Origin of the sequence: Pseudomonas flexibilis (assembly GCF_000802425.1) — a bacterium.
Lineage (GTDB): Bacteria > Pseudomonadota > Gammaproteobacteria > Pseudomonadales > Pseudomonadaceae > Serpens > Serpens flexibilis.
On record NZ_JRUD01000019.1, the window covers coordinates 54863 to 112007 of the forward strand.

Consider the following 57145-nt stretch of genomic DNA (forward strand, 5'->3'; position numbering starts at 1 on the left):
GCCCCAAGCAGGTCGCGCCGAGCGCCATCCAGGCGCCGATCAACCCGTTCAAACCGCGCGAACTGGACGAGGAAGGCATCGAGAAGCAGATCAGCGACTTCGTGAACTGCGCCCGTCTTGCCCAGCAGGCCGAGTACGACGGCGTCGAGATCATGGGTTCGGAAGGCTACTTCATCAACCAGTTCCTGGTCGCCCACACCAACCAGCGCACTGATCGCTGGGGCGGCAGCTACGAGAACCGCATGCGCCTGCCGGTGGAAATCGTGCGCCGCGTGCGCGAGGCCGTCGGCCCGAATTTCATCATCATCTACCGCCTGTCCATGCTGGACCTGGTGGAAGGTGGCAGCACCTGGGACGAAATCGTCACCCTGGCCAAGGCCATCGAGGCCGCTGGCGCGACGATCATCAACACCGGCATCGGCTGGCACGAGGCGCGCATCCCGACCATCGCCACCAAGGTGCCGCGCGCGGCCTTCACCAAGGTCACCGCCAAGCTCAAGGGCGAGGTGAAGATTCCGCTGATCACCACCAACCGCATCAACACGCCGGAGGTGGCCGAGCAGGTGCTGGCCGAGGGCGATGCCGACATGGTGTCCATGGCCCGGCCGTTCCTCGCCGACCCGGAGTTCGTCAACAAGGCGGCCGCCGGTCGCGCCGACGAGATCAACACCTGTATCGGCTGCAACCAGGCCTGTCTGGACCACACCTTCGGCGGCAAGCTGACCAGCTGCCTGGTCAACCCGCGCGCCTGCCATGAAACCGAGCTGAACTACATCCCGGTCGCCCAGGGCAAGAAGATCGCCGTGGTCGGCGCCGGCCCGGCCGGCCTGTCCGCCGCCTGCGTGGCGGCCGAGCGTGGCCACCGCGTGACGCTGTTCGACGCCGGCAGCGAGATCGGCGGCCAGTTCAACGTCGCCAAGCGCGTGCCGGGCAAGGAGGAGTTCCACGAAACCCTGCGCTACTTCCGCAACCGCCTGGACAGCACCGGCGTGGACGTGCGCCTGAACACCCGGGTCAGCGCCGAGGCGCTGGTCAAGGGTGGCTTCGACGAGATCATCCTGGCCACCGGCATCGTGCCGCGCACCCCGGCGATCCCCGGCATCGAGCACCCGAAGGTGATCGGCTACCTGGACGCCATCCTCGAGCGCAAGCCGGTCGGCCGGCGCGTGGCGGTGATCGGCGCCGGCGGCATCGGCTTCGACGTCTCCGAGTACATCACCCATGACGGCGTTTCCACCAGCCTGGATCGCGAGGCGTTCTGGAAGGAGTGGGGCATCGACCTCGGTCTGGAAGCCCGCGGCGGCGTGGCCGGCATCCAGGCGCAGCCGCACGCGGCGGCCCGCGAGGTGTTCCTGCTGCAGCGCAAGAAGAGCAAGGTGGGCGACGGCCTCGGCAAGACCACCGGCTGGATCCACCGCACCGGATTGAAGAACAAGAACGTGCAGATGCTCAACAGCGTCGAGTACCTGAAGATCGACGACGCCGGCCTGCACGTCAGCATCGCCGGAGGCGAACCGCAGGTGCTGCCGGTGGACACGGTGATCATCTGCGCCGGCCAGGAGCCGCTGCGCGAGTTGCACGACGGCCTGGTCGCCGCTGGCCAGAAGGTGCACCTGATCGGCGGCGCCGACGTGGCCAGCGAGCTGGATGCCAAGCGCGCCATCAACCAGGGCTCGCGCCTGGCCGCCGAGCTGTAACCCGCGCCCGGCGCGCCGCTCGTCGCGGCGCGCACGGTGGGGCAGGTGGTTGCCAACGGCGTCACGCTGCCCGTCCCGGGCTTTTCCTAGACTGCGAACCCCGCCTGGCGCGGGGTTCGTTCGTTTCAGGGGGTAAGCATGAGTCTGCAGGCCAAGCCTCAGCAGGTCGAAGCGGTGATGTTTTTCCGCGCCGGTGCCATCTGCAAGGAGATGCACCTGGCCGAATTCGAGGCGGTGCTGGACGGGGTGGTGAGTCTGGTGGATTTCGCCGACCAGCAGATCCCCGCCGCCTACGTGCTGATCACGCCGCGCCTGCACATTCGTGCCGTCACCTTCTTCCTCATCGACTTCGACGAATCCGGCCGCGCCGACAGCGGCTGGAACATTCCCTTGCGCCATCTGGCGGAGCAGGGCGTGCGCGGCCCGGATCTGGGCGATGGCGCCATCCGCCTGGCCTGCCGCAGCCGTTGCCCGGTCGCCTGGCACCAGATGCACCTGTGGGACCCGAGCCTCAAGCCCGGTCGCAACGAGCTGCTGCAGCTGCGCGATGCCGCAAAACGCAACAATCTGGGGATTCTCAGCGAGGTGGATGCGCCGGCCGGTGCCGACGCCGGCGGCGGGGACTGGCTGGCCCCGGAGGCGGCCAAGAGCATGGCTGCGCGCCTGGCCCGCAAGGTGGATCTGCAGCATCGCCAGAAGACCGCGCAGTTGATCCGCCAGCAGCGTCTGCGCCTGCAAAGCCTGACCCAGCAGTACGAGGACCAGTTCGCCCGCCTGCGCCTGGAGGCCGAACAGCGGGAGAAGGCGCTGCTTGAGCAGATCGAGACGCTGCAGCAGGTACTGGCCTGCCAGGAGCAGATGAACGTGGACCTCAAGGTACAGCAGCAGAGCCAGGCCGATCAGTTCCGCCGGGCCCGCGAGGCACTGACCCGCCAGTTGCGCTCGATGGAGCACGACGGGCGCAGCGAGGCAGAGTTACTGCGCGGGCAGTTCGAGCTGGAGCTGCAGGCACGCATTGCCGCGGAGGTCGCCGATTACAAGGACCAGATCGCCGCCTTGCAGGCGGAGCTGGCCAGCCGCAGCGAGCTGGACGCGCAACAGCAGGCGGAAGTGGAACGCCTGCGCCAGAACCAGCTGCGCGGCATCGAGCGCCTGGCCGGACTGGGCGTGATGTTTGTGGTCTATCACCCGGGCACCGGCCACCTGACCATTCCGCTGGCCGAAATCGGCCGCTACCAGGACGACCCCGAGGCGTTTGTGGCGGCCAAGTGCCTGGTGTCCGCCGAGCACTACCGGGAATGGCTGGCCCATTACCAGCAGCCGACCTGCAGCGCCCGCCTGCCCACCGGCGAACGCTGCGCCATGCCCATCGACCGCATCGACACGCCGAGCCGCTTCGTGCGCGGCGAAAGCAGCTGCTGTACGCGGCATCAGGCCAAGGTGCGGGCGGCGCGGGCAGGGGCCTGAGGTTTCACGTAGGGCAGGCAACGTTGTTCCTGGCCGCCGATGCGGCGGTCCGGCGGTCCGGCGCCCAGAAAAGGCGCTGGCCTCCTACCCCGCTCCGAGGCGGGGGTGAGGGGATAGCGGCTGGACTGCGCCGACGGCGCGCCCTAGGCTGAGCCATCCCAAACCGCCTCCACGCCCCATGCTGATCCTGCCCGACTGGTCCCCCGAACCCCCGTTGCAGCGCCTCGAACTCGACTGGCTGGCCCAGGCCGGTGTGGAGGTCGCCGTGTTGCGCCTGGACCTGATCGACCCGCAGCTTTCCGGCAACAAGTGGTACAAGCTCAAACCGCATCTGCGCGAAGCCGCCGCAGCGGGTCGGGCCGGGGTGATGACCCTGGGTGGCGCGCATTCCAATCACCTGCACGCAGTGGCCGCCGCCGGCGTACGCTTCGGTTTCGCCACTGTCGGTCTGCTGCGCGGCGAGCCCTGCGACACGCCGACGGTGCGTGATCTCGAAGCATTCGGCATGCGCCTGCACTGGCTGGGCTACGGCGGCTACCGGGCGCGCCATCGGGAGGACTTCTGGGACGCCTGGCGGCAGCGCTACCCCGATCTGCACCCGGTGCCGGAAGGCGGCGGCGGGTTGCCCGGCGCGCAGGGCTGCGTCGAGCTGGTGGAACTGGCGCGCCGCCAGCTGCCCGCGCTGGGCTGGGACGACTACCACGGCTGGTGGCTGGCGGTCGGCACCGGCACCACCCTGGCAGGGCTGGCGCTGGGCGAGGCGGGACAGCGCCCGGTGCATGGCGCGCTGGCGGTGCCCGAGGACCATGGCGTGCCCCGGCGCCTGGCCGAGCTGGGCCTGGCGCGGGAGCACTATCACCTGTTGCCGGCCTGTCGCGGCGGTTTCGCCCGGCTGGACGACGCCCTGCTGGCCTTCATGCGCGACACCGAGGACGCGACCGGCCTGTCGCTCGAACCGCTGTACACCGCCAAGGCCCTGCTGGCGCTGCGCGAGCGGGTGGCCGCCGGCGAGGTTTCGGCCGGTACGCGGCTGATCTTCGTGCATACCGGCGGCCTGCAGGGCTGGCGCCACTGACTTTTGGTCGCAGGGCCGCGGCACTGCCGGCTTGATGCAAGTCAATCCGGGTGCCAGCGCATGGCGGCACAGTGACATCGTCATTCACCGAGGGTTGTACTACTCATGCAAGGCTTTCGTATTGCCGTCATCGGCGCCGGCGAGACCGGCACCCCGCTGCTCAAGCAACTGCTGACTTCGCCCTTCGTCACCGTGGTGGGCGTGGCCGACCTGGACCTGTCGATGCCCGGCATCGTGCTGGCCCGCGAGTTCGGCGTGCCGGTCACCGACAACTTCATGGAACTGGCCGAGCTGGGCGAACGCGTGGACGTGATCATCGACGTCACTGGCGCGCCCAAGGTGCGCGAGACCCTGCGCAAGCACATGGTCGAGACAGGCAACACCCACACCCTGATCATGCACGAGCGCATTGCCCTGCTGATGATGTCGCTGTCCGCTGGCCGCCTGGTCGGAAGCAAGCACGGCCATCAGGAATACGCCTGAGTCAGCCGCCGGCCTGGCCGTTGAGCGGCCAGGCGTCGGGCATCAGAAAGACTCGTTCCGCTTCCTCCCACACGTCCGTGCACGCTTCCCGCAGGCGTACCAGCAGTTGCGCCGGCGCCGTGCGCGGCAACTGTTCCAGCCAGTCGTCCAAGTGTTCGGCCGACCACACCTCCGCGTGCGGCAGTTGCGCAGTGGCCAGCCAGGCCTGGCGGGGCAGCGGCTGCCAGGGGCCTGGCGCGCTGTCCGCGCGCAACGCGGTGAAGCGCTCGCGCGTCAGCCAGTATCCACGGCAGTGCAGCGGGTGTGCGCCCGCCGGCGCGGCGCAGCCGTCCGGCCAGGGGTAGAACAGATAACCGCCCAGCCAGAATTCAGCCTGGACGTCGTCCGGCCGCAGATCGGCCAGGGCCAGCTTGCCGTGGCGGCTGCTGGAGAGTGGCAACTGGTGGCTGGCCAGGTGATCCAGCTTGCGGTCCAGACGATCCTCGCTGCCCGGGCCCAGCCACTGGGCCGTGTCACGGCCGTTGCCCTGCCGCGGGCCCAGGTAGAGCTTGACCGCCAGTTCCAGGTGGTGGACGCCATCCTCGTCGCGCAGCAGCAGGTCCAGCTCGCCCAGGGTGCGGCCACCCAGGCGGATCGGCAGGTTGCAGGCCAGCAGCAGGATGCCGGGCGCGGCCTGCAGGGCGAACTGCCAGAGTCGCTCGTAATACAGGCCCAGACGCCGCAGCGGGCCGCGCGCCAGCCATTCCAGCAGGACGGCGGGCTGCTCGTCGAGGCGCAGCAGCCAGTCGGCCAGTCGCCCCGGCTGGCGCGCCCAGCCACTGCCGGCCAGCGGATGGCGCTGCGGCCATTCGGTCTCCGCGAGCAAGGGTGGCGATAGCAGCGTCCAGGCCAGGTCGCGGACCACGGGCTGGCGCAGGCGGGGCAGCAGGTCGGTGAGTTCGAGGAAGGGATGCATGGTGTCGAGCATAGTTGCGCTGCGCCCGGCGAATGACAAGGTCGGCACGAGGGCTGCCCCTGGCAGCCGCTTTCGCCCATAATTGCCGGCACTTTGGCGCGGCGAACAGGAGTCCCATGGAGCAGTTTCGTAATATCGGCATCATCGGCCGCCTGGGCAGTTCCCAGGTCCTGGAGACCATTCGCCGGCTCAAGCGCTTTCTGCTCGACCGCCACCTCAATGTGATCCTCGAAGAGGAAATCGCCGAGGTGCTGCCCGGACACGGCCAGCAGGTCTGCTCGCGCAAGAACCTCGGCGAGGTCTGCGACCTGGTCATCGTGGTCGGCGGCGACGGCAGCATGCTCGGCGCGGCGCGCGCCCTGGCGCGCTACAAGGTGCCGGTGCTGGGCGTCAACCGCGGCAACCTGGGCTTTCTCACCGACATCCGCCCGGACGAGCTGGAACAGAAGGTCGCCGAGGTGCTGGACGGCCAGTACACCGTGGAGAGCCGCTTCCTGCTGGAAGCCGAGATGCGTCGCAACGCCGTACCCATTGGCCAGGGCGACGCCCTCAACGATGTGGTGCTGCACCCCGGCAAGTCGACGCGGATGATCGAGTTCGAGTTGTACATCGACGGCCAGTTCGTCAGCAGCCAGAAGTCCGACGGCCTGATCATCGCCACGCCCACCGGGTCCACCGCCTACGCGCTGTCCGCCGGCGGGCCGATCATGCACCCCAAGCTGGACGCCATCGTGGTGGTGCCCATGTACCCGCACACGCTGTCCAGCCGGCCGATCGTGGTGGACGGCAACAGCGAGCTGAAGGTGGTGGTATCGCCAAACCTGCAGATCTACCCGCAGGTGTCCTGCGACGGCCAGAACCATTTCACCTGCGCGCCGGGCGACACGGTGACCATCTCCAAGAAACCGCAGAAGCTGCGTCTGATCCATCCGCTGGACCACAACTACTACGAGATCTGCCGTACCAAGCTGGGTTGGGGCAGCCGTCTGGGTGGTGGTGGCGAGTGATGCAGTTCGATCCCGCGCGCGGCTACGACATCATCGGCGATGTCCACGGCTGCGCCGAAGCCCTTGAGCAACTGCTCGAACGCCTCGGCTATCGCCTGCAGGACGGCGTGTGGCGACATCCGCAGCGCATGGCGCTGTTCCTTGGCGACATCATCGACCGTGGCCCGCACATCCGCGAAGCGCTGCACATCGTGCGCGACATGGTCGAGGCCGGGCAGGCGCTGTGCATCATGGGCAACCACGAGTTCAGCGCGCTGGGCTGGGCTACCCCGGCGCCGCCCGGCAGCGGCCGGCTGTTCGTCCGTGAACACGTGCGCCGCCACGCCATCCTGCTGCAGGAAACCCATCGGCAGTTCGAGGCCTACCCCGCCGAGTGGCAGGCGTTCCTCGACTGGTTCCAGGACCTGCCGCTGTTCCTCGACGCCGGCGCCTTCCGCCTGGTGCACGCCTGCTGGGACAGCGAGCTGATCGACATGCTGCGCGTGCATTTTCCCGAGGGGCGGGTCGACCGCGCCTTCGTGCGTGCCGCCGGCCGGCCGGAGAGCTTCGCCGCCCAGGCGTTCAACCGGCTGCTGCGCGGCCTGGACATGCGCCTGCCGGAGGGCGTGGTACTGACCAGCCGCGAAGGCTTCCCGCGCACCTTCTTCCGCACCAAGTTCTGGGAGGAGGACCCGCAGACCTACGGCGACATCGTTTTCCAGCCCGAGCCGCTGCCCCAGCACGTTGCCAGCACGCCGCTGACTCCGCATCAGAAGCGCGAATTGCTGCGCTACGGGCCGGACGAGCCTCCGCTGTTCATCGGCCACTACTGGCGCGACGGCCGACCGGCGCCGATTCGCCACAACCTGGCGTGCCTGGACTACAGCGCGGTGCTGGAAGGTCGCCTGGTGGCCTACCGCTTCGACGGCGAGCATCGGCTGCATGCCGACAAGTTCGTGTGGGTCGAGGTGGATAGCCTGGGGGCGCCGCGATGAGCGCCGTGGCGGTGCTGCGCCTGCCGCTGGAGACCGATCTCAGCGGCTTCCTGGCGCTGTTGAAACGGATGGGCGTGCCTTGCCGGGTCAGTGAGGAAAGCGGCCAGCAGGTGCTCTGGGTGCCGGACACGCTGGCGGCGCAGGTGCGCGAACTGTACGCGCGTTTCCCGCAGGGCGATCCTGATGCGCCCATCGAGGGCGAGGTCGTATCGGCAACGCCGGTGCGCCGCTTCGGCAGCCTGCGCGAGGCGCCGTTCACCGCGCTGATGCTGTTGCTGACCCTGGTGGTGTTCGCCATCACCTGGGGTGGCGAGAACCTGGAGACCATCCGCTGGCTGAGTTTCGCGGATTACGGCATCACCGAGGAATACCTGTACTTCGCCGACCTCGGCCACACCCTCGACAGCGGCCAGTGGTGGCGCCTGTTCACGCCGATGCTGGTGCACTTCGGCTGGCTGCACCTGGCCATGAACAGCCTCTGGTACTGGGAGCTGGGTCGGCGCGTCGAGGCCCATCAGGGGCGCTTCGCCTTGCTGGGCTTCACCCTGCTGTTCGCGCTGGTGTCCAACCTGGCGCAGTACGTGTTCGGGGGTGTGGGCATCTTCGGCGGGTTGTCCGGCGTGCTCTATGGCCTGCTCGGGCACTGCTGGCTGTACCAGAAGCTGGCGCACAATCCCGCCTACCGGCTGCCGCCGGGTGTGGTGGGGCTGATGCTGGTCTGGCTGCTGGTGTGCCTGTCCGGGCTGGTCACTGCCCTGGGCCTGGGCGCCATCGCCAACGCCGCCCACGTTGGCGGCCTGCTGATCGGCTGCGCCACCGGGGTGCTCGGCGGCTGGCTGGCGCGCCGGCGCTGACTCGCCGCTTCTGTGGGAGCGGGGCGGTTCGCGCTTTTCCCTTAATCCTCCCGCCCCGCTAGAATGGCCGGCGTTTCACTTTTCCGGAGTCGGCCATGTCGTCCTTTATCGAAGCCATCGAGAACATCACCCCCGAGATCTACCAGAACCTCAAGCAGGCCGTGGAGCTGGGCAAGTGGCCGGATGGCCGCAAGCTGACCCAGGAGCAGAAGGAAACCTGCCTGGGCGCGATGATCGCCTGGGAGCTGAAGAACCTGCCCGAGGAAGAGCGCACCGGCTTCATGAACGGCCAGGAATGCGGCTCGAAGAGCAAGAAGGCTGCCACCGAAAGCGATCTGTTCGCCCCGGCGTCCGGAACCCGCCACTGATGGTGGAACTCGGACGCGGCGCGCTGGACAAGATGGCCGCGCGCCTGGATGCCCCGGTGCAGTACGCCTTTCGCCTGGGCGAGCTGCAGGTGCCGGTCAATCCGCTGATCGGCAAGACCCTGTGCCTGGAATACCTGGGTGCCATCCACTGCAGCCACTGCGGTCGCAAGACCAACAAGAGCTTCAGCCAGGGCTACTGCTACCCCTGTTTCAAGAAACTCCCCCAGTGCGACCTGTGCATCGTCAGCCCGGAGAAGTGTCATCACGAGCTGGGCACCTGCCGCGATCCCGAATGGGGCACGAGCTTCTGCATGACCGATCACGTGGTCTACCTGGCCAACTCCTCGGGCATCAAGGTCGGCATCACCCGCGCCACCCAACTGCCGACCCGCTGGCTGGACCAGGGCGCCACCCAGGCGCTGCCGATCCTGCGCGTGGCCACCCGGCAGCAGTCCGGGCTGGTGGAAGACCTGTTGCGCAGCCAGGTGCCGGACAAGACCAACTGGCGGGCGCTGCTCAAGGGCGACGCCGAACAGCTGGACCTGCCGGCCATCCGCGACCAGGTGTTCGCCGCCTGCGCCGACGGTATCGGCCAGCTGCAGCAGCGCTTCGGCCTGCAGGCGATCCAGACCGTGCCGGATGCCGAGGTGCAGACCATCCGCTATCCCGTCCAGGCGTACCCGGGCAAGATCGTCACCCACGATCTGGAAAAGACCCCGCGGGTCGAGGGCACCCTGCTGGGCATCAAGGGTCAATACCTGATTCTGGATACCGGCGTGATCAACATCCGCAAGTTCACCGCCTACACCGTCGCCGCCAGCTGCGCGTAACCCTGTTTCTTCGACCCGCCGGGTCCGGCGGGTTTCGCGAACATGATTGAGGTTTCCATGCGTACCGAACAGCCGAACACCATCTACCTCAAGGACTATCAGGTTCCCGACTACCTGATCGACGAGACCACCCTGACCTTCGAGCTGTACGAGGATCACTCGCTGGTGCATGCCCAGCTGGTGATGCGTCGCAACCCGCAGGCCGGAGCCGGGCTTCCCCCGCTGGTGTTGCACGGTCAGGAGCTGGAACTGCTCAGCCTGAGCCTCAACGATCGCGAACTGGGCGCCGGCGACTACCAGCTCACCCCGGCTAGCCTGACCCTGCAGCCGGACAGCGCCAGCTTCACCCTGGACAGCACGGTGCGCATCCATCCGGAAAGCAACACCGCGCTGGAAGGCCTGTACAAGTCCGGCACGATGTTCTGCACGCAGTGCGAGGCCGAGGGCTTTCGCAAGATCACCTACTACCTCGACCGCCCGGACGTGATGAGCAGCTTCACCACCACGGTCAGTGCCGACAAGCAGCGCTATCCCGTGCTGCTCTCCAACGGCAACCCGATCGCCGCCGGCGACGGCGAGGATGGCCGCCACTGGGCGACCTGGCAGGACCCGTTCAAGAAGCCGGCCTACCTGTTCGCCCTGGTGGCCGGTGATCTGTGGTGCATCGAGGACAACTTCACCACGATGAGCGGCCGCGACGTGGCCCTGCGCATCTATGTCGAGCCGGAAAACATCGACAAGTGCCAGCACGCCATGGACAGCCTGAAGAAGTCCATGCGCTGGGACGAGGAGGTCTACGGCCGCGAATACGACCTGGACATCTTCATGATCGTCGCGGTGAACGACTTCAACATGGGCGCCATGGAGAACAAGGGCCTCAACATCTTCAACTCCAGTGCCGTGCTGGCCCGCGCCGAGACCGCCACCGACGCCGCCCACCAGCGCATCGAAGCCATCGTCGCCCACGAGTACTTCCACAACTGGTCCGGCAACCGCGTGACCTGCCGCGACTGGTTCCAGCTGTCGCTCAAGGAAGGCTTCACCGTGTTCCGCGACGCCGAGTTCAGCGCCGACATGAACTCGCGCACCGTCAAGCGCATCGAGGATGTGGCCTACCTGCGCACGCACCAGTTCGCCGAGGACGCCGGCCCCATGGCCCACCCGGTGCGTCCGGACGCCTACATGGAGATCTCCAACTTCTACACCCTGACCGTGTACGAGAAGGGCGCCGAAGTGCTGCGCATGATCCACACCCTGCTGGGCGCCGACGCCTTCCGCAAGGGTTCGGACCTGTACTTCCAGCGCCACGACGGCCAGGCGGTGACCTGCGACGACTTCATCAAGGCCATGGAAGACGCCAGTGGCATCGACCTGACCCAGTTCAAGCGCTGGTACAGCCAGGCCGGCACGCCGCGCCTGCAGGTCAGCGAGGCCTACGACGCCGCCGCCCAGACCTACACCCTGACCTTCGCCCAGAGCTGCCCGGCGACCCCTGGCCAGGCAGAGAAGCAGCCGTTCGTGATCCCGGTCGCCCTGGGCCTGCTGGACGCGCAGGGCAACGACCTGCCGCTGCAGCTGGCCGGCGAAGCCGCGGCCCAGGGCACCAGTCGCGTGCTGTCGGTCACCGAGGCGCAGCAGTCGTTCACCTTCGTCAACCTGGCCGAGAAGCCGCTGCCCTCGCTGCTGCGCGGCTTCTCCGCGCCGGTGAAGCTGAGCTTCCCGTACAACCGCGACCAGCTGATGTTCCTCATGCAGCACGACTCCGACGGCTTCAACCGCTGGGAGGCCGGCCAGCAGCTGGCCGTGCAGGTGCTGCAGGAGCTGGTCGGCCAGCGGCAGCGCGGCGAGGCCATGGTGCTGGATCAGCGCCTGATCGCCGCGCTGCGCACGCTGCTGGAAAACCAGCAGCTGGATCAGGCCATGGTCGCGGAGATGCTCAGCTTGCCGAGCGAGGCCTACCTGGCGGAGATCAGCGACGAGGCCGATGTCGACGCCATCCACGCCGCCCGCGAGTTCGTGCGCCAGCAGATCGCCGAGGCGCTGTACGAGCCGCTGTGGGCCCGCTACCAGGCCAGCCGCGAGCAGTCCCGCCAGACCCCGTATGTGGCCGAGGCGGGGCAGATCGCCCGCCGCAGCCTGCAGAACATCGCCCTGAGCTACCTGATGGAAACGTGCCGCGAGGAAGTGCTGGCCGCCTGCCTGGAGCAGTACGAACACAGCGACAACATGACCGAGCGTCTGCATGCGCTGGCGGTGCTGGTCAACTCGCCGTTCGAGGCCGAGAAGGCCGGTGCGCTGGCCAAGTTCGCCGAGCACTTCAAGGACAACCCGCTGGTCATGGATCAGTGGTTCAGCGTGCAGGCCGGCAGCCCGCTGCCCGGCGGCCTGTCCCGTGTGCAACAGCTGATGGCGCACCCGGCGTTCAACCTGAAGAACCCCAACAAGGTGCGCTCGCTGATCGGCGCCTTCGCCAACCAGAACCACGTGAACTTCCACGCCCTGGACGGCAGCGGCTACCGCTTCCTGGCCGATCAGGTGATCGCCCTGAACGGCTTCAACCCGCAGATCGCGGCCCGCCAACTGGCGCCGCTGACCCGCTGGCGCAAGTTTGCACCGGCCCGCCAGGCGCTGATGCGCGGCGAGCTGGAGCGCATCCTGGCCAGCGGCGAGCTGTCGCCGGATGTGTATGAAGTGGTGAGCAAGAGCCTGGCGTAAGCGGGCGTTGCTGCACCCAAAGGCCGCCCCGGGCAACCGGGGTGGCCTTTTGTTTGCACGGCCGTCCTGCTGCCGACATGCCGCGGTGCGGGTGCCATGGTGGACAAGGAAAGCGTTGTCCACCCTACGCCTTTCTGGCCGCCGGGGCCCCGACTCTGATGTATTCGGCAAACTGGGATGCGGTTTTTCTGGCGCCTTTTTTCCGTCCTTGATCGGCATCATGGAGGCGGGCGCCCGCCAACCGATAGCGTTGCGCCACCTTCCCGACTTCATTAGTCAGCTTGGTAATTCGGGGGAGGCGAGCGAATTGCCAGGCCGTGAGATCGTGCGATGAGAAGACTGTTCCGGCCCGCCGAGGCCCTGATGAATCGCCTGAAGTACCCCCTCAAGTTCCTGGCCATGGGGCTGCTCATGGTGCTGGCGCTGGCCGCCATGCTGTGGGGCATCGCCCGCCAGCAGCAGGCGACCATCGAGCGCGCCGAACAGGAGCAGCACGCCGCCGAGCTGGCCCGGCCGCTGTCCGAACTGGTGCGCCTGGCGCAGCAGCAGCGCGGTCTGTCCGCCCGTCTGTTGGGCGGCGACGGCGGCGACGGCGGCGCCGAGGCAGCCCTGCGCGAGGTGCAGCGCGACCTGGGCAACGGCCTGGCGCAACTGGAGGAGCGGCTCACTCCGGCCCAGCGCGACGCACTGGCACGGATACGCACGGAGTGGCAGCGCATGGTCGCCGAGCAGCCTGGCTGGAGTCGCGAACAGAGCTTCGGCGCGCATAGCGCCCTGGTGGATGAGCTGCTGCGCCTGCAGGCACGCATCGCCGATGACCATGGACTGACCTTCGACCCCGAGGCAGACACCTACTTCCTCAAGGCGGTGGCGGTGGAGCGCCTGCCGTTCCTGCTCGAGCGCTTCGGGCGCCTGCGTGCGCTGGGTTCCGGTGTGCTGGCGCGCGGCGAGGCGAGCGCCGAGGAACGCGGCATGCTGCTGGTGCGAGTCGACGAGATCAGCACTGGCCTGCGTGACATGCAGGACAGCCTGGACAAGGTGATCAACCTGCACCCGAATCTGCGTGATCGCCTGCAGCGTTCGCTGTCCCGCCTGCGTGAGCGCGGCGGCGAGATCGAAAGGGTGGTGCAGGGCCTGGTCTACCAGGGCGAGTCCTCAATCAGCAGCGAAGCCTTCTACCGGCTGGCCACTGAGACGGTCGATGAAGGCTACCGGCAGATGTTCGAGGTGCTGTTGCCGGAGCTGGACCATCTGCTCGCCGAGCGCAGCGCCCAGGCGCGCGGCGAGCTGTTGCGCAACCTGGCGGTGTTACTGGGGCTGCTGGTGGTGGTGGGCTACCTGGCGACGGGGGCCTACTGGTCGGTGCTGGGCAGTGTGATCCGCCTGCGCGAGGGCAGCGAGCGGCTGGCCGCCGGCGACCTGACGGTGCGTATCCATCTGGAGGCACGCGATGAACTGGCGCAGGTGGCGGGCAGTTTCAATCACATGGCCGAATCCATGGCCCAGCTGATTGGTGGCATCAAGGGCCATTCGGATCAGGTGGCCGACGCCGCGCACCAGTTGGCGGCGGCCTCCGGGCAGATCCGCGTGGCGACCCAGCAGCAGAACGATGCGGCCTCCAGCATGGCGGCGGCGGTGGAACAGATGACCGTCAGCATCGAGGACATCAGCCGCAACGCCGCCAGCGCCGACGAACTGGCCAGCCGTTCGGGTCAGCTGTCGCGCCAGGGTGGCGAGATCGTCGCCTCGGTGGTCGGCGAGATCGGCGGCATCGCCGACTCGGTGGCCCATTCGGCGCGCACCATCGACGCGCTGGGCGAGCGCTCCGGCCAGATCGCCAGCATCGTCGACGTGATCGGCAACATCGCCTCGCAGACCAACCTGCTGGCGCTCAACGCGGCCATCGAGGCGGCGCGCGCCGGCGACAAGGGCCGCGGCTTTGCCGTGGTCGCCGACGAGGTGCGCCAGTTGTCCGAGCGCACCGCCGAATCGGCGCGGGAAATCGCCGACATGGTGCGCTCCATCCAGGACGGCATCCACGGGGCGGTGACCAGCATGGAGCAGGGCGTGGAGCGGGTCGGCGAAGGCGTCGGCCGGGCGCGACGCGCCGGCGAGGCCATGCAGCAGATCAGCGAAGCCGCCCAGCAGGTGGTATCGCGCGTGGCGGAGATCTCCCATGCCCTCAGGGAGCAGAGCAGTGCGTCCGGGGAAATCGCCCGCCAGGTGGGGCTGATCGCCCGCATGACCGGCGAGAACGACGAGGCGGTGGCCAGCAACCACCAGACCGCCGGGCGGCTGGGAGAGCTGTCCACCGCCCTGCAGGGCAGTGTCGCGCGCTTCCGCGCCGCGTAGCGGTCAGTCTCGGTCGACGGCGAACCCCGCCCAGGCCTGGCGGGTGGGCATCACTTCCAGGAAGTTGATGTTGATGCGGTCCGGCAGGTTGGCCACGTAGAAGATCTGCTCGGCGATGTCCTCGGCGGTCAGCAGCGTGGTGGTGTTGTACAGGCGGTCCGAGGCCGCCTGGTCGCCCTTGGTGCGCACCAGGGTGAACTCGGTTTCCGCCATGCCCGGGGCGATGTCGGTGACCCGCACGCCGGTGCCCTGCAGGTCGCAGCGCAGGTTGTAGCTGAACTGCTCGACGAAGGCCTTGGTGGCGCCGTACACGTGGCTGCCAGGGTAGGGCCACTGGCCGGCGGTGGAACCGATGTTGATGATGCTGGCACCGGCGCCGGTCTCGATCAGGGTTGGCAGCAGGGCGTGGGTGACGTTGACCAGGCCCTTAACGTTGGTGTCGATCATGGTGTGCCAGTCGGCCAGGTCCACGTTCTGGGCCGCCTGCGGCGCCAGGGCCAGGCCGGCGTTGTTGAGCAGCACACGCACCGGGCGGAAGGCGGCCGGCAGAGCCGCGACCACGGCCTGCACCGCCTCGGCGTCGCGCACGTCCAGCGCGGCGATGTGCACCGGTACCTGTGCGCCGAGTTCTTCCTGCAGCGCTTGCAGGCGTTCGACGCGGCGCCCGGTGAGGATCAGCGACCAGCCTGCGGCCGCGAAGCGGCGCGCGGCGGCGCGGCCGAAACCGGAGGTGGCGCCGGTGATGAAGATGATCTTGGACATGGGAGATAAACCTCTTTTTTCTGAAAACCTGCGGGCCTCCGTGCCGAACCCGTAGGAGCGACTTCAGTTGCGAGCCCCTGGGTGGGGTCGCATCAAAAACCGCGGCTGAAGCCGCTCCTACAAAAGCCGGACGAAGCCCCGCGAAACCGCAACAGACGACCGGGCTCCTACAGCAGCGCCAGATCGTCGTGGATCAGTACGCAATGGCGGCCGGCGTCATCTTCGTGGCAGGCGTACAGGTAGTACATGGTCACCTGGCCGCGTTCGTTCACCACGGCCACATAGTCGCCCGGCTCGGGGGTGAAGAACTGCGAGGTGCTGGGTTCGGCGCAGCATTCGATCAGCGCGGTGACGAACTGCTCGGGGTCCTCGTCGCCGAAGAAATCCTCCAGCTCGGCCTCGCCCCAGTGGGCCGGCGCCTGGAAGGGGCCCTGGAAGAGGATGCGCGCATCGCCGAGGTCTTCCTCTTCGGTGTCCGGATCATCCTCCTCGGCGGAGCGATACAGGGTGCAGTCGCGGGCGTCGGCGCTGTCCAGCACCTGCTGGCGGGCCTGCAGGCGCTTGGCGGGGTCCAGGCCGTCGGCCTCGCACATCTGGGCCCAGAGGGCGTCGTCAGGGTTCACGAATCATTTCTCCATCATTGCCCAGGTGCAGGCGGCACCCGGTCGGGTCATCGGGGGTATAGCGGTGGCAGTCCACCGTTGCCATTGCTTACGGGCGTGCCATCCGGCCGGGGCGGCAGGTCGCGGATGGCCTGCCACAGCTGCTGGCCGTCCCATTGCTGGCCGCTCTCGCCGTACAGCACGCCATTCAGACCATCCAGGGCATCGGACAGCGGCACACAGCGGGCGGCCATCTCCGCCAGGGTTTCCGGCTGGGCGCGGGCCCAGGCATCCAGCGCCTGGCGGGTCGCCTGCGGATCGTTGGCCTGGCAGGCGCGCCTCAGCTCATCGAGCAGATTGCGCGCGTTCGCGGCGCTCGGCAGCGTACGCGGGATCGCCGGCTGGCGGCGGGCATGCCACCAGAGGGAAAAGCCGAGCAGTGTGGTCAGGCCGAGCACGGCGGTGCTCAACTGCCAGGGCCACAGGCGTGCGGCGGAAGCGTCCGTTTCGCCCGAGGCCGCTGGGGCTTCCAGCAGGGGGTCGGCCTGCACGCTGAAGTGGCGTGCCGGCAGCGTGGCCCGTTCCAGGCGGTCACTGGCCAGGTTCCACCAGACCACTTCCAGCGCGGGGATTTCCAGCTCGCCCGCCTGGGTGGGCACCAGCGCCTCACGCTGTTCGCGCAGACCGGTCAGGCCCGTCTCGCCCAGGGTGCTTTCCAGCCGTGGCTGATCGGGATAGCGGCGCAGGCCGGGAACCTCGGCGAGCGGCAGGGGCGGCAGCTGGGAGCTGGCCAGGCCCTCAGCGCGCAGGGTCAGGGTGCGGGTCAGCGAGTCGCCGACCTTGAGCGGTTCGCTCGTCTCGCTCCAGCTTTCCGCCAGTGTCAGGGCGGTTGCCGGCAGCCAGGGCGTGTCGGCCGGGTACTCGGCGGGAATCGACTTGACCTGCAGGGGAATCACCGGCGAGCTCACCTGCACGGTGCGCCCGCTGCGTGGGCCGAACGGGTTGAAGGTGTCCGGATCGTTGCGCTCAACCAGGGTGGCGCTGAACACCTGGGCGGGCAGCTCCAGTTCCCCGCTGCGCAGCGGATGGATGGCGTAGCGCACCTCGATGACGCCGTGGCGCACGCCGTTGACGCGTGTCTCGTAGGTGCGCGGCTTGCCGAGCTGCTCGATGCGCGCCTCCGGGGTCTGCAGCGGGGTCAGGGTGCTGTCGTCGAACAGCGACACGGAATGGTAGATGCGCAGGGTCAGCACTGCTTGCGCCTGAACATAGACACTGTCGCGGTCGAGATTCGCGTCGATGAACACCGGCATCAACCGATCCCCCCCGGCGTCCGGCGTGCTGGCCTCGCTGACTTGCAGGGTGATGGGCGCGGACACCGCCTCGCCGACGCGCAGCGGCGGAATCACCACGTAGCCGGTGCGGCGCGGCAGAAGGGTGAGGATCCAGCGGGTGGCGCTGCGGCTGCCCTGATCGTCGCGGATCACCCGGTTGACCTGGCGGCTGTCGAGCACCTCGAACAACGGCAGCAGCGGGCTCAGGTCCGGCTGGCCGGTCAGTGCCAGGCCGCCCAGCTCCAGGGTCAGCTCGACGGTATCGCCTTCGGCGATCTGCTGACGGTCCACGCTGGCCATTAGCTCGTCGCCGCGCACGCCGCCACTGAGCAGAAGAAGGCAGACCAGACAGAGCGTTCGCATCATCACGGGGTTTCCTGGCGCTGTTGCTGTTCGAGGCGGAACTTGCGGCGCAGCAGTTCGGCGGGGTCATCGGGAATCTGGCGCAGCCATTGTTCCAGGGCCTGGCGGCGCTCCCGGTCGAGCGGCGCCTGTGCGGCCGTGGCGGCTGCCGGCTCGTTGCCGGTGCCCGCACCGTTCTGGCCTCCGGCAGTCGCTTCGCGGGGCGGGCTCGGCTCGCCTTGTTGCGGGTCGCCGGTCCCTTCATCGGGAGTCGCAGGCTGCTCGCCCGCGCCGCCGGTGCTCGGCGCCGCCTGGCCGCCGGGCGCTTCCCGGGGCGGCGCCGCCTGCTCCTGCTGCCGGTCGCGTTCGGCCTGCCGCTGGCGCAGCAGTTCTTCCACCTGCTGACGATTGTGGCGGGCCTGCTCGAGTTGCGGGTCGCGTTCCAGGGCCTGGTCATAGGCCAGCAGGGCCTCTTCCAGCTGGCCATCGAGGGCCAGGGCGTTGCCGCGATTGTAGTGATCGGCGGCCTGGTCGCCCTGGGCGAAACGCTCGGCGGCTTCGGCATAGTCACCGGCCAGGTACAGGGCGTAGCCCTGGCGCTGGGGGTCGGTGAAGGCCTGGGCGGCGTCCCCCGGCCGGCCTTCGGCGAGCAGGCGCTGGCCCTGCTGGTCGGCGCGCAGCCACAGGGTATCGAAGGCGGCATGGCTGGGTAATGGTGTGAACAGCAGGGGCAGGCAGAACAGCCAGCCGCGTCGACCGGCGCAGGCGGCAAGCAGCAACAGTGGCAATAACAGCCAGTAGCCCTGGTCCACCCAGTGTTCCAGCGGCAGCCGCTGACCGCTTTCCTGTTCGCTGGCCGTGGCCTCCAGCAGGCCGAGGGCCCGCAGGTCGGCGGCGTCCGGGCGTAGCGGCTGGTAGGCGCCGCCCAACTGGCGAGCGAAGCGCTGGTGGCTGGCGGCGTCCAGGCGCGGGAGCACGATGGCGCCCTGCGCGTCCTTCAGGAAGCTGCCGTCGTCCAGCACGATCGGGGCGCCGCGCGAGGTGCCCACGCCGAGGACGTCGAGGCGATTGCCGTCGAGAGGGAGGGCGGCGATGGCGGTCTGTTCCGCGTCGCTCAGGCCGCTGGTCAACAGCAGCAGGCGACCGCTGCCCTGGCCGGCCTGCTCCAGCAAGGCCAACGCACGGGCCACGGCCAGGTCGGCACGCTGGCCGGGTTCCGGCATGATCGACGGTGTGAGCGCGCCGAGCAGGTTGAGGGCGGTGGCCAGGTCGTCGGAGAGCGGCACCAGTACGTGGGCGCTGCCGGCATAGACAACGATGCCGGTCTGCGCGTCGCGCCGTGCCTCCAGCAGGTCGACGAGGGTGCGTCTTGCCTGCTCCAGGCGCGTGGGCGGCAGGTCGGTGGCCAGCATGCGCGGAGTCAAGTCGAGGATCGCCACCAGCGCATCGCCGCGCGTCGCCGTCGCCTGTTCCATGCGCTGCCAGCTCGGGCCGAGCAACGCCAGCAGCGCCAGCAGCCAGGCCAGGCCGAGGGCCAGCCAGGGCAGGCGGCTGCTACGGCCCTGGTTGCCGGCCAGCAGCAGGGCATGGAAGGGACGCGGCAGCAGCAGCTGCCAACGCGCGCTGCGCCGCTCGCGGCGCCACAGGCGCCAGAGCAGCCAGGCGCAGGGCACCAGCAGCAACAGCCAGGCAGGACGCAACAGGGTCGGCCAGAGCTCGGTCATGGGCGCGACCTCCGCAGCCAGTAGGGGGCCATGCCCTGCGGCCGGATCACCCGCACCACCAGCAACAGGCTAAACAGCAGCGCCGCCGCCAGCGGCCAGACGTACAGCTCGCGGGTGAGGCGCGCCGGCAGGCTTTGCTGGGCCACCGGCTGCAGGCGGTCGAGGGTCTGGCCGATCTCGCGCAGCGCGTCGCTGGAGTGGGCGCGGAAGTACTGGCCACCGGTCAGTTCGGCCATCGCCTGCAGCCCCGGCTCGTCCAGATCCAGCCCCGGCGCGAAGGCAAAGATTCCCGGGCCACGGCCCTGTCCCGGCAGGGCGCCGATGCCGATGGTGTAGAGCGTCACGCGATTGTCCGCCGCCAGCTGCGCGGCGGTCAGCGGCGCCAGGCTGCCACCGGTGTTGGCGCCGTCGGTGATCAGCACCAGCACGCGGCTGTGCGCCGGCTGGTCGCGCAGACGCTTGACCGCCAGGCCGATGGCGTCGCCGATGGCGGTGTTCGGCCCGGCGATGCCGACGCGGGCCTCCTCCAGCCAGGTGCGCACGGTGCGCCGGTCGAAAGTCAGCGGCGCCTGCAGGTAGGCCTGGCTGCCGAACAGGATCAGGCCGACCCGGTCGCCGCGCCGCTGCTCGATGAATTCGCCGAACAGTCGCTGCACCAGCCCCAGGCGGCTGATGGGCTGGTCCCGCCAGAGCATGTCCGGGTATTCCATGGAGCCCGAGACATCCACCGCCAGCAGCAGGTCGCGGCCACTGGCGGGAATCGGCAAGCGTTCACCGAGCCATTGCGGGCGGGCGGCGGCCAGCAGCAGGCACAGCCACACCAGCATGAAGGGCAGCTGCTGGCGCCAGGCGGGCAGGCTGCTGCCACGGGCACGCTGGCCGCTGAGGTCCTGCAGCTCATCGAGGAAGCTCACCTTGAGCGCCGCCTCGCCGCTGTCGGCCGGTGGCAGCAGGGCGCGCAGCAACCAGGGCAGTGGGGCGAGCAGGAAGATCCACGGCCAGGCGAACTCAAACATGCTTGCGGATCCACAGGTCGATGGCCTGGTGCAGGGCCTGCAGCGCCTTGTCGTCGAGCTGGCAGCGCGGCCGGTAGGCGCCTTCCACCAGCACCATCCAGCGGGTGAGTCCGGCGGAGGGGCAGCGGCTGTCCAGGAAGGCCAGCCAAGCGCGGCCGCTCAGGGTCTGGCACTGGCTCTGCGGGTAGCGCTGCACGCATAGGCGCTTGAGCAGCGCGTTGATTTGCTGCAGCCAGGGGCCGGCCTCGCGGCCGTAGGGCTTCTCCAGGCTGTCGAGTTCGTGCAGGGCGGCCAGGCGCAGCGGATCGAGCTGGGTGGGGCGCAGCGGGCGGCGGCGCAGGCGGCGACGCAACAGATACAGCCCCCCGACCGTCAGCAGCAGCGCCAGGGCCAGCAGCCACCAGCCGGGTGCCGGCGGCCACCAGGGCACTGGTGGCGGCGCGATGGGCGGCAGCAGGGAATCGAGGGGATTCATGGCTGGGCCTCCACCGGCGCGGTCTGGAAGTCGCGCAACTGATCGAGCAGTTCGTGGCGGGTGCTCAGCGGCAGCAGCACCGCGCGCACCTTGTCCGCCAGTTGCTGCCAGCGCTGCTGGCGGGCCTCGCCGCGGGCACGGTAGGCCTTGCGCAGTAGCGGGTCGTAGGTGTCCAGCTCCAGCGCGGCGCCGCCTTGGGCGAAACGCAGCAGACCGGCGGCGGGCAGGGCGTGATCCAGCGGATCGGAGAGCGGCACGAGGATCAGTTCCACGTGCCGGCCGAGCAGCGCCAGTTGCTGTTCGGACGCGTCGTCCAGCGCGCGTTCGTCGCAGATCACCACCAGCAGGCTGCCGGGGCGCAGCACCTCGCGGGCGCGACGCAGCGCCGGGCCAAAGGTGCCCTGGGGGCCGGGCATGTCGGCGTGCAGGGCATGATTGGCATCGATCAGCCGGCTGAGCAGCTGCAGCAGGCTCTGCTTGCTGCGCCGGGGGCGCACTTCCGGGGCATCGCCGCTGCCGAACACCAGGCCGCCGATGCGGTCGTTGTGGTCCAGCGCGGCCCAGCCGAACAACGCCGCCGCCTGGGCGGCGAGCACCGATTTGAAGCGCGCGCCGCTGCCCAGGAACAGCGGGCGACTCTGCTCCACCAGCAGGTAGACGGGGCGTTCGCGCTCCTCGTGGAACAGCTTGGTGTGCGGTTGCTGGGTACGCGCGGTGACGCGCCAGTCGATGGTGCGCACGTCGTCCCCGGCCTGGTAGACACGCACCTGGTCGAAGTCGATGCCGCGCCCGCGCAGCCGCGAGCGATGCAGGCCGACCAGCGCACTGCGCCGGTAGGGCGTGGAAAACAGCTGCAGGCCGCGCAGCTGGTGGCGGATGTCCACCAGCTCGGCGAGGGTGGTGTAGGCGCCGGCGGGGCCGGGAGCCGGGCGGTCCATCAGCCCACCGCCACCACGTCAAGCACCCGCTGCAGCACCTGGTCCTGGTCGATGCCGGAGGCCTCGGCCTCGAAGGACAGGATGATGCGGTGGCGCAGCACATCGAAGAACACCGCCTGGATATCCTCCGGGCTGACGAAGTCGCGGCCGGCCAGCCAGGCGTTGGCGCGGGCGCAGCGGTCCAGCGAGATGCTGCCGCGCGGGCTGGCGCCGTAACTGAGCCAGGCGGCCAGGTCAGCGTCGAACTTGGCCGGGAAGCGGGTGGCCATGACCAGCTGCACCAGGTACTCCTCCACGGCATCGGCCATGTGCAGGGCGAGGACTTCCTGGCGGGCGGCGAAGATTGCCTGCTGGCTGATGCGTCGGTGCGCGCCGGCGTCGGCGCCGTGCAGCGCCTCGCCGCGCGCCTGCTGGAGGATGCGGCGCTCCACCGAGGCGTCCGGATAGCCGATCTTCACGTACATGAGGAAACGGTCGAGCTGGGCTTCAGGCAGCGGGTAGGTGCCTTCCTGCTCGATCGGATTCTGGGTGGCCATCACCATGAACAGCGGCGACAGCGCGTAGGTGCTGCGGCCGATGCTCACCTGGCGCTCGGCCATGGCTTCGAGCAGCGCCGACTGCACCTTGGCCGGCGCACGGTTGATCTCGTCGGCCAGCACCAGGTTGTGGAAGATCGGCCCCTGCTGGAACACGAAGCTGCCGGTCTCCGGGCGGTAGATCTCGGTGCCGGTGATGTCCGCCGGCAGCAGGTCGGGGGTGAACTGGATGCGATGGAACTCCGCCTCGATCCCTTCGCCCAGCTCCTTGATGGCGCGGGTCTTGGCCAGGCCCGGCGCGCCTTCCACCAGCAGGTGGCCGTCGGCGAGCAGGGCGATCAGCAGGCGGTCGATCAGGCGGTCCTGGCCAAGGATACGGCTGGCCATGAACTGGCGCAGGGCAAGCAGCGCTTCGCGATGTTCCATCGTCGGGGTCATCTCCGGTGGGCGAGTCCGGTCGGCTCGTCGGCAAGACCGGCACTTTAATCCAACTCGGCCGCGCTGGCACGAGGCGTCGCAACCCGGAGTGGCCACCCGTGGACTAACGTTGAACGGAAACACGGGTTCGTTACTGTCACTCTGCCACCCTGCCTGCTTCGATGGAGTTGTCATGGTCTTTTTCAGCGCGTCCGGCAAGACCGATTTTCACCAGCAACTGCGAGAAGCGCTCGCCCGGCATGTGGAGCCCGAGGTGCTTCCCCGGCTGGCGCGATTCGCCGAACAGTTCTTCGCCATTGCTCCCCTGGAGGAGCTGCTGCAGCACCGCCTGGCCGACCTGGAGGGCAGCACGCTGTCCGCCTGGCGGCTACTGGAGGCGTTTCGCGGCGAGCCGCTGGTGCGGGTCTTCAACCCCGATTACGAGCAGCACGGCTGGCAGTCCACCCACAGCGTGGTGCAGGTGCTGCACCCGGACATGCCGTTCCTGGTGGATTCGGTGCGCATGGCGCTCAACCGGCGCGGTCACAGCATCCACACCCTGCAGAACAGCGTGCTCAGCGTGCGGCGCGGCGCGGCGGGGGAATTGCTGGACATCCTGCCGCGCGGCAGCCACGCCGAGGGCGCACGCGACGAAGCCCTGATGTTCCTGGAGATCGACCGTTGCGCCAGTACCGCCGAGCTGCGCGAGCTGCAGCAGCTGCTGAGTGACGTGCTGGCCGAGGTGCGCCTGGCGGTGGGCGATTACCCGGCGATGCAGGAACAGGTCCGTCGCCTGCTCGAACATCTGGCGCAGCGGGGCGATGCGGGCGAGGGTGAGAGTGTCGGTGAGGTGCGGGCCTTCTACGAATGGCTGCTGGATCATCACTTCACCTTCCTCGGCTACGAGGAATTCCGGGTGCTCGAGGACGAGCGCGGCGCCCGTATCGAGTACGACGAGGGTTCGCTGCTGGGGTTGTCGCGGGTGTTGCGCAAGAACCTCAGCGACGAGCAGCGCAGCATCGAGCCTTCGGTGCTGGCCTATCTGCGCGAGCCCTGCCTGCTGAGTTTCGCCAAGGCTTCCCAGGTCAGTCGCGTGCATCGTTCCGCCTACCCCGACCTGGTGTCGCTGCGCATGCTGGACGACCAGGGGCGGGTGGTCCGGGAGTGCCGCTTCCTCGGCCTCTATACCTCCATGCTGTACACCGAAAGCGTCACGCGCATTCCCTATGTGCGCCGCAAGGCCGAAGCGATCCTCGGCCGTTCCGGTTTCGCCCGACACGCGCACCTGGGCAAGGAGCTGGCCCAGGTGCTCGAAGTGTTGCCCCGCGACGAGCTGTTCCAGACGCCGGTGGACGAGTTGTACGAGACCGCCATCGCCATCGTGCAGATCCAGGAGCGCAACAAGCTGCGCCTGTTCCTGCGCAAGGACCCCTACGGTCGGTTCGTCTACTGCCTGGTCTACGTGCCGCGCGACCACTATTCCACCGAGATCCGCGTGAAGATCCAGAACCTGCTGATGGAGCGCCTGAACGCCTCCGACTGCGAGTTCTGGACCTATTTTTCCGAATCGGTGCTGGCCCGCGTGCAGCTGATCCTGCGTGTCGACCCGCGCACCGTGCCGGCGTTCGACGCGCGCCAGCTGGAGCAGGAGGTGATACAGGCCTGCCGTTCCTGGCAGGACGAGTTCGCCAGCCTGATGGTCGAGCGCTTCGGCGAGGCGCGCGGCACCGACCTGCTGGCACGCTTCGCGCCCGGCTTCCCGGCCGGCTACCGGGAGCGCTTCGAGCCGCACTCGGCGGTGGCGGACATGCAGCACATTCGCAGCCTGTCCGACGAACAGCGGCTGGTGATGAGCTTCTACCAGCCGCTGGGACAGGGCGAGGGCGAGCTGCACTGCAAGATCTACCACGCCGATCTGCCGCTGCCGTTGTCCGATGTGCTGCCGATCCTGGAGAACCTCGGGCTGCGGGTGCTCGGCGAGTATTCGCACCGGCTGCGCCAGCGCGATGGCCGGGCCTACTGGATTCACGACTTCACCTTCGCGCCGCCGGCCGGGCTGGTGGTCGATCTGAAGACGCTCAACGGCCTTTGCCAGGAGGCGTTCACCCAGATCATCGCCGGCAATGCCGAGAACGACGCCTTCAACCGCCTGGTGCTCGGCGCCGGGCTGACCTGGCGGGAGGTGGCACTGCTGCGCGCCTACGGCCGTTACCTGAAGCAGATCCGCATCGGCTTCGACCTGGGCTACATCGCCGCCACGCTGAACAACCACACCGACATCGCGCTGGAGCTGGTGCGTCTGTTCAAGACCCGCTTCTACCTGGCCCGCAAGCTCACCGCGGAGGCGCTGGAGGAGAAGCAGGGCAAGCTCGAGGAGGCCATTCGCGCCGCGCTTGACCAGGTGGCGGTGCTCAACGAGGACCGCATCCTGCGTCGCTACCTGGAGCTGATCGGCGCCACGCTGCGCAGCAACTTCTACCAGACCGACGCCGAGGGTCGGCACAAGCCCTACTTCAGCTTCAAGATCAGCCCCGGCGCGATCAGCGAGATGCCCCGGCCGGTCCCGCTGTACGAAATCTTCGTCTATTCGCCGCGTGTCGAGGGCGTGCACCTGCGCTTCGGTCCCGTGGCGCGTGGCGGGCTGCGCTGGTCGGATCGCGAGGAGGATTTCCGCACCGAGGTGCTCGGTCTGGTCAAGGCCCAGCAGGTGAAGAACGCGGTCATCGTGCCGATGGGCGCCAAGGGCGGCTTCGTGCCCCGCCGCCTGCCGGTGGGCGGTAGCCGCGACGAGATTCAGGCCGAGGCCATTGCCTGCTACCGGCTGTTCATCAGTGGCCTGCTGGACATCACCGACAACTACCTGGAAGGCCGCGTGGTCCCGCCGGAACAGGTGGTGCGCCACGACGGCGACGATCCCTATCTGGTGGTGGCCGCCGACAAGGGCACGGCGAGTTTTTCCGATATCGCCAATGGCATCGCCGCCCAGTACGGGTTCTGGCTGGGCGACGCCTTCGCCTCGGGCGGTTCGGCCGGTTACGACCACAAGAAGATGGGCATCACCGCGCGCGGTGCCTGGGTCTCGGTGCAGCGGCACTTCCGCGAGCGTGGCATCGACGTGCAGCGCGACAGCATCACGGTGATCGGCATCGGCGACATGAGCGGCGATGTGTTCGGCAATGGGCTGCTGATGTCCGAGCGGGTGCAGCTGCTGGCCGCCTTCAACCATCTGCACATTTTCGTCGACCCCGATCCTGACCCGGCCGCCAGTTATGCCGAGCGCAAGCGGCTTTTCGAGCTGCCGCGCTCCAGCTGGGCGGACTACGACGCGGGGCTGATTTCCGCCGGTGGCGGGGTGTTCCCGCGCAGCGCCAAGAGCATCGCCGTCAGCCCGCAGATGCGCGAGCGCTTCGACATCCAGGCCGAGAAGCTGTCGCCCAACGAGCTGGTCAGCGCGCTGTTGCGGGCGCCGGTGGACCTGCTGTGGAACGGCGGCATCGGCACCTACGTCAAGGCCAGCACGGAAAGCCATGCCGACATCGGCGACAAGGCCAACGATCCGCTACGGATCGACGGTCGGGAACTGCGCGCCCGGGTGGTGGGCGAGGGGGGCAACCTGGGCATGAGCCAGCTGGGGCGCATCGAGTACTGCCTAAACGGTGGCGCCTGTAACACGGACTTCATCGACAACGCCGGCGGGGTGAACTGCTCCGACCATGAGGTGAACATCAAGATTCTCCTCAACGGCGTGCTGGTCGCCGGCGACATGACCGGCAAGCAGCGCAACCAGTTGCTGGCGCAGATGACCGACGACGTGGCGCAACTGGTGCTGGGCAGCAACTACACGCAGACCCAGGCGCTGTCGCTGGCCGAACGCCGCGCCCGCGAGCGGATGGGCGAATACCGCCGGCTGATGAGCGACCTGGAAAGCCGCGGGCGCCTGGACCGGGCGCTGGAATTCCTGCCCAGCGACGAGCAGCTCGGCGACCGTGCGCTGACCCGGCCCGAGCTGGCGGTCCTGCTGTCCTACAGCAAGATCGACCTCAAGCAGGCGCTGCTGGATTCCAGCGTGCCGGACGACGATTACCTGGTACGCGACATGCAGCGCGCTTTCCCGCCGCAGCTGGTGGAGCGCTTCGGCGAGGCGATGCGCAATCACCGGCTGCGGCGCGAGATCGTCGCCACCCAGATCGCCAACGATCTGGTCGACCGCATGGGTATCACCTTCGCGCAACGGCTGTGCTCATCCACCGGCATGGGCGCCGCCCAGGTGGCCGAGGCCTATGTGATCGTGCGCGACGTCTTCCACCTGCCGCACTGGTACCGGCAGATCGAGTCGCTGGACTATGGCGTGAGCGCGGATACGCAGCTGGCGCTGATGGATGAACTGATGCGCCTGGGACGCCGGGCCACGCGCTGGTTCCTGCGCAGCCGCCGCCAGACCCTGGACGCTGCCCGCGATGTGGCGCACTTCGGCCCGCCGGTGGCCACCCTTGGCGTGAAACTGGACGAGCTGCTGCAGGGGGCGGCCCGCGAGCAGTGGCAGGAGCGCCACCAGGCCTACGCCGAGGCCGGGGTGCCGGAGTTGCTGGCACGCATGGTGGCGGCCAGCGACCAGCTCTACATGCTGTTGCCGATCCTGGAGGTGGCCGAGCGGACCGGTCACGAACCGCTGCTGGTGGCGCGGGCCTTCTTCGCCGTGGGCAGCGCTCTGGACCTGGACGGCTACCTGCGGCGCATCACCCATCTTGCAGTGAACAGCCACTGGCAGGCGCAGGCCCGCGAAGCCTTCCGCGATGAACTGGACAGCCAGCAGCGGGAGATCACCCTGTCGTTGCTGTCGGCCCCCGGCGAAGGCGATCCGCGCCATCGCCTGGAGAGCTGGCTGGAACAACGCCAGCCACTGGTGCAGCGCTGGGAAACGATCCTCGCCGAACTGCGCGGCGCGGGTGAAAACGACTATGCGCTGCATGCCGTGGCCAGCCGGGAGCTGGCGGACCTGGCGCGTTCGGGCTGAACGGCAGCGCCGGGCGGCCGCCCTGCAGACCCGTGATCCAGGTAGGCGGTCGGCGCTTATCGGCCGCCGTTGGGCACGACGCCCGGCGGCGCTTACGGATCGATGTGCAGGGTGGTCGGCAGGTGGTAGAGGAATTCCACCAGGTCCGGCGCGCCAGCCAGGCGCAGGCCTTCGCCGAGGGCGTTCGCCTGTTCGTCGGCGCGCGGCAGCAGCAGGGCTTCGAGCACCGTGGGCGTACGCTGCAGCAACAGGCGCGAATACGGCAGCCCGCTGTCCAGCAGCAGCCCCATGAAACCTGGGTCGCTCCAGGCCTCGGCCGGCATGCCGAGCATGTGGTAGTGGCTGTGCAGCTCGGCCAGCACCACCGGATTGAGCCGATACTGGGCGACCTCCGCCGGCAGCTCGTGCTTCAGGCCGCGCAAGCGGGCATAGGCAACCAGAACGGCCAGCGTGGTGCCCTGGTCTCCGTCGTAGAACAGCCGTTCGCCAAACCATTCCGCCTGACGCAGGCGCAGGGGCTGACCCTTGCCGGGCAGCGTCTGTTCGGCGGCCTTGAGGAAATCCTTGTAGCTGATCATGCGCAGGCTGCGACAGGCCGGCGTGGCGGCCAGGTCTTCCAGGCGCGAATGAGGTGGTTGGTCACCCGGTGGACAGCACAGCCCACCGATGTCGCGCAGATCGAAGGCCGGTACGAAGCGATGATTCACCTCGAGCAGGCGCGCCAGCACCGCGTGGGCGGCCGCCTTGTCCTCCTGCACCGGTCCGGACAGGGCACCGCGCGGTAGATCCACCAGGCGCTCCAGTTGTGGACCGAGTTGCCACCAGATGCTCAGGGTGGGCAGGGGGATCGGCTGAAACGGCAGGCTGAGCTGGCGTGCGCGATCCAGCATGCGTCTGGCAGCCTTGCCGCCCAGGCCCAGCTGTCCGGCCAGGGACGACAAACGGCTGGTGAGGCGCGGGGGTGGCGTGGGCGAGGTCATGGCAATGCTACGGGCTCCAACAGTACTGCGTCGGGGTGGCGTGCCATTCGAACCGGGTGAGCAGGGCGCATGGAAAGGTGCGTTGCCCGCCTGGCCTTGCTGGCGCTCGCTAGTGTGGCAGAGCGGCCCGCTCGCTGGCGAGGGCGACTTGGGTCGCAGATGTGGCAAACTGACTCGCGTGTCTGACAAAGGGGGCGCTCCATGCCCAGCCTGGTGCTGGATATCCATCTGACGGCCGATCAGTTCCTGGCCTACTACCAGGGCCGTGCCAACCGGGTGCTGGCCTACAGTCGCGACGGGCGCAGCGTGAGCCTGCCGGCCCATCATCTACGGCCGTTCCTGACCCATGCCGGCATCCAGGGCACCTTCCGGCTGGAGGTAGGGGCCGACGGCAAGCTGCTGGACGTGAAGCGTCTGGCCTGAGTCCGACGGGTCAAAAGCGCGCGCCGAGCGGGTATACTCGGCGGCCCCAAACACCCAACGAGCCCGACCATGTACTCCCTGGCCCGCGATCTGCTCTTTCGACTGTCTCCGGAAACCTCTCACGAACTGTCCCTCGACCTGCTCGGCGCGGGCGGGCGTCTGGGGCTGAACGGTCTGCTGTGCAAGAAGCCGGCGGCCCTGCCAGTGAAGATCATGGGTCTGGAATTCGCCAATCCGGTCGGACTGGCCGCTGGTCTGGACAAGAACGGCGACGCCATCGACGGTCTCGGCCAGCTGGGTTTCGGCTTCCTCGAGATCGGCACCGTGACGCCGCGCCCTCAGCCGGGCAACCCGAAGCCGCGCCTGTTCCGCCTGCCGGAAGCCCAGGCCATCATCAACCGCATGGGCTTCAACAACCACGGGGTCGACTACCTGCTGGAGCGCGTGCGCGCCGCCCGCTATCGCGGCGTGCTGGGTATCAACATCGGCAAGAACTTCGACACCCCGGTCGAGCGCGCGGTGGACGACTACCTGATCGGCCTGGAGAAGGTCTATCCCCACGCCAGCTACATCACGGTTAACGTCAGCTCGCCGAATACCCCGGGGCTGCGCAGCCTGCAGTTCGGCGATTCGCTGCGCCAACTGCTCGAAGCCCTGCGCCGCCGCCAGGAAGACCTGGCCGTCGAGCACGGCCGCCGTGTGCCGCTGGCGATCAAGATCGCCCCGGACATGAGCGACGAGGAAACCGTCGAGGTGGCGCGCGCGTTGGTGGATGCCGGGATGGATGCGGTGATCGCCACCAACACCACCCTGAGTCGCGAAGGCGTCGAAGGCCTGCTGCACGGTGACGAGGCCGGCGGTCTGTCCGGCGCGCCGGTACGCGACAAGAGCACCCACACCGTGAAGGTGCTGGCCGCCGAGCTGGGTGGGCGTCTGCCGATCATCGCCGTGGGCGGTATCACCGAAGGGCGCGACGCGGCCGAGAAGATCGCCGCCGGGGCGAGCCTGGTGCAGATCTATTCGGGGTTCATCTACAAGGGCCCGAAGCTGATTCGCGAAGCGGTGGATGCCATCGCCGCGCTGCCGCGGACCTGAAGCGCACAAATGGAAAGGGCTCCCTTGGGAGCCCTTTGGCGATCACCGTGCCAGGTCCGTGTGGGGCCTGGCGCGGCGGAAGAGCGTCGGACCGGGTCTCAGCCGACCGCTCTCATTTCATTCAGTCGATGTATGCCGGCGGTGCCGGTCAGACCGTCCCAGTGGTCGGCGCGACCTTCGCGCCAGCCATTGAGCCAGGCCTGGCGAGTCGTCGGATGGGTGAAGGGACAGAGCTCCTGGGATTTGCCATGAACACCATGTTGGTAACCGCGTAAGTAGGCGCGTTCCATCGGGTCACGCTTTAGTCTTCTCATCGGGTATTGCCCTCAATCGTTGACTGTATTTCCCACTGGCGGCCGCGTTGCGAGGCCGCGAAAGGGGTCGTTGCCGGCGTGACGACCCCATAGGAAGGGCAACCTTGCGTTGTCTCCCTGAGGTTGTTTCTATCCAAAGGGGCGAGCGCTGTGAATGATCGATTTGTCATAACGAGGCAACATTTCGCCTGACGGAACCATAAGCAGCGCCACTTGTCGGGGCAAAGCGGTATCCCAGGTGGGTTTGGGCGCTAGTTGCGCACCGTGATTTTGTCAGCAACTGTTGTGCAGCTCGTCGTTTCAATTTGTTTCGGCTTCTCTGGCGGAAGCCTTTATCGCCTGCGGGCCTGGATTTTCGAATGTCTGAGCGTTACGAACTGGTACTGACCTGCCCCAAGAGCCTGGAAAGCCTGCTGCTGGACGAGGCCGGGCAACTGGGGCTGGAAGAGGCCCGCGAACATGTGGCCATGGTGCGCGGCTTCGCCGGTATTGAAACCGCCTATCGGCTGTGCCTGTGGTCGCGGTTGGCCAACCGGGTGCTGCTGGTGCTGGCGCGCTTCCCGGTGAGCAATGCCGAGACCCTCTACGAAGGCGTCAAGGCCGTCGACTGGAGCGAGCACCTGGATGCCGGCGGCAGCCTGGCGGTGGAGTTCAGCGGGCGCGGCGCCGGCATCGACAACACACACTTCGGCGCGCTGAAGGTCAAGGACGCCATTGTCGACCGTCTGCGCGCGCAGTTCGGCCAGCGCCCGTCGGTGGACAAGGACAATCCCGACCTGCGCGTGCACCTGCGCCTGGACAAGGGCGAGGCGGTACTTTCCATCGACCTGTCCGGGCACAGCCTGCACCAGCGCGGCTACCGCCTGCAGCAGGGTGCCGCGCCGCTCAAGGAAAACCTGGCTGCCGCGATCCTGATCCGCGCCGGCTGGCCGCGCATTGCCGCCGAGGGCGGCGCGCTGGCCGACCCGATGTGCGGGGTGGGCACCTTCCTGGTCGAGGCCGGCCTGATGGCGGCCGACGTCGCCCCCAACCTCAAGCGCCAGCAGTGGGGCTTTTCCCGCTGGCTCGGCCATGTGCCGGCCGTGTGGAACCGCCTGCACGTCGAGGCCGAGGAGCGCGCGCGCATCGGCCTAAGCAAGCCGCCGCTGTGGATTCGCGGCTACGAAGCCGACCCGCGCCTGATCCAGCCGGCGCGCAACAACATCGAGCGCGCCGGACTCGGCGAGTGGGTACGCATCTACCAGGGCGAACTGGCCACCTTCGAGCCGCGCACCGACAAGGGCCAGGCCGGCCTGGTGGTGTGCAACCCGCCGTATGGCGAGCGCCTGGGCGACGAAGCCAGCCTGCTGTACCTCTACCAGAACCTGGGCGAGCGCCTGCGCCAGGCCTGCATGGGCTGGGAGGCCGCGATCTTCACCGGCGCGCCTGAGCTGGGCAAGCGCATGGGCATTCGCAGCCACAAGCAGTACGCGCTGTTCAACGGCGCGCTGCCGTGCAAGCTGCTGCTGTTGCAGGTGCGGCCCGACCAGTTCGTCACCGGCAACCGCCAGGGCGCCGAAGACCGCCTTGTGCCCCAGGCCAGTGAGCCGGCACGCCTGTCCGAAGGTGGGCAGATGTTCGCCAACCGCCTGCAGAAGAACCTCAAGACCCTGGGCAAATGGGCGAAGCAGGCCGGTGTGGAATGCTACCGGCTGTACGACGCGGACATGCCCGAGTACGCCCTGGCCATCGATTTGTACCGCGATTGGGTGCATGTGCAGGAATACGCGCCGCCGCGCTCGATCGACCCGGAAAAGGCCCAGACCCGCCTGCTCGACGCCCTGGCGGCGATCCCGGTGGCCCTTGGCGTGCCCGCCGAGCGCGTGGTGATCAAGCGTCGCGAACGGCAGACCGGTACCCGCCAGTACGAGCGCCAGGGCGAGCAGGGCCGCTTCATGGAGGTCAGCGAGGGCGGCGTCAAGCTGCTGGTCAACCTCACCGATTACCTGGACACCGGCCTGTTCCTCGACCACCGGCCGATGCGCCTGCGCATCCAGCGCGAGGCGGCCGGCAAGCGCTTCCTCAACCTGTTCTGCTACACCGCGACCGCTACCGTGCACGCGGCCAAGGGCGGCGCACGCAGCACCACCAGTGTCGACCTGTCGAAGACCTACCTGGACTGGGCACGCCGCAACCTGTCGCTGAACGGCTTCTCGGACAAGCAGCGCCTGGAACAGGGCGACGTGATGGCCTGGCTGGAAGCGGATCGCGGCGAGTACGACCTGATCTTCATCGACCCGCCGACCTTCTCCAACTCCAAGCGCATGGAAGGAGTGTTCGACGTTCAGCGCGATCATGCCCGGTTGATCGACCTGGCCATGGCCCGGCTGGCGGCGGGGGGCGTCCTGTACTTCTCGAACAACTTCCGTAAATTCCAGCTGGACGAGATGCTGGCAAAACGCTACAAGATCGCCGAAGTGACGGGCGAAACACTGGATCCGGATTTCGCCCGCAATCCCCGCATCCACAGGGCCTGGCACATCAGCCACGGCTGAACCCTGGTTTGCGCTGGCAGGGAAGTCGGTATGCAGGCAGTACAGCAAGATGATTCTTCCAGGCCCCGGCCCGTAAGTCGGGGCTGCGAAGCCGGCACTGTGTTCCTTCTGGTATTTCTTGTCGGCCTGTCGTTATCGGCAGCCGCCGCGTATGCCCTGGAGCAGAATCGCCGTGCCCAGATGCAGGATCAATTCCAGCGTCTGGCCGGCGAGCGTGTGTCGCGGATCGCCAACCAGTTCAAGACCAGTCAGCAGCAGGTCGAATCCCTCAGCCGCCACCTGAGCCTGGCCGGCGACCTGGGCCCCGGAGCCTTCGCCCTGGCGACCGAGCACCTGTTGGCCGACAGCCTGGGCTTTATCTGGATGCCCCGCGTGACCCACGAGCAGCGGCCGGCCTTCGAGGCCCGGTTGCGCGAGCAGGGTGGCGCGAACGGTCTGCGCGAAGTGGATGAGCGAGGTGCGCTTCGCCCGGCCGGGGTGCGTGACGAGTATTTTCCGGTGCGCTACGTAGGTTCGCGCCATCTGGGTGAACGCCTGCCAGGCCTGGACCTGGCGTCCCATCCAGGCAGGCGGGAGATCCTGCAACGGGCGCGCGAGCGTGAGGGGCTGGTCTCCACCGTGCTGACGCTGTCGCCTGTCACCCCCTATGGCCAGGCCCTGGTGGTGATGGCCCCGGTACTGCGTGCGGGTGAACTGCTGGGCTTCGTTTCCTCTGCCCTGCTGCTGGACGATATGCTGGCCGAGCACGGCAGTACCGAAGGGCTGTACACCGAACTCTGGGACCTGAGCGACGCCGAGCAGCCCCGCTTGCTCCACTCGGCAGGCGAGCCAGCCGAGAGCAGCGCGCTGGAGTACCACCGGATGCTGCCCATGGCCGACCGACTGTTCGCCGTCAGCCTGCGCCCGCAGTTCGCCTTCATGCACCAGCATGGAGGATCGGTGGGTGTGTGGGTCTTCCTGCTGGGTGGTCTGGTCAGCCTGCTGGCGGCCGGATTTCTGGGCTCGTTGCTCAGTGAGCGGCAACGCACCCGCCGCCTGGTGGCGGTGCGCACGGCTGAACTGCAGGCCAGCCAGCGCGAGTTGCAGACCAGTCAGGAAGAGCTGCGCCTCAGCGAGCGGCGCTGGCACTTCGCCCTGGAGGGAGCGGGTGATGGCGTCTGGGACTGGGAATGCCAGACGGGCCGCGCCTACTTCTCGCCGACCTGGAAGCACATGCTCGGCTACGCCGACGGGGAGATCGAGGGCACCTACCAGGAATGGCTCGAACTGATCCACCCGCTGGACCGGCACCAGGCGCTGCGGGCTCTGGAACGCCACATGTCCGGCGCCACGGAGTCGGTCGCCTACGAGTACCGTCTGTACTGCAAGGACGGCAGTTGGAAGTGGATCCTCAGTCGCGGGCAAGTGGTGCTGCGCGATGCTCAGGACCAGCCGTTGCGCATGATCGGCGTGCATACGGATATCGATGGCCGCAAGCACACCGAGCTGCAGTTGAACCGCACCCTGGGCGAGCTCGATGCCCTGCTCAGGGCCACGACCCATGTGTTGATCATCGCCACCGACCTGCAGGGACTCATCCAGCGTTTCAACGTCGGTGCCGAACGCATGCTGGGCTACCGCGCGGAGCAGATGATCGGGCAGCCGATCGAACGCCTGTGCCGCGCCGAGGATCTGGACGATCACGCCGCGCCGTCCGGGTCGCGGCGTAGCCTGCAGGAACTGACTGCGGACTGCCGCACCAGCCAGGAATGGACGTACCTGCGCAGTGATGGTGGCCATCTGGTCGTCGACCTCATCACCACCAGTATCCGCGACGAATACGACCAGGCGGTCGGCTACCTGGGCATCGCCACCGACGCCACCGAGCGCCGGCGCAGCCGTGCGGCGCTGGAGGAGCGCGACCACCTGTTGCAGAAGCTGACCCAGCGCGTGCCGGGCATCATCTTCCAGCTGCACCGCGCGCCCAACGGCCATTTCAGCGTGCCGTACGCCAGTGCCGCGCTGTCCGGCCTCTACGAGCTGGACCCCACCGATGTGCGTTCCGATGCCCAGCGTATGTTCCGCCTTGTGCACCCGGAAGACTACCCGCGACTGCGCGACGGCCTGCAGGATTCCGCGCAACACCTGACCCTGTGGCAGACGGAGCTGCGTTGCCTGCTGCCCAGCCAGGGACAGCGCTGGTTCCGCTGCGAGGCCATGCCGGAGCGCGGTGCCGATGGTGGCGTTCTCTGGCACGGCTTCCTGTCGGATATCACGCCGCTCAAGGACACCGAACAGGAGTTGCGCCAGCTCTCGGAAACCGATGGCCTGACCGGGGTGTTCAACCGCCGCTACTTCCAGGAGCGCCTGGCGCAGGCCATCTCACTGGCCGGGCGGCGTGAAGCCGGCCTGTCCCTGCTGATGTTCGATATCGACCATTTCAAGCAGATCAACGACCAGTTTGGCCACGCCGCCGGTGACCGGGTACTGCAGGCGTGCTGCCAGCGGCTGGGAGCGCGCCTGCGGCGTAGCGACCTGCTGTGCCGGTTGGGTGGTGAGGAATTCGCCGTGCTGTGCGCCCAGACCAGCCTGTCCCAGGCGGTGACCCTGGCCGAGGCGCTGCGGGCGCTGCTGGCTGGCGAATCGATCGAAGAAGTGGGGCGCGTCACCGCCAGTTTTGGCGTAGCGCAATGGCATACCGGCGAAACCGCCGATGATTTGCTCAACCGTGCCGACGCCGCGCTCTACGCAGCCAAGCGCGCAGGTCGCGATCAGGTGCGCCTGGCGACCTGACCTGACCTCAGCGTCGCGCGGTGCTGCGCCGCTCGCGCGGCTGCTCGTATATCGACAGCAGCACCTGGTCCAGCACTGCCGAGGCGCCCCAGGGGCGCGGGTGGTTGAGGATGGCCACCACCGCCCAGCTGCTACCGTTCACGTCGCGGCTGTAGCCGGCGATGGCGCGCACGTTGTTCAGGGTGCCGGTCTTGATGTGCGCCTTGCCGGCCACGGCGGTGTCCTGCAGGCGTTTGCGCATGGTGCCGTCCAGCGCCGCCAGCGGCATGGAGGAAATGAACTCGGCGGCGAACGGGCTCTGCCAGGCCGACTGCAACAGGCTGGCCAGGCCCCGGGCAGTGACCCGCTCGCTGCGCGACAGGCCCGAGCCGTTTTCCAGCACCAGCCGTGCCACCGGCAGCCCCTTGGGTTCGAGCCACTGGCGAATCACCCGTTGCGCGGCGGCCGCATCGTCACTGTCCTGTCCTGTACGGAAGGCGGCGCCCAGGCTGAGGAACAGCTGCCGGGCCATGGTGTTGTTGCTGTATTTGTTGATGTCGCGGATGACCTCCACCAGGTCCGGCGATTCGGCGCGCACCAGCAGGCGCGCATCCTCCGGCACGCGGTCGATACGGTTGGCGCCCAGCAGGGTGCCGCCCAGCTCGCGCCAGATGGCCCGCACGGTACCCGCCGCATATTGCGGATGATCGAGCAGCGCCAGATAGGTGTGTGCCTTGCAGCCCTGGGCCAGCTCGCCAGTGATCACCAGGGTCACGCTGTCGCCCTGGTGAACCGGCCGGTAACTCACCTGCGGCCAGGCCGGGCAGGTGGCGCGGGCCGGCAGCGGGCGCACGCGATTGTCGATGCGCACCGCGTCCAGTGGCGGTTCGGCGCTCACATGCACCTGGCCACCCTCGCTGCGCACGCTGAAACGCTGGGCGTTGAGATTGATCAGCAGGGAATCCGGCGCCACCAGATACGGGCGGTTGGCGTCACCGCCGTCATCGTCGAATTCCGGCAGGGCGGGCTGCAGGAAATGGCTGCGGTCCAGCACCAGGTCGCCGCTGATGGTGTTAACCCCGTGGCTGCGCAGGTCGCGCAACAGCAGCCAGAGGCGTTCCATGTTCAGCTTGGGATCGCCACCACCCTTGAGGTAGAGATTGCCGTGCAGAACACCGTCGCGCAGCGGCCCATCGGCATACAGCTCGGTCGTCCAGGTGTGGGCGGGACCGAGCAGCTCCAGCGCGGCGTAGGTGGTGACCAGCTTGATGGTGGACGCGGGATTGACCGGCACGTCGGCGTTGTAGGCGGTGATCTGGCCGGGACCGTTGAGCGGGATGGCCACCAGCGACAGTGCCTGGCCGTCCAGCTTGTGCTGGCGCAAGGCCTGCTGGACTTTTACAGGGAGCACCTGTCGCTCCGCCGCCCACACGGGAGGGGCAGCGAGCAGCGTCGTGGTCGTCAGCAGGCCCCCCAGCAGTAGGGGATGCAGCCATGGTTTCATGCGGGCTTCCGGGAGAATCGGCACGCGTCCGGTATGCAGCTTAGTCATCGCCTGCAAGGACGAAGTTTGTCCGCGCCGACCGGTATCCGACGGGTGTCGTGCACAACCGCTTGGCGGAGGTCGCGTGCGGTTGTCCAGATCCCTGGACAGTCGCTTGCTGCTGCTGAACATGTCCAGCGAACCGGACGTCTTTTCAGGCCCTCTGCGTCGCTGCGGCAGTGCCAGAGCAGCGGCAAAGCCGCGTGGCGCCTGGCCTTTGGGTGTCGGCGGGGAGTTGCGGATGGTCTGGCACGTCTTTCGCTGTAGGGAGTTCAGACAAGGCGCCGTCCACGGGCAGGCGCCCCCGGCGGGTCGTCATCGGCAGGAGAACCCCACATGAATCTCAAAGGCAAGATCGCACTGGTCACCGGCGCCACCAGCGGCATCGGTCTGGGCATCGCCCACCGTCTGGCCGCGGCCGGTGCCGCAGTGGTGATCAATGGCTTCGGCGACGTCGAAGGCGTGCTTGCCGAGCTTGGCCGCCATGGCACGCGAGTCGGCCACTACCCGGCGGACATGGCCGATGCGCAGCAGATCGCCGAGATGATCGCTTACGTTGAACGGACCTTTGGTGGCCCCGACATCCTGGTCAACAACGCCGGCATCCAGCATGTCGCCGCGGTGGAGGCGTTTCCGGTGGAGCGCTGGGACGCCATCATCGCCATCAACCTGTCCTCGGTATTCCATACCTCGCGCCTGGTGCTGCCGGGCATGCGCCAGCGCGGCTGGGGGCGCATCCTCAATATCGCCTCCACCCATGGGCTGGTGGCTTCCGCCGGCAAGAGCGCCTATGTGGCCGCCAAGCACGGGGTGATCGGCCTGACCAAGAGCATCGCCCTGGAAACCGCGACCACGCCGATCACCTGCAACGCGATCTGTCCCGGCTGGGTGCTGACGCCCCTGGTGCAGCAGCAGATTCAGGCGCGCATCGAGGCCGGTGCCAGCCCCGACGAGGCGCGCCATGACCTGCTGGCGGAGAAGCAGCCGTCCCGGGAGTTCGTCACCCCCGAACAGCTCGGTGAGCTGGCGGTATTCCTGTGCAGCGAGGCCGCCGCCCAGGTGCGTGGTGCGGCCTGGAACATGGATGGCGGCTGGGTGGCCCAGTAGGTGCCTAGCGGCGCGTGCCCAGGCCGTGCTGCTGCAGCTTGCTGTACAGGCTGGCGCGGGAGATGCCCAGTTCGCTGGCGGCGCGCCGGCGATTGCCGTTGCAGGTCGCCAGGGCGTGCTGCAGCGCGCGGCGCTCGGCTGCCGCGATGCTGTGCGCCAAGGGCTGCAGCGGCTGCTGGGGTTCGTCAGCGGGTGGAGCAGCCTGCGGCGTTGGGTTGGCGGCCGCCGTGACGGGCAACGGTGCGCCGCGCGTAGCCAGCAGTGGCAGCAGTTGTGCCGCCTCCAGCACTGGGCCGTCGGCATCCAACTGTACCCGCTCCAGCAGGTTGCGCAGCTCCCGCACGTTGCCGTTCCACGGCTGCCGGACCAGCAACATCAGGGCTTCGCGGCTCAGCTCCCGGGGCGCCTGGCCGGAGCGGTTGGCGATGTCGTCGAGCAGGTGTTCGGCCAGCGCCGGGATATCCTCGCGGCGGTCGCGTAGCGGCGGCACGTGGAGCGCCAGCACATTCAGGCGGTAGTAGAGGTCGGCGCGGAACTGCCCGGCGGCGACCTTGGCCTCCAGGTCGATATGGGTTGCGGCGATCACCCTTACGTTGAGCGGCTTGACCTGGTTGGAGCCGAGCGGCTCGACTTCCTGCTCCTGCAGCACACGCAGCAGCTTGGCCTGCAATGCCAGCGGCAGGTCGCCGATCTCGTCGAGGAACAGCGTGCCACCGTTGGCCACCTCGAACTTGCCGATGCGCGCCTTGCGATCGGCACCGGTGAAGGCGCCCGGCGCGGTGCCGAACAGCTCGGCCTCGACCAGGGTTTCGGGAATGGCGGCGACGTTGACCGCCACGAACGGGCCGTTGGCGCGCGGCGACAGGTTGTGGATGCCCTGCGCCAGCAGCTCCTTGCCGGTGCCCGTCTCGCCGCGCAGCAACACTGTGGCGTCCAGCTGTGCGGCGCGCCGGGCCTGGCGCTTGACCTCGCTGGCGGCGGCGCTGCCGCCGATGAAGCCGGCGATGGTGTAGCGGGCGCGGCGTGCCTTGGCCAGCTCACTCTGGGTAGCCAGCAGTTGATTCTGCAGGCTGTTGTACTTGGCCATCAGCGGTTTGAGCTGGTGCGCGCGATCCAGCAGCACGAAGCCCAGCGCACCCACCAGGGTGCCGTCCTTGTCGCGCAGCGGGATGCGCGTGACCACGAAGTGCTCGCTGCCGAAGGCCATCAGATCGAGCATGCTCGGTTGGCCGCTCTCGACCACCTCGCGCAGGCGGCTGGCCGGCAACACCTCTTCGATCTCCTTGCCGAGCACGCTGTGCGGCGGACTGATGCCGAGCTTCTCTGCGTATTTGTCGTTGATCCAGACGATTCGCGCCTGGCGGTTCACGGCGATGGTGCCTTCGCACTGCGCATCAAGGTGATCGAACAGCAGGGGCATCGCCACCGCGCGAAAGCGCTCGGGAGATACCCCGACGATCAGGCCGTGCTGGTCGAGGTCGTTGCTGGAGATGGCCATGGCAGCTGGGCTTCCGAGGGTGACGGGGGATTATGGGAGCCGCCTCGCCGCGCGGGCAAGGCGGTACAGCCGGGGATCAGGGGCCGCCATACACCTCGTTGGGCAGCCAGGTGGCCAGGGGCTCGAAGTAGAACACCAGGGCCATGCCGAGCAGTTGCAGGGCGATGAAGGGCGCCACACCCAGGTAGATGTGGCGGGTGCTGATGCCCGGCGGGCAGACGCCCTTGATATAGAACAGTGCGAAGCCCACGGGTGGGGTGAGGAACGAGGTCTGCAGGCACAGCGCGAAGAGGATTGCGAACCACAGGGGATCGACGCCCATGGAGAACAGCACCGGCGCCACCAGTGGCAGGATGATCAGAGTGATCTCCACCCAGTCGAGGAAGAACCCCAGCAGGAAGGTGATCGCCAGCACCGTGAACAGCACGCCGGTCTGGCCGAATGGCAGGCCGGTCAGCGCGGCACGGATCACGTCATCACCGCCCAGGCCGCGCAGCACGGCGGCGAACACCGTGGCGCCGATGAAGATGCCGAAGATGAAGGCGGCGGTGCGGCTGGTCTGGTAGAGGGCGTCCTTGAGCACCGAAAGGCTCAGGCGACGGCCGCCAGCCGCCATCAACAGTGCGCCGGCCGCGCCGACTGCCGAGGCCTCGGTGGTGGTGGCGATGCCGAAGAAGATCGAGCCGAGCACGGCGAAGATCAGCGCCAGCGGCGGCACCACGGCCCGGAACACGTCGAGCAGGGCGCGGCCGTCGAGCTTCTGCCGGTTGGCGGGTGCCGGGGCGAAGTCTTTCTTCAGCCAGGCGACGATCACGATGTACAGCACGTACATCAGCGCCAGCAGCATCCCCGGGATCAGCGCGCCCATGAACAGCTTGCCCACCGAGGCCTCGGAAGTGCCGAGGCGATCGGCCATCAGCACCAGCATGATGCTTGGCGGAATCAGGATGCCCAGCGTGCCCACCGAACAGGCGGTGCCTACCGCCAGGCTCTTGTTGTAGTTGGCCTGCAGCATCGGTCCGAGCGACAGCATGCCGAGCAGCGCCACCGAGGCGCCGACGATGCCGGTGGACGCGGCGAGCAGGATGCCGACCACCACCACGGTCACCGCGTAGCCGCCGCGCAGCGGGCCGAGGACCCGTACCAGGCTGTGCATCAGCCGTTCGGCGATGCCCGAGCGGTCGAGCATGATGCCCATGAAGATGAACAACGGCAGGGCGACCATCAGCTCGTTGGCGACGATGCCGTAGATGCGCGCGTCCAGGACGCCGATGGTGCCGTCCCAGGTGAACCAGAGATCGGCGTCGAAGTGATCGACCAGTACATAGCCGAGCACTGCGAACAGCAGGCCGATGCCGGCCAGCGACCAGGCGACCGGGAAGCCGAGCAGCAGCAGGCCCATGAAGCTGGCGAACATGGCGATGACGAGAATTTCTTCCAGACCCATGATTGCGACTTCTCCATCAGGGCTGCGAACGAGCGCGGTCGCGGTCGTCCGAGGGGGCCGCCAGGGCCCGCGGGAAATGGAACAGCAGCGTGCTGCAGCGCAGTGCGCGGGAGAGCAGCGCCAGCGCCACCAGCAGCAGCCCCAGCGGCAGCACGCTCTTGAAGATGAAGCGATAGGGCAGCCCGCTGGGTGCCTGGGAACGCTCGTTGTACAGGTAGGCCTGGTAGGCGTAGGGGACCAGCGCATCGATCATCAGCAGGATCACCGGCAGCGCCAGCAACACAATGGCGAGCAGCTCGATCCAGGCCTGGCTGCGCAGGCTGAAGCGTTCACGCAGCACGTCGACGCGCACGTGGTCGTCGCGCACCACCGCGTAGGCGAGGGACAGCATCACGGCGGCGCCGAACAGGTGCCAGGACAGTTCCTCCAGCGCAATGGAGCCGCGCGAGAGAATGAAGCGACTGAACACGTTGGCCAGTACCACCAGCAGAACCACCAGCCAGAGCCAGGCGCTGGCCTGGCCGATGGCGGTCAGCAGGCGATCCAGTGGCCGCGAGATGCGGTTGTACGGCAGCGCCTCGGGCGCTGCCGTATCGGGAGAGACGGGCTTGAAGGACACGGCGACCTCGAAATCTCGACACGGGGATTGAGAAGCGGGCACGTTGCCGTGCCCGCTCACGGGCGCGCAGCCGTCAGTCGTACTGGTAGTAGTCGCGCGGCAGGTAACCCATGCCGTGCCAGATCGAGTGATGCTTCATGAACTCGCGCTGGCTGGTCAGCACGCGCTTGAACATCTCGTCCTTGGCGGCCATTTCGTCGAGCACCTCGTCGGTCACCCTCTGCAGCTCGCGCAGCACCGGCTCGGGCAGCACCTGGGCCTTCACGCCCTGCTGCTGATAGTCACGCAGGGCAGTCGGCTGGGCCCACTCGCTCTCGGCGAAACCCTTGAGGGTGGCCGCCTCGCAGCCCATCTCGATGAGCGCGCGACTTTCCGGCTTGAGCTTGTCCCAGACATTCTTGTTGACCAGCAGGTGCGAGGTGGTCAGCGTCTGGTGCCAGCCGGGCATGATGTAGTTCTTGATGATCTGGTCCAGGCCCAGCATCTTGTCCACCGCCGGCTGCGAGAATTCGGTGGCGTCAATGGTCTTGCGCTCCAACGCCTGGTAGATCTCCCCGCCGGGCACCATGGTCACCGAGGCGCCGAGCTTTTCCAGTACCTTGCCGCCGATGCCGGCGAAGCGGATGCGCAGGCCGTCGATGTCGCCCAGCTTCTCGATGGGCTTGGCGAACCAGCCGGCGCCTTCCGGGCCGATGATGCTGCACAGCATCGGATGGATGTTGCGCTGGGCATAGATTTCCTCGAGCAGCTTCTTGCCGTCGCCCTGGTAGTACCACGCCAGGTGCGCCGGCGGTTCCATGTTGAACGGTGCGCCGGAATACAGCGGCAGGGCCGGGATGGTGCCCTGGTCGTAGCCGACCCAGGTATAGCCGGCCGGATACTTGCCGGTGCTCACCGCATTCATGATCTCGAACGGTGGCACCAGTTCGCCGGGCTCGTAGTAGCGCAGCTGGATGTTGCCGCCCGAGATGGTCTTGAGCGATTCGGAGAGATGCTTGACCGGGGTGGTCAGGCCGACAAGGTGGGACGGGAAGGCCAGCGGTACCTGCCAGCGGATCTTCTCGCTGGCCATCACCGGGCTGGCCAGCAGGGTGCTGGTGAGCAGCGTAGTGGCGGTAACACTGAAGGTCAGGCGGGAAAGCTGTTGCTTCATGGACATGCTGAGTTCCTTCTTGTTGTTTTTGTATGTGCTACCGGTCGGACAGTAGCGCAGATCACGTCCGGTTCGCTGCTGCGATGGAACGCTGCAAGGGCACCGGCAGGTGGCGAAGGGAGCCAGGCAGGTTTCATACCTGTTCTGAAAATCCTTTTTAAATCAATAAGTAAGAATCTGGAGCGACAAGCACATCCGGAAATCTGGACATGCGCGACGGGTATCGGTGTCTGTTCGTCCAGAAACCTGGACTCGTCTGTCCGGTTTTCTGAACGCCTGCGTGTGAGTCCGCGTGGTTGCTGGGTTTCGGCCCGGGTGAAGAATTTGCATGGGCGACGCTAAAGCCGGTAGAGTGCCCGCCACTTTATTGAGGAGACACCCCATGGCTAGATCCCGCCGCCTGCGCAAGAAACTCTGCGTCGACGAATTCCAGGAACTGGGCTTCGAAGTGCAACTGAACTACCGCGACGGCATCAGCGACGCCGAGCGTAACGCCGCCATGGACGATTTCCTGGACCAGGCCATCGAGGCCAACGGCCTGGGCTTCATTGGCGCGGATGAGTACGGTTATGTCTGCCTGGGCCGTCGTGGTTCGGTAACCGCCGAACAGCGCGCCCAGGTCGAAGCCTGGCTCAAGGGTCATCGCGACCTGTCCCGCAGCGTGGCTGGCGAGCTGATCGACGTCTGGTACCCGGACGCGCCGATCCACCAGCCGCAGTAACGGCCAGCGGAACCGATCAAGCCCTCCTCACGAGGGCTTTTTTGTGGCCGGTGGGCACCAGTCAAACGCCAGGACTGCGACCTTTGCGCCAATTGTGGCGGGCCAGGGCAGCGCGCTACCTTCTGGAACCTTGTCCGGAGAGCATTGCCATGAAGCGCATCGCTGCCATTGTCCTGTTGGGTCTGGTAATGGCCGGGCCGCTGCTGGCCTCGCGTTCCGATCGCGTCGACACCCTCATCACCGAAGCCCGCACCGCCTTGTCAGCAGGCGACTATCAGGGTGCGCTGGGGAGTCTGCTCGAGGCGGAGCGGACGCTGGGGTTTGCCAATCCGGTGATTCTGCATCTGCGCATCACCGCCCAGCAGATGCCGCTGGAGGCGGGCAACTACCGCTACCTCGACCTGCGTGAGCAGCGCGGCAACTGCGCGATCTACATGCACGAGTTCGGCGTGAACCACCCGGCGGATGCGATCTCTCCGGACATCTCGCGCATCTGCGCAACGCTCAAGAGCTATCCCCGCGAGGCGCTGGAGGTGGTGCGCGCCAATCTGGAGGCGAGCCGCTACACGGCGGCGCTGGACGATCTGGCCGCGCTGGAGAAATTCGGTGGCGCCTGGTCCGAGCCGCAGGCGCTGCTGAAGATTCGTGCGCTCGAACAGGCGCTGGCGGTCGAGCGCAATCCCGAACGCAAGCAGGCGCTGCGGCGGGAAGTTGACGACTACCTGGCGCGGGTGTCGGCGGGGCAAGGCCAGCCGCTCCCGGCCGACCTGGCATATGTGCGGATGCTGGCCGGCGGGGACTGACAGCATCGCGGCTGAGAAGATGGCCAGATCCGTAGAGCTCAAGGCGCAGTCTTGGCCACCGCGCTCAGAAACGACATCGCCCGCCGAAAGGCGGGCGATGCGTATTGCACGTGACGGTCAGGCGTTCCAGGGACGGTCGCCGTGCTCGTCCTTGACGCGGGTCGGCAGGCCCATCTGGTCGAGCAGGGTCAGGAACGGCTCGGGCGGCAGCTCCTCCACGTTGACCATCTGCCGTGCATCCCAGTCGCCACGGGCGATCAGGCGGGCGGCGGCCACCGGTGGCACGCCGGCAGTGTAGGAGATGCCCTGGCTGTCGGTCTCGGCGAAGGCTTCCTCGTGGTCGGCCACGTTGTAGATCAGCACTTCGCGCGGTTGGCCATTCTTGCTGCCCTTCACCAGGTCGGCGATGCAGGTCTTGCCGGTGTAGCCGGGCGCCAGCGAAGCCGGGTCGGGCAGCACGGCCTTGACCACCTTGAGGGGCACCACTTCCTGGCCCTCGGCAGTCTTCACCGGCTGCTCGGAGAGCAGGCCCAGGTTCTTCAGCACGCTGAATACATTGATGTAGTGGTCGCCAAAGCTCATCCAGAAGCGGATGTTCGGCACGTCCAGGTTCTTGGACAGCGAATGCACCTCGTCGTGGCCGGTCAGGTACAGGTTCTGCGCGCCGACCACCGGCAGGTCATCGGTACGCTTGACCTCGAACATGCTGTTCGGCGTCCACTGGCGGTTCTGCCAGCTCCACACGGTGCCGGTGAATTCGCGGAAATTGATTTCCGGATCGAAGTTGGTTGCGAAGTACTTGCCGTGCGAGCCGGCGTTGACGTCGAGAATGTCGATGGAGTCGATCCGGTCGAAGTACTGCTTGTTGGCCAGCGCGGCCCAGGCGTTGACCACGCCCGGGTCAAAGCCGATGCCGAGAATGGCGGTAATGCCTCTCTCGCGGCATTCGTCCAGGTGCTTCCACTCGTAGTTGCCATACCACGGCGGGGTCTCGCAGATCCTGCTCGGATCCTCGTGGATGGCGGTGTCCAGGTAGGCGGCGCCGGTTTCCATGCAGGCGCGCAGCACGGACATATTGAGGAAGGCAGAGCCAACATTGATGACGATCTGCGAGTCGGTCTCGCGGATCAATGCCTTGGTCGCCTCGATATCCAGCGCATCCAGGGCATAGGCCCTGATCTCGGCGGGCTGTTTCAGGCTGCCCTTGGCCGTGACGCTGTCGATGATGGCCTGACATTTGGAGAGATTGCGCGACGCAATGGCGATACGACCCAGTTCGTCGTTGTGCTGCGCGCACTTGTGAGCCACTACCTTGGCAACACCCCCTGCACCAATGATCAGTACGTTCTTCTTCAATTATTTCTCCCTCGCTGCCGGCCTTCAGGAAAGGCTGGACAGGTAGTCGTCGTAACCAAATTCACGGACCAGCTCGATGCTGCCATCGAGCTGCCGCACGGCGATGGACGGCATTTTCAGGCCGTTGAACCAGTTTTTCTTGACCATGGTGTACCCTGCCGCGTCGATGAACGACAGGCGATCGCCGATGGCCAGCGGACGATCGAACCGGTACTCGCCGAAGATGTCTCCGGCCAGACAGGATTTGCCGCACACCATGTAGGTGTGCTCACCCTCGCTGGGTGCCATCTTGGCATTCAGGCGGTAGATCAGCAGGTCGAGCATGTGCGCCTCGATAGAGCTGTCCACCACCGCCAGGTGCTTGCCGTTGTAGAGGGTGTCGAGCACGGTCACTTCCAGCGACGCGCTCAGGGTGATCGCGGCCTCGCCCGGCTCCAGGTAGACCTGCACGCCGTGGCGTTCGGCGAAGGCTTTCAGGCGCGCGCAGAAGGCATCCAGCGGGTAGCCTTCGCCAGTGAAGTGGATACCGCCACCCAGGCTTACCCACTGCACCTGCTTGAGCAGATGGCCGAAGCGCTCCTCGATATGGGTCAGCATCTGGTCGAACAGCTCGAAACTGCTGTTCTCGCAGTTGTTGTGGAACATGAAGCCGGAGATCTTGCCGATCACCGCCTCGATCTTCGCCGGGTCGTGCTCGCCCAGGCGGCTGTGCGGACGGGCCGGGTCGGCGAGGATGAAATCGGAGCTGCTGACGCCCGGATTCACCCGCAGGCCGCGCACATGATTGGCCGAAGCCTGTTCGAAGCGCTGCAGCTGGCCGATGGAGTTGAAGATGATCTTGTCCGAGGCGGCCAGCACTTCCTCGATCTCGTCGTCGGCCCAGGCCACGCTGTAGGCGTGGGTCTCGCCGGGAAACTTCTCGCGGCCCAGTTTCACTTCGTACAGGGAGGACGAAGTGGTGCCGTCCATGTACTGGTGCATCAGATCGAACACCGACCAGGTGGCGAAGCACTTCAGCGCCAGCAGCGCCTTGGCCCCGGAGTGCTCGCGCACGTAGGCGATCTTCTCCAGGTTGGGCAGCAGTTTCTGCTTGTCGATCAGGTAATAAGGCGTCTTGAGCATCTGTAAACCCGTGCGAGTCGGCTGGCGGAGGCGGCCAAGGCCCCCCCTTTTCAAAGAGGGGGCGCATTGTGCCGATAACCGTCGCGGACTGGAAGGCCGCGAGCTGACTATCTCGTTTCGGGTTGTCTCAACTCAAGGTGACGAACAGATTGCAACGCCGGTAAATGGCGTCGAAAAACCGATACCCGGCGCCGTTCAGCTAGCCGCCAATTGCCAGGCGCTGAGCCCCAGGAGCGCCAGCAATACGCCGGTGCCGAGCACGAACACCGGCATACGGCGCGAAAGCTGGTTCGAGCCGATGTGAATACCGGCATGCACCACGCGCAGCGCCACGTACAGCCAGGCGAGCAACAGCGCCGGCAGGCTGACCCCGTCGATGGCATGCAGCATCAGGCACAGCGCGTAGAACAGCACCGGGGATTCGAACTGGTTGGCCAGATTATTGGACACCTTGACCACCGGCTCCGGCCAGGCCCGGTTGTCCAGCGCGGCTTCCCTCATGTTGACGGCGCGGGACTTGACTGCGCCGGCCTTGCGTCGGGCGAGGACGATGTAAATGGCAAGGGTCAGGGCGATCTGGGCGAGAACCGGCCAGAAAATCAGTGCGGCATTCATCCGTTGAACTCCAGGTGGCGGGGAGACTGTGCGAGCAGGGGTCGATTCTGAACGATGCGCCGGCCGGCAGCCGGCACGGGTGCGCAGATTCAGGCGGCTTCCGGGTCGGCCCAGGTCATGGTCCATTCCTCGTGGCCGGTATGCTCGTCCGGCTGGCGGACCTGGCGGCGGAAGCCATGCTTCTCGTAGAAGGCGATGCTGCGCGCGTTGGCGGCGTATACGCGCAGCGTGAGCTCCTGGCGCAGGTGCTGGGCGTGCTGGAGCAGGCGTGCACCGATGCCCTCACCCTGGCGGTCGGGCGCCACGAACAGCGCCGACAGGGTTGGGCCGACGAGGGACAGGAAACCCAGCACCTGGCCATTTTCCTCGTACACATAGGACTCGGCGGCCGGCAGGTAGACCTCCTGCATGTCGCCGACCCGCGCCACCCAGTAGTCCGGGGTGATGAAGTCGTGGGCCTGGATGGAAGCGTTCAGCCAGACGCCGAGCACGGCGTCCATGTCGGTAGGGGCGAAGGATCGGATCATGTTCTTGTTCTTCGAGGATCGGATGGCCGGATGCTCGCACAGAAGCCGTTCTCAGGCCAGCCAGCCGAGGCGGAAGCCTACACCGGTCAGCACGAAGAGCACTGCGATCAGCGTGACGGGGTATACATGCCAGGCCAGCGCCGTCAGGTTGTGGTTGCCGAGCCGGGGAATGATGCGCAGCCGGGCATCGGCCGCCAGTGCCGCGGTAGCCAGCAGCAGGCCGAGCTTGATCAGCAGCAGGTTAGCGGCCGGGTTGGCGCGGTTGCCCAGCGCGGCCAGGTCCGGCAGGTAGTGGGCCGCCAGGTACAGGCCACTGGCGATCTGTACGATCAGCGCCGGGATGCCGACGCGTTCGTAGGCGGACTCGAAACGGCGGAGGAACTCCAGGTCCCGGCTGCGCAGCACCTTCGGCAGGATGGCCAGCGCCAGCACCAGATGCCCGCCGGTCCAGACGGTGGCGCCCAGCACATGGGCGAGGAGGGCGAGTTCGTACATGGGTGGCTCCTGTCAGCTGGCGGTGCTAGAGCATTCCGCGTGTTCACCCACATGGCCTTGACGGGGATCAGAGCCAGCGCCGCGTGCGTTGCCGATAGGCCTGAAACTGCTCGGCGAAGCGGCCTTCGACCATGCGTTCCTCGCGGGGAATCACCACCTGGTTCATGTAAAGGAAGAAGGCCAGCGGGCCGAGCAGCGCCGGCCAGGAATCACGCCACAAGGCGAAGCCGATCAGTACGAGCAGCATGCCCAGGTACATGGGGTTGCGTGACAGTCGGTAGAGGCCGTCAGTGACCAGGGTATCGGGGCTGCGGGTCGGGTCCACCGTGGTCCCGCGTGCGCGGAACAGCCCGGCGGCAAGGATCAGCAGCAGCCCCCCGACCAGCAACAGGGCTATGCCGAGCCAGGGCAGTCCGGGCAGGCCCAGGGGCGCGGGCAGCAGGCGGTCGAACAGCCAGGGCAGGCCGAGCAACGCCAGCATGACCAACAAGGGATAACGTGCCATGGAGCCTCCTGGAATACGGTGCTCGGGCAGTCTACGCGGCGCGCCTGGCGCTGCCTATCCGGACGGCTTCGGGCAGTTGCCGGCCTGCTGCGCGGCGCGGGCCAACAGGCGCTCGCGCTCGGTTTCTAGCAGCTCGCGCAGCCGGCTCAGTTCGTCCATGCGGGCCTCCAGGACGACGAGCTTGTCCGCGATCAGCGCGGCGCCTCGGGCGCAGTCCAGTTGTCGGTTGCGCCGCGCGGCAAGCAGTTCGCGGCATTCCTCCAGGGCAAACCCCATGGCCTGGGCGTGGCGGATGAAGGCCAGTTCGGCCACGGCCTGCTCGTCGTACTCCCGGTAGTTGTTGGCGCGCCGGCGGGCCTGCAACAGGCCGATGCGCTCGTAGTAGCGCAGCGTGTGCCGGCTGGCGCCGCTGCGGATTTCCAGTTCGCCGATACGCATTCCGTGCCCTCTTGACCTTCGACTGGGCTCGACAGTTTAGCCTGCGTCGCCTCTTCACCAAGGAAGCGACACGATGACCACGACCTGCCTGGTAACCGGCGCCAGCGGCTTCATGGGCCGCCATCTGCTGGCGTCTCTCACAGCCCACGATCACACAGTGCTGGCCCTGCTGCGCAGTCCTGACAGGCTGCCGGCATTGCGGGCGGAGGTCGACGCCCTGGGCGGGTGTGGCGACCGGCTGCATGCGCTGGCCGGTAATCTCGCCAGTCCCGGCCTGGGACTGAACGGGGCCGATCGCCGGCAGGCCGCACAAGCGGCAGTGGCTTTCCATCTGGGGGCCCAGTTCGCCTGGCGGCTGCCAGTGAGCCGGGCGCGCACGGTGAATGTCGAGGGCACCCGGCAGGTCGCCGAGCTGGCCGCCGCCTCCGGGAGCCGGTTGCTGATGGTGGGTGGCTTCATGCTGCGCAACCCCATGCACCTGCGACGCCTGGGCATTGACCTGGAGCGGCCGTCGCGCACCGATTGGCCGGCCGTCTACCGGCGCAGCGGGGGCTACGAGGGCAGCAAGCTGGAAGCGCATTTCATGGTGACACGGCGGATGCGCGAGCTGTCCGGGGCGCTGACCTGCATCCACCCGGCGACGCTCTGCGGCCACAGCCGCACAGGCCATATACTGCCAACGCAGCCGCTGGCCGGGTTGATCGACAACCTGGCCCGTGGCCGACTGCGGGCCATCCCCGGCACGCCGGCGCACTGGCTGCCGCTGGTGTGCGTGGATTTTCTTACCGAGCTGACGCGCCTGGCGGCGTTCGATCCCGCCATGAAAGGTGGCGAGTTGCTGGTGCTGGACGATGCCACGCCGAGCCTGGCCGGGCTGGTTCATCGGCTGGCGCAGGCGCTTGCCCTCGAGCCGCCACATCGGCACCTGCCGCTCGGTCTGCTGCGTGCCCTCCTGCGGGTGCCGGGAACGGCGCAGCTGTTGCGTACCGAGCCGGAGTCGCTGCATTTCATCCAGACGCACCGTTTCGATACCACGGCGACCCGCGCCTTCGCGGCGCGTCACGGTGTGCCCTGGCCGGATATCGGCGCGGCGCTGGAGGCCACTGCGCGGTTCGCCGGCTCCGCTGGACGCTAGTCAGGCGATGCCTGCGTGCGCCAGTATGGCGCCTTCATCCACCGCGTCGATCTGCTCCGGCGCCAGGAAGCGCTCGCCGTACTGGCGCGGCAGGTCGTGGCGAATGAACAGGCGGAACAGGTCGGGATCGATGTGGCCGTTGCGGCACATGTTGGCCATCAGCATGAGGGATTCGCTTAGGGTCTTGCCGCGCTTGTAGGGGCGATCGACGGCGGTGAGTGCCTCGAAGATGTCGGCAATGGCCATCATGCGCGCTGGCAGGCTCAACTGTTCGGCGCTGAGCCGGCGCGGGTAGCCGTTGCCGTCCATCCGCTCGTGATGACTGCCGGCCATGTCGGGGACCTCCTTGAGGTGCGGCGGGAAGGGCAGATGGCCGAGCATGATCAGGGTCTGCACGATGTGGTGCTTGATCAGGTAGCGTTCTTCCTCGGTGAGGGTGCCGTGACGCACCGACAGGCTGTACAGCTCGCCAAGGTTGAACTTGTACTCGGGCACGCGCATACGGAAGCCCCAGGGATTGTCCGGTGCGATGCGTTCCTGCTCCGGTCGCTCGATCAGATGGTCGGGGCGATCAGCCAGCAAGGGTTCTTCCACCGGTAGCGCCGCAGGCGGCTGGCCGGCCTTGCGCTGGGCTTCTTCCCAGGACAGGCCCAGGCGATCGTCGAGGGTGCGCAGCCAGCGGCGCCGGGCAATGCGCTGCAATCGCTGCAGGTCCGCCTCGGCCATGTTCTCGCTGCCCAGGTTGCAGCGGGCGACGAAGGCGAAATCGTCGTCCAGTTCGGCCAGTTGGCGCTCACGGCGCTCCGCCAACTGCGCCGCGTCTCCCCCTTCGGCCAGGGCGCGCCAATAATCGACCCAGGCGTCGCGCTTGAGCACCTCGAAGCGGGTGCGGATCTCGTGGATGCGGTTGTAGAGCGTTTCCAGCTTGGTGGATTTGTCCACCACGTATTCCGGCGTGGTGACTTTGCCGCAGTCATGCAACCAGGCGGCGATATGCAGGGCTTCCCAGTCCTCGGCGCTGGGGCGGTAATCGCTGAAGGGCGGTTCGCTACTGGCCGCAGCGGTGCGCGCCAGCATCAGGGTGAGTTCCGGCACGCGCTGGCAATGGCCGCCGGTGTAGGGGCTCTTGGCATCGATGGCGCCGGCAATCACCTGGATGAAGGCCTCCAGCAGGCGCTTCTGGCGATCCAGCAGGCGCTGGCTCTCGATGCTCAGCGCGGCGGCGCCGGAGATGGCCTCCACGAAAGCGATGCGTGCCGGCTGCAGCAGGCTGGGATCGCCCTGGGCACCGGTGATGCGGTTGAGCAGCAACAGCACGCCCAGGGTGTCGCCCTGGCGGTTGTGCAGGCCGATGCACAGCAGCTGCAGCTGGCGACAATCCAGGCGCTCCATCAGCTCGCGCAGGTCGCCGGCCTGCTCGTAGCCGAGGGCGATCAGCAGGCTCTCGCCGCCCTCGGCCGGCTGGCGCAGCCAGACGGGAGCGCTGGCGCTGTTACGGTAGGCGAGCAGGCCGCCGCGCACTGGCGCGTCGTGGGAGTTGCGCAACAGCCAGCCGTGGGGCTCCAGACGGCCGCTGTCGGCATCGCGCAGGTACAACAGGCCGGCGTCGGCGCCGCCAATCCCCAGGGTTTCGCGCAGCACGCGTTCGAGCAGGGCTTCATAGCGGGTTTCGGCGGCGAGCGAGGCGTTGATTTCCAGGAAGCTGGCCAGGTTGTTTCGCATGTGCCGCATGACGCCGGCCAACTGGTCGATTTCCAGCACCGGCGAGCGGTTGTCCACCGTCTGACTGAAGTCGAAGCGGCCGATGGCCTCGGCGTTGCGCGCCAGACTGCGCAGCGGCAACACCACCAGGCGCGAGGCCAGCCAGGCCAGCAGCATGCCGAGGGCGGTGACGCCGATGGTGATCAACGCGCTCTGCCAGCGAATGCGGTAGGCGTCGCCGAGCAACTGGTCCTCCGGCACCAGGATGGCCAGGTTGAGGCCCTGTGGTCCGCCCTCGGCGATGCGGCTACGGGTCACCAGCCAGTCGCGTCCGGCCAGGCGCAGGCGGCCCTGCAGCAGGGTGGGCATGTCGAACAGCGCGGCCAGGCCGGGACTGAGTCGCCGGGCGGGAATCAGCTCCTGGGCGCTTTCGTCGATCACCAGGGCGCTGCTGGGGTAGGCCACGGCACGCCCCTGGCTGTCGTAGAGCACCAGTTGGGTATCCGGGGTGACATTGTGGCGGGCGAGGGTGGCGGACAGGTCGGCCAGGGTCAGGTCGGCAGCCAGCACGACCTCGCCATGCACGGCCAGGGCCAGGGTGGTGCCCACCTGGCGGCTGGAATAGAAGACGTAGGGCTCGGTGGTGATAAGCCGCGCGCTGTCGCGGGCTTCGACAAACCAGTTGCGGGTACGTGGGTCGTAGGCTTCCTCGGTTTGGGGTGCGCGGCTGACGACGCTCAGCGTGTCGTCGTAGAAACGGTGCTGGGAGACGATGCGCCGGCCATTACGTTCGATCGACCAGACCTGGAAGCGCGCGTTCGGCGGGGCATCGAACAGCGACCTCAAGCGTTCATCGCGCAGCGGCCTGACCATGAAGAAATCGCCGTCCGGATAGCCGACGTACAGTGAGTCCAGCTGGGGATTGTCACGCAGCGCCTGGCTGAAGGGGCGCAGCAGCGGCAGGCGCTGATCCAGATCGCGGCCCTGGGTCGCCGGCGCCTGGGCCAGCAGGTGCAGCAGCCGCCGGATCGGCGTGAAGGTGTTCTGCAGGTCCTGCTCGACGGCCTCCTGAATCTGCACTGACAGCTGGGCGCTGCTGTCATAGATGATCTGGCTGGCCTGGCGGTAATGGAACACGCCCAGCACGAAGCCGCTGAGCAGCAGCAGGCTGCCGAACAGCAGGGTGATCAGGACATGCAGCGGCAAGCGGCGAAAAGCCTTGGGCATCGTGGTACTCCAGGGCGAGCCACCATCCCTGGCCCGCGACGGGTACCTGCAAGCTTAGTCGGGGGGCTAGCCGGCGCGGTGGTGTCAGCCGCGCAGCGGCACGCTCAGGCTGACGCGCAGGCCATCGGACCGGTTGTCGAACGCGAGACGAGCGGCGCAGCGCTCGGCAATGGCCTGGACGATGGCCAGGCCCAGGCCGTTGCCCTTGCCCTGGCTCCAGAACCGCTGGGTGAGCCGCGGCAGGTGCGTTTCGGGCACGCCGGGGCCGTGATCGCGCACCGTGAAGCGCACCTGGCCGCCTTCCTGCTCCACCCACAGCTCCACACCCGTGCCGGCTGGCGTATGACGCACGGCATTCTCCAGCAGGTTGCGCAGCGCGGTAATGGCCAGCACCGAGGGCATGGCCAGCGGGGCGTCGGGCAGGGGCTCCAGCAGATGCAGCGCGACAGGCGCGGGACTGACATCGTGGATGGCCAGTTCGGCCACATCGCGCGCCAGCAGGGGTTCGTCGTCTTCCAGTGGCAGCTGGCCCTCCAGACGCGCCAGCAACAGCAACTGCTCGAGGGTGCGCTGCAGGCGGTTGGCGCCCTGTTCGGCATTGGCCAGCGCCCGTTCGGCGGTGGCGCCCTCGGTCATTCGTGCCACTTGCAGGCAGGTCTTGATTACCGTCAACGGGCTGCGTAGCTCGTGGGCCATGTTGTTGGTCAGGCAGCGCTCGCGTTCCATGGCCTGGCTGATGCGCTCGAGCAGCAGGTTCTGGGAGGTCACCAAGGGGCGCAGCTCGCTGGGCAGACCCTGCTCGGGCAACGGGCTCAGATCGTCGGCGCTGCGCCGGGTCAGGGCTTCGCGTACGCGCGTCAGCGGCGCCAGGCCCTGGCCGATGCCCAGCCAGAGAATCGCCAGGCTGCCGAACAGCGCTACCACTGCGGGTACCGTGGCGCTCAGCCAGATGGAGCGTTCCAGTTGCGAGCGTTCCTCCAGGCGGTCGGCGGTGGTGATGCGCAGGCCGTGGTCGCTGACCAGCGTGAAGCTGCGCCACGGGTGGCCGTCGATGGTCTGGGAGCGAAAGCCCTTGTCCACCTCCAGGGGGGCGCCCGGCAGGGCATGGCTGCGGGCCAGCACGGTGCCGCGCAGCGAACTGACCTGGCAGCGCAAGCCATTGGGGATGCCCAGCTGCTCGGCGCTCAGGCGCTGCTCGTGCAGGCCGTTGAGCAGTTCCGGGGGCAACTGCGCGACCAGGCCGGCAACCATGCGTGCCGACGCCGCCAGGCGCTGGTCGAGCGCCAGCATGGTCTGGTTGCGCAGGTCGTAGAGCAGCCAGGTGGCGGCCAGCGTCCAGAGCAGCAGGAAGGCGCTGCCGAGGATCAGCGTCAGGCGCAGGCGCAGGCTCATGGTTCGCTGCGCTCGGGCTCGCCGAGCCGGTAGCCGAGTCCGCGAACGGTTTCGATGATGCGGCTGCCCAGTTTGCGACGCAGGTGATGGATGTGCACGTTGAGGGCGTTGCTCTCCACGTCGTCGCTAAAGCCGTAGAGGGCGTTCTTCAGTTGCTCGCCGCTAAGGATGCGTCCGGGATTGTGCAACAGGGTTTCCAGCAGGGCATGCTCGCGTCGGGTCAGCTCCACGGGCAGGCCGTCGAGCAGTGCTTCCCGGGTGCTGGGGTCGTAGCGCAGCGGACCGTGCTCGACCGGATTCACGCAGCGGCCACCGGCGCGGCGCTGCAGGCTGTGCAGGCGGGCGCTCAATTCGCGCAGGTCGAAGGGCTTGAGCAGGTAATCATCAGCGCCGGCCTGCAGGCCGGCGACCCGATCGCTGACGGTGTCGCGGGCGCTGAGCACCAGCACCGGTATCGCCAACCCCTGCCGGCGCAGGCGTTGCAGTAGGGACAGGCCATCTTCATCGGGCAGGCCCAGGTCCAGGATCAGCACGTCGAAGGTGGCGGCGCGCAGCATGGATTCCGCAGCGATGGCGCTTGCCGCATGCTCGATGGTCAGGCCCTGGGCAAGGAGTCCGGCGACGATGCCGCTGGCGATCAGGGGGTCGTCTTCGACGAGCAACACAAACATGGCAACCACTGGTAACAGAAACCTGCCGGCATTATGCCTCGGCGCGCGCCAGGAGTGCTGATCCCGATCAGCAGTCGCGACTTGCTACCTTCGGAGGGTAAGTGCAGACACCCCAGTTAATGCCTGCTTAATCGAAGTGCGGCAATTTGGCACAGTAATTCCATAAGGTCTTCCCGCCGTGTCTTCGGAGGCGGTGGCGGGACCAGCCCGATGTACATCTCCAACGATGAGGGGAGCACAATGAAGAAGCTTCTGACCCCGCTGGCCTTCGCCATGGCGCTGGGTGCGGCATCCGCCGCCCAGGCGCTGGAAGGCGACGCCAAGGCAGGCCAGCAGGCCGCCGCCGTCTGCACCAGTTGCCACCAGCCCGATGGCGGCGGCATGAACATCGCCGGCGGCCAGTCCTGGCCGCGCCTGGCCGGCCTGGATGCCGACTACCTGTACAAGCAGCTGCGCGACATCAAGGCCGGTAGCCGTCAGAGCCCGGTCATGATGCCGTTCGTGAGCATGCTCAACGAGCAGCAGATGCGCGACGTGGCGGTGTACTACAGCCAACTGCCTGCCACCGCCGGCAAGGGGGGCGAGCAGGCCAGCGCCGAAGACCTGGCCCACGGCGAGAAGCTGGCCACCGTCGGCGATTGGGAGCGCTATATCGTGCCCTGCCAGAGCTGCCACGGCCCGGGCAATCTGGGCGTCGGCGGGCAGTTCCCGGCGCTGGCCGGCCAGCACGCCGGCTACATCGCCGATCAGTTGCGCGCCTGGAAGAACGGCACCCGCGACAACGACCCGCTGCACCTGATGCTGGCGATTGCCGAGCGCATGGATGAGAAGGATATCCGCGCGGTATCCCAGTGGCTGTCCCGGCAGCCGGCCAAGTGAGGAGCGAGTCGATGAATATCCCCTTCGTGAAACTGTCCGCCGCCATTGCGGTGGGCCTGCTGAGCCTGAACGCCACCGCCGCCGACGTGCGCTTCCCGGTGGACATGCCCAAACCCAAGGAAGGCCAGCTGGTGCACGTGCCGCCGACCATGGACGA

Annotated in this window: 48 protein-coding genes (2 of these 48 cut by a window edge); 22 read left to right on the forward strand and 26 right to left on the reverse strand. The window is 67.6% G+C overall.

What is annotated here, in order from left to right; genetic code table 11:
* The 4 genes from SF06_RS12340 to SF06_RS12355 all read left to right on the forward strand — a co-directional run.
* On the forward strand, positions 1–1697 hold the 3' portion of the coding sequence (locus tag SF06_RS12340; RefSeq protein ID WP_039561743.1) for an NADPH-dependent 2,4-dienoyl-CoA reductase. The gene continues 337 nt to the left of window position 1, outside the view; only the last 1697 of its 2034 coding nucleotides appear in the window; its start codon lies beyond the left edge, outside the window; it ends in the stop codon at positions 1695–1697.
* 138 nt (positions 1698–1835) lie between these two features.
* Positions 1836–3164 carry a hypothetical protein gene (locus SF06_RS12345; RefSeq protein WP_027589617.1) on the forward strand — a complete coding sequence of 443 codons (1329 nt, stop codon included), beginning with the start codon at positions 1836–1838 and terminating at the stop codon, positions 3162–3164.
* A 178-nt stretch (positions 3165–3342) separates the two neighbouring features.
* Positions 3343–4239, forward strand: a complete 897-nt coding sequence (locus SF06_RS12350) for a 1-aminocyclopropane-1-carboxylate deaminase/D-cysteine desulfhydrase (protein WP_027589618.1) — start codon at positions 3343–3345, stop codon at positions 4237–4239.
* A 105-nt stretch (positions 4240–4344) separates the two neighbouring features.
* Positions 4345–4722, forward strand: a complete 378-nt coding sequence (locus SF06_RS12355) for a Gfo/Idh/MocA family oxidoreductase (RefSeq protein ID WP_027589619.1) — start codon at positions 4345–4347, stop codon at positions 4720–4722.
* Between the two features lies 1 nt (position 4723).
* Here SF06_RS12355 and SF06_RS12360 read toward each other — a convergent pair whose 3' ends face one another.
* The gene (locus SF06_RS12360; RefSeq protein ID WP_234703327.1) at positions 4724–5689 is read right to left on the reverse strand and encodes a DUF1853 family protein; all 966 of its coding nucleotides are present in this window, start codon (positions 5687–5689) and stop codon (positions 4724–4726) included.
* A gap of 104 nt (positions 5690–5793) precedes the next feature.
* Between SF06_RS12360 and SF06_RS12365 the strand changes: the two genes are divergently transcribed.
* From SF06_RS12365 to SF06_RS12395, 7 genes are all read left to right on the forward strand, one after another.
* Positions 5794–6684 (forward strand): NAD(+) kinase, encoded by an 891-nt coding sequence (locus SF06_RS12365; RefSeq protein ID WP_027589621.1) that lies wholly within the window; start codon positions 5794–5796, stop codon positions 6682–6684.
* Positions 6684–7658, forward strand: a complete 975-nt coding sequence (locus SF06_RS12370; RefSeq protein ID WP_039561744.1) for a metallophosphoesterase — start codon at positions 6684–6686, stop codon at positions 7656–7658. Before SF06_RS12365 ends, SF06_RS12370 begins: the two co-directional genes overlap by 1 nt.
* Positions 7655–8512: a rhomboid family intramembrane serine protease gene (locus SF06_RS12375; protein WP_039561747.1), complete on the forward strand. Its 858-nt coding sequence runs from the start codon at positions 7655–7657 to the stop codon at positions 8510–8512. Before SF06_RS12370 ends, SF06_RS12375 begins: the two co-directional genes overlap by 4 nt.
* 95 nt (positions 8513–8607) lie before the next feature.
* The gene (locus tag SF06_RS12380) at positions 8608–8880 is read left to right on the forward strand and encodes a YeaC family protein (protein ID WP_027589624.1); all 273 of its coding nucleotides are present in this window, start codon (positions 8608–8610) and stop codon (positions 8878–8880) included.
* The gene (locus SF06_RS12385) at positions 8880–9710 is read left to right on the forward strand and encodes a DUF2797 domain-containing protein (RefSeq protein WP_039561748.1); all 831 of its coding nucleotides are present in this window, start codon (positions 8880–8882) and stop codon (positions 9708–9710) included. Before SF06_RS12380 ends, SF06_RS12385 begins: the two co-directional genes overlap by 1 nt.
* Positions 9711–9767: 57 nt before the next feature.
* Positions 9768–12425: an aminopeptidase N gene (gene pepN / locus SF06_RS12390; RefSeq protein ID WP_039561751.1), complete on the forward strand. Its 2658-nt coding sequence runs from the start codon at positions 9768–9770 to the stop codon at positions 12423–12425.
* Between the two features lie 330 nt (positions 12426–12755).
* Positions 12756–14777: a methyl-accepting chemotaxis protein gene (locus SF06_RS12395; protein ID WP_039561753.1), complete on the forward strand. Its 2022-nt coding sequence runs from the start codon at positions 12756–12758 to the stop codon at positions 14775–14777.
* 3 nt (positions 14778–14780) lie between these two features.
* Here the strand turns inward: SF06_RS12395 and SF06_RS12400 are convergent, their stop codons facing one another.
* From SF06_RS12400 to SF06_RS12435, 8 genes are all read right to left on the reverse strand, one after another.
* Positions 14781–15539 (reverse strand): SDR family NAD(P)-dependent oxidoreductase, encoded by a 759-nt coding sequence (locus SF06_RS12400; protein ID WP_039561755.1) that lies wholly within the window; start codon positions 15537–15539, stop codon positions 14781–14783.
* 167 nt (positions 15540–15706) lie between these two features.
* A complete protein-coding gene (locus tag SF06_RS12405) occupies positions 15707–16162 on the reverse strand; it encodes a hypothetical protein (RefSeq protein ID WP_437123597.1) in 456 nt (151 codons plus the stop codon).
* A gap of 47 nt (positions 16163–16209) precedes the next feature.
* On the reverse strand, positions 16210–17841 hold the full coding sequence (locus tag SF06_RS12410; protein ID WP_039561756.1) for a BatD family protein: 1632 nt from the start codon (positions 17839–17841) through the stop codon (positions 16210–16212).
* Entirely contained in the window at positions 17841–19541 is a 1701-nt protein-coding gene (locus tag SF06_RS12415; RefSeq protein ID WP_039561757.1) for a VWA domain-containing protein, read from the reverse strand. Before SF06_RS12415 ends, SF06_RS12410 begins: the two co-directional genes overlap by 1 nt.
* On the reverse strand, positions 19538–20557 hold the full coding sequence (locus SF06_RS12420; protein ID WP_039561759.1) for a VWA domain-containing protein: 1020 nt from the start codon (positions 20555–20557) through the stop codon (positions 19538–19540). The genes SF06_RS12415 and SF06_RS12420 overlap by 4 nt, the downstream gene beginning before the upstream one ends.
* Entirely contained in the window at positions 20550–21032 is a 483-nt protein-coding gene (locus SF06_RS12425) for a DUF4381 domain-containing protein (protein ID WP_027589687.1), read from the reverse strand. The genes SF06_RS12420 and SF06_RS12425 overlap by 8 nt, the downstream gene beginning before the upstream one ends.
* The gene (locus SF06_RS12430) at positions 21029–21970 is read right to left on the reverse strand and encodes a DUF58 domain-containing protein (RefSeq protein WP_027589688.1); all 942 of its coding nucleotides are present in this window, start codon (positions 21968–21970) and stop codon (positions 21029–21031) included. Before SF06_RS12430 ends, SF06_RS12425 begins: the two co-directional genes overlap by 4 nt.
* Positions 21970–22932 carry an AAA family ATPase gene (locus SF06_RS12435; RefSeq protein ID WP_027589689.1) on the reverse strand — a complete coding sequence of 321 codons (963 nt, stop codon included), beginning with the start codon at positions 22930–22932 and terminating at the stop codon, positions 21970–21972. The genes SF06_RS12430 and SF06_RS12435 overlap by 1 nt, the downstream gene beginning before the upstream one ends.
* 184 nt (positions 22933–23116) lie before the next feature.
* Here SF06_RS12435 and SF06_RS12440 point away from each other — a divergent pair, with 184 nt between their 5' ends.
* Positions 23117–27937, forward strand: a complete 4821-nt coding sequence (locus tag SF06_RS12440; protein ID WP_039561761.1) for an NAD-glutamate dehydrogenase — start codon at positions 23117–23119, stop codon at positions 27935–27937.
* Between the two features lie 92 nt (positions 27938–28029).
* Here SF06_RS12440 and SF06_RS12445 read toward each other — a convergent pair whose 3' ends face one another.
* Complete coding sequence (locus SF06_RS12445; protein WP_027589691.1) at positions 28030–28917, reverse strand: DUF6685 family protein; 888 nt, start codon at positions 28915–28917, stop codon at positions 28030–28032.
* A 201-nt stretch (positions 28918–29118) separates the two neighbouring features.
* Between SF06_RS12445 and SF06_RS12450 the strand changes: the two genes are divergently transcribed.
* Both SF06_RS12450 and SF06_RS12455 read left to right on the forward strand, forming a co-directional pair.
* Positions 29119–29340, forward strand: a complete 222-nt coding sequence (locus SF06_RS12450) for a DUF2835 domain-containing protein (protein ID WP_027589692.1) — start codon at positions 29119–29121, stop codon at positions 29338–29340.
* Between the two features lie 69 nt (positions 29341–29409).
* A complete protein-coding gene (locus SF06_RS12455; RefSeq protein WP_039561762.1) occupies positions 29410–30435 on the forward strand; it encodes a quinone-dependent dihydroorotate dehydrogenase in 1026 nt (341 codons plus the stop codon).
* A 98-nt stretch (positions 30436–30533) separates the two neighbouring features.
* Here the strand turns inward: SF06_RS12455 and rmf are convergent, their stop codons facing one another.
* Positions 30534–30749, reverse strand: a complete 216-nt coding sequence (gene rmf, locus SF06_RS12460; protein WP_037008600.1) for a ribosome modulation factor — start codon at positions 30747–30749, stop codon at positions 30534–30536.
* A gap of 359 nt (positions 30750–31108) precedes the next feature.
* On the opposite strand from rmf, the gene rlmKL reads away from it, so the two are divergent.
* Complete coding sequence (rlmKL, locus tag SF06_RS12465; RefSeq protein ID WP_027589694.1) at positions 31109–33283, forward strand: bifunctional 23S rRNA (guanine(2069)-N(7))-methyltransferase RlmK/23S rRNA (guanine(2445)-N(2))-methyltransferase RlmL; 2175 nt, start codon at positions 31109–31111, stop codon at positions 33281–33283.
* Positions 33284–33463: 180 nt separating this feature from the next.
* A complete protein-coding gene (locus SF06_RS12470) occupies positions 33464–36055 on the forward strand; it encodes a sensor domain-containing diguanylate cyclase (protein WP_052199813.1) in 2592 nt (863 codons plus the stop codon).
* A 7-nt stretch (positions 36056–36062) separates the two neighbouring features.
* Here the strand turns inward: SF06_RS12470 and dacB are convergent, their stop codons facing one another.
* Entirely contained in the window at positions 36063–37538 is a 1476-nt protein-coding gene (gene dacB, locus SF06_RS12475) for a D-alanyl-D-alanine carboxypeptidase/D-alanyl-D-alanine endopeptidase (protein ID WP_081993436.1), read from the reverse strand.
* Between the two features lie 375 nt (positions 37539–37913).
* On the opposite strand from dacB, the gene SF06_RS12480 reads away from it, so the two are divergent.
* The gene (locus SF06_RS12480) at positions 37914–38684 is read left to right on the forward strand and encodes a 3-hydroxybutyrate dehydrogenase (RefSeq protein WP_027589697.1); all 771 of its coding nucleotides are present in this window, start codon (positions 37914–37916) and stop codon (positions 38682–38684) included.
* A 4-nt stretch (positions 38685–38688) separates the two neighbouring features.
* Here SF06_RS12480 and SF06_RS12485 read toward each other — a convergent pair whose 3' ends face one another.
* The 4 genes from SF06_RS12485 to SF06_RS12500 all read right to left on the reverse strand — a co-directional run bounded on the left by SF06_RS12485 (position 38689) and on the right by SF06_RS12500 (position 43407).
* A complete protein-coding gene (locus SF06_RS12485; RefSeq protein ID WP_039561766.1) occupies positions 38689–40182 on the reverse strand; it encodes a sigma-54 interaction domain-containing protein in 1494 nt (497 codons plus the stop codon).
* Between the two features lie 76 nt (positions 40183–40258).
* Complete coding sequence (locus SF06_RS12490) at positions 40259–41629, reverse strand: TRAP transporter large permease (protein WP_039561767.1); 1371 nt, start codon at positions 41627–41629, stop codon at positions 40259–40261.
* 16 nt (positions 41630–41645) lie between these two features.
* Entirely contained in the window at positions 41646–42248 is a 603-nt protein-coding gene (locus SF06_RS12495) for a TRAP transporter small permease subunit (RefSeq protein ID WP_027589700.1), read from the reverse strand.
* 73 nt (positions 42249–42321) lie between these two features.
* Entirely contained in the window at positions 42322–43407 is a 1086-nt protein-coding gene (locus tag SF06_RS12500; protein WP_039561768.1) for a TRAP transporter substrate-binding protein, read from the reverse strand.
* Positions 43408–43783: 376 nt separating this feature from the next.
* On the opposite strand from SF06_RS12500, the gene SF06_RS12505 reads away from it, so the two are divergent.
* A complete protein-coding gene (locus tag SF06_RS12505; protein WP_027589702.1) occupies positions 43784–44122 on the forward strand; it encodes a YggL 50S ribosome-binding family protein in 339 nt (112 codons plus the stop codon).
* Between the two features lie 149 nt (positions 44123–44271).
* Complete coding sequence (locus SF06_RS12510; RefSeq protein WP_039561769.1) at positions 44272–44925, forward strand: hypothetical protein; 654 nt, start codon at positions 44272–44274, stop codon at positions 44923–44925.
* A 117-nt stretch (positions 44926–45042) separates the two neighbouring features.
* Here the strand turns inward: SF06_RS12510 and SF06_RS12515 are convergent, their stop codons facing one another.
* The 7 genes from SF06_RS12515 to SF06_RS12545 all read right to left on the reverse strand — a co-directional run bounded on the left by SF06_RS12515 (position 45043) and on the right by SF06_RS12545 (position 49983).
* Entirely contained in the window at positions 45043–46281 is a 1239-nt protein-coding gene (locus tag SF06_RS12515; RefSeq protein WP_027589704.1) for a saccharopine dehydrogenase family protein, read from the reverse strand.
* Between the two features lie 24 nt (positions 46282–46305).
* Complete coding sequence (locus SF06_RS12520; RefSeq protein WP_027589705.1) at positions 46306–47403, reverse strand: carboxynorspermidine decarboxylase; 1098 nt, start codon at positions 47401–47403, stop codon at positions 46306–46308.
* 195 nt (positions 47404–47598) lie between these two features.
* On the reverse strand, positions 47599–48018 hold the full coding sequence (locus SF06_RS12525) for an MAPEG family protein (RefSeq protein WP_039561771.1): 420 nt from the start codon (positions 48016–48018) through the stop codon (positions 47599–47601).
* An 89-nt stretch (positions 48019–48107) separates the two neighbouring features.
* Positions 48108–48545 (reverse strand): N-acetyltransferase, encoded by a 438-nt coding sequence (locus SF06_RS12530; RefSeq protein WP_039561772.1) that lies wholly within the window; start codon positions 48543–48545, stop codon positions 48108–48110.
* A 51-nt stretch (positions 48546–48596) separates the two neighbouring features.
* Positions 48597–49040 carry a CopD family protein gene (locus SF06_RS12535; protein WP_039561773.1) on the reverse strand — a complete coding sequence of 148 codons (444 nt, stop codon included), beginning with the start codon at positions 49038–49040 and terminating at the stop codon, positions 48597–48599.
* 67 nt (positions 49041–49107) lie between these two features.
* A complete protein-coding gene (locus SF06_RS12540; RefSeq protein ID WP_052199814.1) occupies positions 49108–49545 on the reverse strand; it encodes a methyltransferase family protein in 438 nt (145 codons plus the stop codon).
* A gap of 54 nt (positions 49546–49599) precedes the next feature.
* Positions 49600–49983, reverse strand: coding sequence for a MerR family transcriptional regulator (locus SF06_RS12545; RefSeq protein ID WP_039561777.1), 384 nt, complete (start codon positions 49981–49983; stop codon positions 49600–49602).
* A 73-nt stretch (positions 49984–50056) separates the two neighbouring features.
* Here SF06_RS12545 and SF06_RS12550 point away from each other — a divergent pair, with 73 nt between their 5' ends.
* A complete protein-coding gene (locus tag SF06_RS12550) occupies positions 50057–51118 on the forward strand; it encodes an SDR family oxidoreductase (RefSeq protein WP_039561779.1) in 1062 nt (353 codons plus the stop codon).
* Here SF06_RS12550 and SF06_RS12555 read toward each other — a convergent pair whose 3' ends face one another.
* The 3 genes from SF06_RS12555 to SF06_RS12565 form a co-directional block, all read right to left on the reverse strand.
* On the reverse strand, positions 51119–54046 hold the full coding sequence (locus SF06_RS12555) for an HD domain-containing phosphohydrolase (RefSeq protein WP_027589712.1): 2928 nt from the start codon (positions 54044–54046) through the stop codon (positions 51119–51121).
* A gap of 84 nt (positions 54047–54130) precedes the next feature.
* Positions 54131–55438, reverse strand: a complete 1308-nt coding sequence (locus SF06_RS12560) for a sensor histidine kinase (RefSeq protein WP_039561781.1) — start codon at positions 55436–55438, stop codon at positions 54131–54133.
* On the reverse strand, positions 55435–56109 hold the full coding sequence (locus tag SF06_RS12565) for a response regulator (protein ID WP_039561784.1): 675 nt from the start codon (positions 56107–56109) through the stop codon (positions 55435–55437). The genes SF06_RS12560 and SF06_RS12565 overlap by 4 nt, the downstream gene beginning before the upstream one ends.
* Positions 56110–56349: 240 nt before the next feature.
* Between SF06_RS12565 and SF06_RS12570 the strand changes: the two genes are divergently transcribed.
* Both SF06_RS12570 and SF06_RS12575 read left to right on the forward strand, forming a co-directional pair.
* On the forward strand, positions 56350–56988 hold the full coding sequence (locus SF06_RS12570; RefSeq protein WP_039561786.1) for a c-type cytochrome: 639 nt from the start codon (positions 56350–56352) through the stop codon (positions 56986–56988).
* 11 nt (positions 56989–56999) lie between these two features.
* Positions 57000–57145 carry the 5' portion of a c-type cytochrome gene (locus tag SF06_RS12575; protein WP_039561788.1) on the forward strand. The gene runs 850 nt beyond the window's last position, so 146 of the gene's 996 nt are visible here — the first part of the coding sequence; its start codon is at positions 57000–57002; the stop codon falls past the right edge of the window.

Bases quoted from the DNA above. Each gene is read 5' to 3' on its own strand.
- SF06_RS12345 (WP_027589617.1), top strand. From the start codon at position 1,836: ATGAGTCTGCAGGCCAAGCCTCAGCAGGTCGAAGCGGTGATGTTTTTC.
- SF06_RS12350 (WP_027589618.1), top strand. From the start codon at position 3,343: ATGCTGATCCTGCCCGACTGGTCCCCCGAACCCCCGTTGCAGCGCCTC.
- SF06_RS12355 (WP_027589619.1), top strand. From the start codon at position 4,345: ATGCAAGGCTTTCGTATTGCCGTCATCGGCGCCGGCGAGACCGGCACC.
- SF06_RS12360 (WP_234703327.1), bottom strand. From the start codon at position 5,689: ATGCTCGACACCATGCATCCCTTCCTCGAACTCACCGACCTGCTGCCC.
- SF06_RS12365 (WP_027589621.1), top strand. From the start codon at position 5,794: ATGGAGCAGTTTCGTAATATCGGCATCATCGGCCGCCTGGGCAGTTCC.
- SF06_RS12370 (WP_039561744.1), top strand. From the start codon at position 6,684: ATGCAGTTCGATCCCGCGCGCGGCTACGACATCATCGGCGATGTCCAC.
- SF06_RS12375 (WP_039561747.1), top strand. From the start codon at position 7,655: ATGAGCGCCGTGGCGGTGCTGCGCCTGCCGCTGGAGACCGATCTCAGC.
- SF06_RS12380 (WP_027589624.1), top strand. From the start codon at position 8,608: ATGTCGTCCTTTATCGAAGCCATCGAGAACATCACCCCCGAGATCTAC.
- SF06_RS12385 (WP_039561748.1), top strand. From the start codon at position 8,880: ATGGTGGAACTCGGACGCGGCGCGCTGGACAAGATGGCCGCGCGCCTG.
- pepN (WP_039561751.1), top strand. From the start codon at position 9,768: ATGCGTACCGAACAGCCGAACACCATCTACCTCAAGGACTATCAGGTT.
- SF06_RS12395 (WP_039561753.1), top strand. From the start codon at position 12,756: ATGAGAAGACTGTTCCGGCCCGCCGAGGCCCTGATGAATCGCCTGAAG.
- SF06_RS12400 (WP_039561755.1), bottom strand. From the start codon at position 15,539: ATGTCCAAGATCATCTTCATCACCGGCGCCACCTCCGGTTTCGGCCGC.
- SF06_RS12410 (WP_039561756.1), bottom strand. From the start codon at position 17,841: ATGATGCGAACGCTCTGTCTGGTCTGCCTTCTTCTGCTCAGTGGCGGC.
- SF06_RS12415 (WP_039561757.1), bottom strand. From the start codon at position 19,541: ATGACCGAGCTCTGGCCGACCCTGTTGCGTCCTGCCTGGCTGTTGCTG.
- SF06_RS12420 (WP_039561759.1), bottom strand. From the start codon at position 20,557: ATGTTTGAGTTCGCCTGGCCGTGGATCTTCCTGCTCGCCCCACTGCCC.
- SF06_RS12425 (WP_027589687.1), bottom strand. From the start codon at position 21,032: ATGAATCCCCTCGATTCCCTGCTGCCGCCCATCGCGCCGCCACCAGTG.
- SF06_RS12430 (WP_027589688.1), bottom strand. From the start codon at position 21,970: ATGGACCGCCCGGCTCCCGGCCCCGCCGGCGCCTACACCACCCTCGCC.
- SF06_RS12435 (WP_027589689.1), bottom strand. From the start codon at position 22,932: ATGGAACATCGCGAAGCGCTGCTTGCCCTGCGCCAGTTCATGGCCAGC.
- SF06_RS12440 (WP_039561761.1), top strand. From the start codon at position 23,117: ATGGTCTTTTTCAGCGCGTCCGGCAAGACCGATTTTCACCAGCAACTG.
- SF06_RS12445 (WP_027589691.1), bottom strand. From the start codon at position 28,917: ATGACCTCGCCCACGCCACCCCCGCGCCTCACCAGCCGTTTGTCGTCC.
- SF06_RS12450 (WP_027589692.1), top strand. From the start codon at position 29,119: ATGCCCAGCCTGGTGCTGGATATCCATCTGACGGCCGATCAGTTCCTG.
- SF06_RS12455 (WP_039561762.1), top strand. From the start codon at position 29,410: ATGTACTCCCTGGCCCGCGATCTGCTCTTTCGACTGTCTCCGGAAACC.
- rmf (WP_037008600.1), bottom strand. From the start codon at position 30,749: ATGAGAAGACTAAAGCGTGACCCGATGGAACGCGCCTACTTACGCGGT.
- rlmKL (WP_027589694.1), top strand. From the start codon at position 31,109: ATGTCTGAGCGTTACGAACTGGTACTGACCTGCCCCAAGAGCCTGGAA.
- SF06_RS12470 (WP_052199813.1), top strand. From the start codon at position 33,464: ATGCAGGATCAATTCCAGCGTCTGGCCGGCGAGCGTGTGTCGCGGATC.
- dacB (WP_081993436.1), bottom strand. From the start codon at position 37,538: ATGAAACCATGGCTGCATCCCCTACTGCTGGGGGGCCTGCTGACGACC.
- SF06_RS12480 (WP_027589697.1), top strand. From the start codon at position 37,914: ATGAATCTCAAAGGCAAGATCGCACTGGTCACCGGCGCCACCAGCGGC.
- SF06_RS12485 (WP_039561766.1), bottom strand. From the start codon at position 40,182: ATGGCCATCTCCAGCAACGACCTCGACCAGCACGGCCTGATCGTCGGG.
- SF06_RS12490 (WP_039561767.1), bottom strand. From the start codon at position 41,629: ATGGGTCTGGAAGAAATTCTCGTCATCGCCATGTTCGCCAGCTTCATG.
- SF06_RS12500 (WP_039561768.1), bottom strand. From the start codon at position 43,407: ATGTCCATGAAGCAACAGCTTTCCCGCCTGACCTTCAGTGTTACCGCC.
- SF06_RS12505 (WP_027589702.1), top strand. From the start codon at position 43,784: ATGGCTAGATCCCGCCGCCTGCGCAAGAAACTCTGCGTCGACGAATTC.
- SF06_RS12510 (WP_039561769.1), top strand. From the start codon at position 44,272: ATGAAGCGCATCGCTGCCATTGTCCTGTTGGGTCTGGTAATGGCCGGG.
- SF06_RS12520 (WP_027589705.1), bottom strand. From the start codon at position 47,403: ATGCTCAAGACGCCTTATTACCTGATCGACAAGCAGAAACTGCTGCCC.
- SF06_RS12525 (WP_039561771.1), bottom strand. From the start codon at position 48,018: ATGAATGCCGCACTGATTTTCTGGCCGGTTCTCGCCCAGATCGCCCTG.
- SF06_RS12530 (WP_039561772.1), bottom strand. From the start codon at position 48,545: ATGATCCGATCCTTCGCCCCTACCGACATGGACGCCGTGCTCGGCGTC.
- SF06_RS12535 (WP_039561773.1), bottom strand. From the start codon at position 49,040: ATGTACGAACTCGCCCTCCTCGCCCATGTGCTGGGCGCCACCGTCTGG.
- SF06_RS12540 (WP_052199814.1), bottom strand. From the start codon at position 49,545: ATGGCACGTTATCCCTTGTTGGTCATGCTGGCGTTGCTCGGCCTGCCC.
- SF06_RS12545 (WP_039561777.1), bottom strand. From the start codon at position 49,983: ATGCGTATCGGCGAACTGGAAATCCGCAGCGGCGCCAGCCGGCACACG.
- SF06_RS12550 (WP_039561779.1), top strand. From the start codon at position 50,057: ATGACCACGACCTGCCTGGTAACCGGCGCCAGCGGCTTCATGGGCCGC.
- SF06_RS12555 (WP_027589712.1), bottom strand. From the start codon at position 54,046: ATGCCCAAGGCTTTTCGCCGCTTGCCGCTGCATGTCCTGATCACCCTG.
- SF06_RS12560 (WP_039561781.1), bottom strand. From the start codon at position 55,438: ATGAGCCTGCGCCTGCGCCTGACGCTGATCCTCGGCAGCGCCTTCCTG.
- SF06_RS12565 (WP_039561784.1), bottom strand. From the start codon at position 56,109: ATGTTTGTGTTGCTCGTCGAAGACGACCCCCTGATCGCCAGCGGCATC.
- SF06_RS12570 (WP_039561786.1), top strand. From the start codon at position 56,350: ATGAAGAAGCTTCTGACCCCGCTGGCCTTCGCCATGGCGCTGGGTGCG.